The organism is Thermococcus peptonophilus, from assembly GCF_001592435.1.
In the GTDB taxonomy this organism is placed as follows: domain Archaea; phylum Methanobacteriota_B; class Thermococci; order Thermococcales; family Thermococcaceae; genus Thermococcus; species Thermococcus peptonophilus.
The window spans coordinates 1,446,390-1,502,485 of record NZ_CP014750.1 but is presented as its reverse complement, the minus strand read 5'-3'; the positions used below and the strand labels follow the sequence as shown (position 1 = coordinate 1,502,485).

Here is a 56,096-nt window from a genome sequence, read left to right as displayed (position 1 = left end):
GACAATAGTTTTAAGGATTACTTCAATGAACTTCTCGATACAATAATGGAGGTGATAAAATGGACCAGACCCAAAAGTGGGCAGTATATTTGATATTCCTCGTGGCCGGATTCGCAACGGGCATAGGGAGCATCGGCCTGTTTCCACAGTTCTGGCTCCACTATGGACTAACGGGCTTGGTAGTACACCTTGGATTCCTGCTGGTGTTCACTCTAGTTGCTATGTTCGAAACAGAGAGAGTCATGAAGTCAGGTTACTACTTTGTCGAGCTTTATAGAAAGATCCTTCAGAGACCTGCAATGATTCTAGCTATCGCGGTAACGATAATAGGGTTCCTCTCATACTACTCAGCAAACGTCATGCTTATCCTCCTCGGCCCGTATGTTGGTACTGGAACTACTGGTAGGCTAATAGCGAAGATCATAATGCTGGCACTGATGTTCGTGATAATAACCAGGGCAAAGGAAAAGACCTTTGCAATCATGTCCATTGGTTCGCTGTTCTTCATCGTGGTTACGATCTTCACCGCTATTCTCTTCAAGGTCAAAATCCCCCCGACGGCAGCGTTCCTTGCAACTGCGAAGCACATGGTCTACAGCTGGCAACCCATAAGCCTTTCAATGGTTAGAGCGGCCGCCGAGAGGGCGCTCTACGGTGTTGGACTGGGCTTTGGATTCTACATAATGCTTGGCAGTTTCATAAACGAACGCTTCAACGCAAAAACAATTATCGGTACGGGTATACTGATACAGGTGATAGTGAGCCTTTTGGCCACCATGACAATCGTCTATGCAATAGCACCTAGCAGTCCCGAGAGACTTCTCCTCTACGCTTATGGAGGAGAGGAACAGGCAATCAAACTTATGGGGGACTTGCCAGACATACTCTCGGAATATTCCTCCCTACTGATCTTGATAGCACTCTCAATATTCTTCGCCGGGCTTACCAGCATACTGCCCACTGCTGAAGTTGGTGTTCAGATAATATCCTCCATGTTCAACGTCTCCAGAACAAAAGCGGCCATGTATCTCATAGCCACATCACTACTCCTGGGCATTCCCGATTCAGTCCCGTCCATAGCAGACATGATGCTCAGGGCAGTCTCAATAACGATATTCTTCACAGGAATCTTCGAGCTGTATCCAGTGATATCCAGCAAGGTGCTGAAAATATTGAACTCAAAGCTCTCACCACTTGAAATGGGAATTGTCGTAGTGGCCATTACGTTCTTCATAATCGAGGGTCTGTACTCAATGTACTCAGCAGCAAAGCAGGGACACTTATACTTACTGTCCCCAGCAATAGCCATAGCAATAATTCTGTTCGGACTCCTGGCAGACAAAATATTGATTAAGGGAGCCCCCGCATGAAGGGGCTTCCACCTTTTCATTTGTGTGCAAAAATTGCAACAACTTTCTCCGGCTTGACGTCATCGATTCTAACGAAGCCGAAGCGCTCGAACTGGACGATGTCATCCACCTTAACGTCTGCGTCGCTCTCCAGCAGGCCCTTCCTAATGACAAGCTCTTCACCTTCCGGAACCCAGACCTCACACGTCCTTCCTTCTGTGACCCAGTGAACCATTCTCCAGCGGTTCTCCCTCGCAACCTCATATTCAAAGCTGTGAAATCTGCCCCTAATGCCTTCTCCATTCACTTCAAGGATTTCAACGTTGAAGAGATCCTTAAGCCTCACAAAGTTTCCGGGCTTGAACAGCTCCATGTCGTCCTTTGAGACATAGACCGGCTTATCCGGCTCAAACTTGAGCCTCCTAACCCCCCTCTCAGGGTAGTCGGGGTGGAGGGGTATCTCGGCCGTGAACTCCTGCGCCCCCTCAATGTACATCGGAATCGGGTCGGCGACGAAGAAGTACCTGTTGGCGATGGGCTCAACTATGCGCCTGTTTATCGCCGCGAGGTTATCCCAGCTTATAGTGGTGTCGCTCCTCTTGAGACCGACCTCTATGATCAGTTCCCTTATCGCCTCGGGCCTTATTCCGCGCCTCCTCAATGCCCTGATCGTTCCGAGCCTCGGGTCGTCCCAGCCGAGGTACTTGCCTTCCTCGATTCCCTTCCTCGTCTTGGACTTGCTCAGGATGACGCCCTCTATGGAGAGCCTTCCGTGGTGAACTGTGACTGGATATTCCCAGCCAAAGTACTCATAGACGTACCTCTGCCTCGTCTCGTTCTCGGCGTGCTCCTGGCCGCGGAAGATGTGGGTAACTCCAAGCTCGTGATCGTCAATGGCAGAGGCAAAGTTGTAGAGCGGCCAGACGCGGTACTTGTTGCCCGTTCTTGGGTGGTTTGGGTTGTCTATTATCCTGAGGGCCGGCCAGTCACGGACAGCAGGGTTTGGGTGATTGAGGTCGGTCTTTATCCTGACGACTGCCTCACCCTCTTTGTACTCGCCGTTGAGCATCTTCCTCCAGCGCTCGAGCTGGGCTTCGACGGGTTCATCCCTGTGCGGGCAGGCTATTCCCTTATCCCTGAGCTCGCGGAACTTCTCAGGCGGGCAGGTGCAGACGTAGGCCTTTCCCATCTTTATGAGCTTTTCAGCGTAGTCGTAGTAGATTTCAAGCCTGTCGCTGGCTATGTGAATCTCGTCTATCTTGAACCCAAGCCACTCAAGGTCCTCCTTTATCCACTCGTAGAATATCGGCTCAGGCCTCTTGACCTTTGGGTCTGTGTCATCGAAGCGGAGAATGAACTTGCCGTCGTACATCCTGGCGTATTCGTGGCTCAGAATGGCGGCTCTCGCGTTTCCGAGGTGGAAGGCACCGTCGGGGTTCGGTGCAAAGCGGGTAACGACCTTACCTTTCTCGGCCTTCGGGAGCGGCGGAAGGCCCTTCTTCTCCCCTTTCTTCTCCTCCTTCTCCTCAAAGAACTCGGGATAGATTTCCCTCAGTTTAGCCTCCTGCTCCTCGAGTGAGAGAGAGTTTACCTCTTCAACGACCTCGTTTACAAGAGGGACTATTTCTCTGGCTTTCTCTCTGAGCTCCGGGTTCTCTCCAAGGACTTTACCAATGACCGCCTTCGGGTTTGCCTTCCCCTTGTGCGTATAGGCGTTGATGAGCGCGTACTTCAGGATAAGCTCCATTATTTCCTCCATCTTTGACCACCGGGAATAGAAGAGGTAGGGACGTTATAAAGTTTAGTCTTCCGAGTCTTCCTTTCCTGTATTGCTTCATCGACCATAATCCAAAATCCAACAATTCCAAAAAGAAACCCAAGCACACCTAACTGAAGAAGAGCCAGCAGGATACCCAGAGCAGTACTCCAAATCACAAAGAGCAACACATCTATCCTCATTACAATACACCCAGAAGAATATTTACTTTCAGAAGTTAAAAAGATTGCGAAGAGAACAGAGAAAAATTAGAAATGAATCACTCAGCGAACGTGATAATCTTGAGACTAACAGGCCTTCTAACAACGTTGTACTTGCGGGCACCTACGATGTACTTGACTCCGCTCTCGCTGACCGTATCAATGAGCCTCTGGGTTATTACACCGTTGAAGACAACAGCATAGACGTCCTTGCGCTCTTTCAGCTGGTTTGTCAGCTCCCTAACTGGGATCTCCGTTATTACGTTCTTGTTCTCGTCGAGGAGCAGTGCGACGCCGTCCTTCTTTACCCGCTCGATGAACTCCCTGAACTCTTCAAGCTCGGGCGCACTCTTTGACGTTTCAATGGGTTTTACTATCTTCTCGACTGAAGGCCTAACGACGGTGGCTGGCTCCCTCTTTTCTTCGGGCGTTTCAACCTTGGGCTGTGTCTTAACCACTCCAAGCTCTGGTTTGGTTACCTGCCTTGGCTGTCTCTCACTTTCACTCTCCCTATCCCTGATCAGCTCATAGAAGCTTCTGCCCTTGTTGAACATTTCGTTGATGACCTGCTCAGCCGGTACCTTGCTCCTGAGGGCCTTCACAATCTCCTTCTTAGTAAGCTCTTCAACTTCCTTGCCCTCCGGTGCCCTAGCAACGTAGTCAACATCCGCCACCTGAAGAAGCTCCTTGAGGATAAGTTCACCGCCGCGGTCTCCATCTGTGAAGGCCGTGACTATCCTCTCCTTGCTGAGTTTGATTATCGTCTCCGGTATCGAAGTTCCCTCGACAGCTATGGCGTTCTTTATGCCGTGCTTGAGCAGGTTGAGGACGTCAGCCCTTCCCTCGACGACGATTATTGAGTCAGAGAACGGCACGTGTGGGCCAGCTGGGAGCTTCTCCGGACCGTACTCGATCAGCTCCTTGGCACGTACGGCCTTCTTGACCTCTTCGGTTATCTCCTGAGTCTCGGGTATCTCCTGCTCCATCAGGGTTTCAAGTATTTCCTTAGCCCTCTCAATGATGTACTTTCTCTTTGTAGCTCTGACGTCCTCAATGCGGAGAACCTTAATCCGGGCCTCTGCTGGTCCGACCCTGTCAATGGTCTCCAGAGCAGCGGCGAGAACCGCTGTCTCGACCCTATCGAGGCTCGACGGAACCGTTATCGTTCCGTAGGTCTTGCCGGCCTTGTTGTGAACCTCAACCCTTATCCTGCCGATCCTTCCGGTCTTCTGGAGTTCCCTCAGGTCGAGGTCGTCTCCAAGAAGACCCTCAGTCTGACCGAAGATTGCACCAACGACATCGGGCCTTTCAACGACACCGTTTGCCTCAAACTCAGCGTAAATGACGTACTTAGTCGTTCCGAACTCGTCCTTTCCGGACATACCATCACCTTCCTTGACCTTTTTTCGTTTTTCGGACAAAATCTGCTGGAGCACGGTTTTCTTTCTCTTCATTGGATTCCCTCCAGCAGGGGGTCAGAAACGGAGACAACCCGAAGGTAGAGACCGTACAGGTCTTCAACGCCCTTTATGTCCTTTCTGACAAGCTTCCTGAGTTCCTTCCACGTCTCTATGTCCACACTGCAGGGATAGCCGGCCAGATAGTTGAGGAGTTTTTTGGCCAGCTCTTCTCCCTTCTTATCAAAGTCTGTGAGTATCATGACCTCTTTGTAGGATGATGCAATGAGCGCCACCTCGGACAGGGGAAGGCGTGAGAGCCTTATTATCTCCGCTCTGACCCCCAGATTCCTTAGAGCCACCTCGTCTCGCAGGCCCTCCACTATGAGGGCACCCTCAAACTCTCGCAGTTTGTCTATAAGCTCCAGGAACCTTTTATAGTTTTCGGGGTACATGAGACCCTCGCCGGTAGATACTCACTGGAGTTATAAGGTTTTGGGTCTATGTGTATCTAACAGACCTCCCTAACTCTCCCGTGATACGCCATAGGCTCCTCATAGAACTCCTCTATGAGCTTCTGCAGCCTCTTAGACAGCTCAATCTGTTTGCCCCAGGAGCCTTCAATCTTTCCCTTCGCGGCCATCCTGCCGAGGAACTTCTTCATCTCATCGCTCAAAGGTGATGGCCTGCATCTCGCCCATGGGGTTCCAGGAAGGGGCATGAAGTAGTGCGCCCGTACCTTTCCACCCTTCGCCATAATCCACTTCATCAGCTCGATGCTCTTTCTCTGGCTTTCCTCGGTCTCGTTTGGCAGTCCAACAATGAAGTCAACAACAGGCTCAAAGCCATACTCAAGCATATACTCAACCGCCCTCTGGACGTGTTCAACCCTGTGGAGTCTGTGCATCGCCTTTAGCATGGCATCATCACCGCTTTGAGCACCTATAGCCAATCTCCTGTTGTCGGCGTAGTCTATGAGAAGTTCCAGCGTCTCGGGAAGGACGAACTCCGGTCTTACTTCGCTTGGAAACGTCCCGTAGAACAGTCTCCTGCCCTCCTTCCTCAGCGGCTGAAGGGCCTTTAGAAGAGCCTCAAGTTTGTCGAGTTTTAATATGGCCCCAGGGCTCCCATAAGCAAAGGCGTTTGGAGTTATGTAACGCATGTCCTTCATTTTTCTTGAATACTTAACGATCTGGTCTATCGGCCTGTGCCTCATGCGAAAGCCCTTGATATAAGGTGTCTGGCAGTAGTAGCAGCCGAAGGGACAGCCACGGGTGATTTCTATCGGCGAAATCAGGCGGACGCTCTCAGGATAAGGTGGGAAGCGCCAGAAGTCCTCGACCTTTGCAAAACCCGTAAACACGAACTTCCCGTTTAAGTAGAACGCAAGGCCCCTAATATTGGCGAGCTCTTTCGTGATCCTATAGCCCGTCTTCTTTAGAGTCGTGAGGAGCTGGTAGAGAACTTCTTCCCCCTCACCAATGACCGCTATGTCAAAACCGAGCACATTTAACGTATGTTTCGGCATGGCTATCGCATGATAGCCCCCCGCAACTAAGAGAGCCCCCCGTTCCTTCAAAAGCCTGACTTCATCTCTCAATGAGCCCCAGATTTCCTCGGTGAAGAAAGAGTACAGGACGATCTTAGGGTTAGCTTTGAGTATTTCATTGAAATCCTTGGTAATCAAAAGCTCCCCCATATCAAAGCCCTGACTCTCCAGAGCGCCAAGAAGGTGGACGAATGCGTTGTGGTTCCTCTTGGTCATCCTCACTGCTATCTCTGGCATGGGTTCAGAACAGTAAAAGGGTCTTAAAATGGTAACGGTAGGGAAACGAGAAGACAAAATCAGAAAAGAGCCAAAAAGGTCTTCAGGCCTTGATAGCAAGCTTGATGTCCTCAGCCTTAACGGTCTTCCTGCCAGCGTGCCTGGCGAACTCAACGGCCTTCTTGCTGAGCTCTATGGCGTACTCCTCGAGGTACTCGGCGAGAATCTTGGCAGCATCCTCGCTGACCCTCTCAGCGCCGGCCTTCCTTATAAGCCTGTCAACCGGGGCAATCGGAAGCTCGGCCATTCACAACACCTCCTTAAAAGGGCTTTTCATTAAGTTTTAGGCAATTGGAGATATATAAAGCTTTCGGTAAACGGAGCAATCTCTTAGGGCCTAATTCCAAATGAACCCTTGGATACATTCAATTTTTAGATATGAGTGCTACCAGTGATTTACTCACAGCCACAATTCAGGAGAGGGATATTGAACCCCATCAAAGGGCTTATCCAGGTGAAGCTTTTTAATCCCGATTAAAGAGTCCTGAAAAGCAGACAATCAAAGACAACCACAGTGATCGGGCTGAATCGCAATCAGGCTAGAGAAACTGAGGGAAATAGAAAACAACTGACTATCAACGTCTGTTATTGTTTCCTCTTTGAAAGCACAAGATTCTTGCTTCCCTGATAATTCCCACGGTAGGGATTTTTAGCAGGCCTCTCCAGTCTTATAAAAGCTATCTGAACAAAGCGCTCACTATAATCAAGTCTCACCGGCTCATTAGAAACATTGAAGAGACCCAGGGTGAGATTACCATCCCATCCAGGGTCAACCCAAGCAAATGAGCCAATCAAACCCTCTCTGGCCAGACTGCTCCTAAGCTTCATGTCCCCCATTATGTCATCCGGAAGCTTGATCCTCTCAAGGGTCAAAATTAGAGCGTGAGTTTTTGGGGGTATTGTAACTCCCCCCGCATCCTTAACGTTGATTATTTCACCGTTTACATAAGCTTCGTCTCCGACCCTTAGGTCGTAGCCCGCCGGCTGGAGAGACTCTTCGCTGAAAGGTTCAATCAAGATTTCTTTTCGAATTTTCCAATCGGGGAGCATCATTCAAACCACCGAAAGAGCTATAATTGAGAACTATAAAAACCATACGGCCGAGGATGAACGGTTGGCCCGGCACTGAACTGTGCTGAGGGCCACCACGTCTGAGGCGCAACGGGCCGGTGGCCTAGTCTGGACGGGGCGTCGGCCTTCGGAGCCGAAGGTCCCGGGTTCAAATCCCGGCCGGCCCGCCATAGAAACTTTGCTGGGCAAAGTTTCATCAAAGAGTGAATGTCCTTTTTACACTGTCGAGTTTTCAGTGATTCTTTCCTCCAATTAGCAGTTTTCGAGGGGTTTGCCCACAATATAACGCCCAAAGGGCGTTAAAAAGAAGAAAACCCGCACTTCTCTTCCTATTCATTGCGAGAATCCCCCAATCCACAGCCAATTTTCAAGGACATTCAAGCGTTCTTAACGGATAGCGGAAGAGTAGCATGCATTTTTAAGCAGGCTCATTTTATGAGGGGTTTACCTTCAATTGGCTGACTCAAAGGGATTTTCTCACCGTATAGTGCCCCAAAGGACACTAAAAAGAAAGTCAAAAATCACAATTAGTTATAGATTTTGGGAGTGAACCCACGCGAGCTTGCTTTCTGGAAAGCGCATACACTACTCAATAAGCAAAGTTCGAGAAGAAGGGAACATTTTTGGTCAAGCTTTTCCCAAAAGCTTGTTCGCCTGCGCGAAGTTTGATCAAGGCTCGTGGTTCCTTTTAAAATTGCATTTCTACAAGGATTTTCACAACACACAACCTGGTATCAGTGAATTCCCTAAATATCAGCCTGTTAAAAGGAGTTTCCAATCCCTTGACGCCCTATGGGCGTCGATTAAAAAAGCAAACTCACAAAGAGCGAGCAAATAAAAATAGATTCACAATCCAAGACAGCGTTCAAAAGGAAAATCCGCCCAAAACGACCTGTCAAACATGAACCACAAACTTTGATGAAACTTTGCTTGCAAAGTTTCTTGGTCAAGCTTTTTCCAAAAGCTTGAAGGGCAAAGTTTCATCAGAACACAAGAATCAGGAATATAGAAATAAGAAGAAAGAGTTCAGCCGAAGAGGGCACCGAGACCAGCGAGGGCTTCCTCCTCGCTGACCTCCTCCTCTTCTTCCTCTTCCTCCTCCTGAGCGGCCTCAGCGGCACCGCCCTCGGCAGCCGGAGCAGCGGCAACGGCGACCGGAGCGGCGACCGGCATGGCAGCCTTCTCGATGACCTCGTCGATGTTGACACCCTCGAGAGCGGCAACGAGGGCCTTTATCCTTGCCTCGTCCGGGCTAACACCAGCAGCCTCAAGGACTGCCTTGAGGTTCTCCTCAGTTATCTCCTTACCAGCGGCGTGGAGCAGCAGAGCGGCATACACGTACTCCATCTTTCGCACCTCCAATCATCTTCATCCTTTTTCTTTTATTACGGGTTGAGGGATACATGGGAAAGGAAATCAACCGAAGAGCGCGCCCAGTCCAGCGAGCGCGTCCTCCTCAGAGGCTTCCTCCCCTTCCTCTTCTTCCTCCGCCTCCTCAACCTTCTCCTCGGTCGGCTGAGGAGCTGCGGCAACTGCCATTTGTGCCTGGGCGTTTAAAAGTTCTTTGGTCTTCTCGTCGAGGAGGTCTTCAGGCAGGTTCTGCGCTATGAGCAGGACGGCACGGATAGCCCTGCCAAAGATGTCCTCCACAGTGTCCTTGGTGATGTAGCCGGCCTCGACTGCAACGTTCTTCGCTCCGAGGTAGGCCTTCTGGAGGATGGCCTCTATTGTCTGCTTGGTCGGATAGGCTAGGTTGACTGACAGGTTGAACGCATGCATGTAGGCCTTCTGGAGCATGTTGATGTACTCGCTCTCGTCAATTGCCAGGACCTCTGGTGTGTAAACAATCCCGTCCTCATAAGCCGCGAGCAGGTTGAGACCGACTTCAAGCGGCTCAATACCGAGGGCGTTGAGGATTCTGGCGAGCTGCTCGGTTATAACCTCACCGGCCTTAAGGACGGTGTAGTCCTTCTGGATGCTGACCTTACCCTTCTCGATCCTCGCTGGAATACCGAGTGCCTGCATCTCACCAACGAGCGGACCGGGAGCAAGTGAAGTTGGCCCAGCGGGGATAACAACGTCCTTAGGAACGACTGCCCCCGGTTTTGCAGGAGCAGGGGTCTTGCTCTCCTCAAGGAGCTTGTAGAGCTTGAAGGGGTTCATTTCGGTGGCAAGTATTGCAGCACCGCCCTGGATGTAGTCAATGAGCTTCTCAAGCTCCGGCTGTCCAAGCTCCTGGGCAGCCCTCTTTATGGCGAGCTCAATGAGGGTGTTCCTGCTGACCCTAAGGATGGCTTTACCACGGAGTTTGTCACGCATCTTGCTGAGCGGGTACGCTGGGACACCGGCCACGTCAACGAGCGCTATCACTGGGTGGCTCTTGATGATTTTGGTAAGCTCTTCAACTTCTTTCTTCTTCCACTCTGCCACGTGAGCCATCTCCCTCACCTCTCAACCTTAACGGCCGGGCCCATTGTGGTCTTGATGTACACTGACTTCACCTGGTTCTCACCGCGCTCAAGCTTGTTGATGATAGCGTTGAGCACTGCCTCAGCATTCTCAGCAAGCTTCTCGTCGTCCATGTCCTCGGTTCCTATTGGGGCGTGAACAACCGGGTTGTTCTTGAGCTGTATCCTGACGGTCTTCTTAAGCTTTTCAACTATCGGCTCGAGGTTGGTCATTGTCGGTGGAACGACCACTGGCATCTTGTTTCTCGGACCTAGGTACCTACCAAGGTACCTACCGATCTTCGGCATCAGCGGAGCAGCGGCTATGAAGAAGTCGTATTTCTTAGCGAGCTTCCTAGCCTGGCGCGGGCTCTTAGCCAGCTCCTCTAACTCCTCACCACTAATCACATCAAGCCCGAGCTTTTTAGCCGCCTCGGCCACGGCACCATCAGCAATGACCGCGATCTTTGGTTCTTTCCCACGACCGTGGGGCAGCACAACCTCAAGCTTAAACCTGTTCTCCGGCTTGCGGAGGTCTATATCCTTGAGGTTGACTGCCATCTCGACGGTCTGTGTGAAGTTGCGCGGCTTAGCCCGGGCCTTCGCCTCCTTCACCGCTTCCACGAGTTTCTGCCTGTCGAAGGCCACTTTACAGCCCTCCCTCTTATTTTCGTTGATTTAAACAGCCAAACGGAGAATCAAAGATGCCTTTAGGAATGTGTTTTTAAAGTTTTCCCCAAACGGGAAGGGAAAAAGAGGCCTCACTGGGCCTCCTCAGCCTTCGCGAAGAGTTCGTCATAGACACCCTCATCGATCTCTTTCTGGACTTCCCTGGGATCCTTGCCCTCAACGGTAACTCCCATGCTGAGCGCGGTTCCAATGACTTCCTTGGCAGCAGCCTTGAGATTCGGCGAGAGCATCTGGTCGATCTTCATTTTGGCTATCTTAATGACCTGCTCCATAGTAAGGTTGCCCACCGGAGTGTGACCGGGTTCCCCTGAACCCTTTGGAATGCCGAGCTCTTTTTTGATAAGCTGACTGGTTGGCGGGATACCGACCTCAATGCGGAAGGTCTTCTTCTTGGGATCCTCGACAATAATCTTGACGGGAACCTGCATTCCCTCGAACTCTTTGGTGGCCTTGTTGATCTCATCAACGACCTGCTTGACGTTGAGTCCAAGCGGACCGATAGCTGGACCAAGGGGCGGTCCCGGGGATGCCTTTCCACCTTCGACAAGAACTTCAACAACCTGTGCCATTTATCTCACCTCTCAAACTTAGTCCTGTTGCCCGTCACTCCTTCTGGCGTTTGCTTATAAGTCTAACGTATTCTCCCCTAACAGTCACGGGGATTGGTACCACAGAGCTGACGAGTTCGACGACTATTTCATCCTTACTCTCGTCAACGCGGACGACCTTAGCCTTCTCACCCTTGAACGGACCTGCTATTAGCTCGACGATGTCTCCTGGCTCGAATCCGCTGACTGCTGGCTTCTCTTCGAGGAAGTGCTCTATCTCACTGAAGGGAATCTCTCCGGGCAGAACGCGCTTTGCATGCCTAATGCCCCTGATTGCCTCTTCAACGGCGCTCTTATTGGGGGCCTCGATGAAGATGTAGCCCTTGACCTTGCTTGGGGAGAGGATCGCATAGATGGGCAAGTTGTACGTCTTGGCCTTACTGTAGATAAGATTGGCCGTAGTGGTTTCCTGACCTACGGTTACGCTCACTGTGAATATCTTTCCTTCTGCCATATGTGTTCACCTTTTAGAGCCATTAGGAACCAGTCACGAGGTAGCCTATGATTCTTATTATCATTCCAATGGTTCCAATAAGGATCATGCCAATGCCCGTTATCTTTGCAGCAAGCTTGAACTCTTTCATCCCAGGCTTCCTTGTGACAAGCAGCACCCTCTTGGACTCCGCGAGGAAGGATCTGATCTTTTCGGTGAACTCTGCCATTTCTAACCCCCCTTAAAAATTTTAAGGAATCAAAGCTCTTCAAGGTCGAGCTTTATCGGCCTTCTCTCCTCCTCGCCAAAGTAGGACTCCTCCTCTTCCTCAACGACAGAGTAGGGCGAGCTGACGCCAGTGACGACGAGGAGGATTCTTATCATCTTGCCAAGCTCTTCGTCAAGCTGAATACCCCAGATGACCTGGGCCTCCGGGTCTAGCTTGCTGGTAACGAGCTCGATGATCTGCTGTGCCTCTTCAAGCTTGACGTCGCTTCCGCTGATGCTTATCAGAGCACCCTTGGCACCGCTGATGTCAACGTCAAGGAGCGGGCTGTTGAGGGCCTGCTGGGCCGCTTCAAGGGCGCGCTTCTCGCTGTCGCTCTCACCGATGCCTATCATAGCTACGCCGCCGTCCTTCATGACGGCCCTAACGTCGTTGAAGTCGAGGTTAACAAGGCCAGGCTTCGTGATAAGTTCGGTTATGCCCTTGACTGCCTGGACAAGTATCTCGTCGGCGACCTTGAAGGCCATGTGGATCGGCAGGTTCGGTGCAACCTCCATGAGCTTGTCGTTCGGGATGACTATGACGGTATCGGTGTTTTTCTTAAGCCTTTCAAGGCCGTACTCGGCGTTTTTGATCCTCCTTATACCCTCAACGGTGAACGGGAGAGTAACAACGGCCACAGTCAATGCTCCCATCTTCTTTGCGATCTCCGCAACGACCGGGGCGGCGCCAGTACCAGTACCACCGCCAAGACCGCAGGTGATGAAGACCATGTCAGCGCCCTCGAGAGCCTCTCTAATTTCCCTCTCACTCTCCTTGGCTGCCTCTTCACCGATCTTGGGGTTGTTTCCAGCTCCGAGACCCCTAGTTAACTCTTTACCGAGGAGAATCTTTTTGTGAGCCCTAACCTTCAACAGATCCTGGGCATCGGTGTTCATAGCAATTATCTTGGCACCCTGGATTCCAACCTGCATCATTCTGTTTATCGTGTTGCAACCCGCACCGCCGACACCGACAACATATATCTTCGCCTGAATCTGTTCAAGGAGCTTCTTAAGCTCCTCGTCAATATCGGATTGAGTTCTAACCTCAGGAGCACTGGCCTGCGGAGCGGCAGAGGTCCTTTCAATTGCGTCTTCAATCAGCTTTAACATGGGTTCACCCTCCAAACAGTTTGATTCCCTCAATTTTTGAGGGAGAGTGGTATATAAACATAGCTAACCCAAACTGAAGGGTAAATGGCCGGCATGTCCTTTAAATGTTTCGGCTTAATCCTTAATAAACTCAAGTCCCAACTCCTCCGCAACCATCTTCGCCATCTGCCGCGTCTCCCCCTTGCTACCCTTCCAGTCAACGTAAATCGCCTCAACACGCTCGGCTGTTCTCTCAATGGCTTTTAGCAGAAGCTCCTTGCTGAGGGGGTGAGCATATTTTGGAGCTATGTGCCCAAAAGCCAAATCGGTCTGAAGTGCCCTCTTTGTCTGCTTCGGGGCGTAGTGCCCCCCACCAATACCAACGGCAACTTTGAACTTTGAATTCTGGTAGTTCTCAAGGACGTACATTATAGTGTCCGCTATAATCTCACCAGCCCTATCGTTGACCCACTCCTCCTCACTCGAACCTATCTCTATGAAAAAGCTTGGCACATCAAGCTCGCTAGGTCCGTGATGTGTCGCCTCGTAGCAGACAGTCCATTCAAGGTCGTTCAGTTCATTCATTTTAAGCAGGGCAAGCTTCATAGCGCTTGGCTGTGCTATTGCAAGGCTTTCATCTTTTCCCCCATAGGGGGCTTTCCCCCAGTTCCCCGTTACGTGGGTTGTAAGAGCTGGAAGCTTCTGTTTGCTGGAGTGCCTGGAAGCGAAGGCTATAATCTCGGGCTTTATTCCCGTCTGGCGCTCGATAGCCTTATCGAGGCCGTCGTAGTAAATCATCTCTTGATTAGTTGTCAGTATCACTACGTCATCCTTCTGATACACTGGACTGCCGTCAAAAAGGAGTTCGCCCTCTTTAAACCCGAAGTTCTCGATGAGCTTCTCCCTGATGTTCATTGAAGCGAGGTCAACTTTGGTCGTCATCACAACTTTCATTTTCAAACACCGCAAAAAGGAGAGAATCAAAGTTTAATAGAGTTTCCTTTTAACGCCCAGACGACGTCATGTTCTTGAGTATCTCTGATATCTCCCTGGTAGTCTGGTTGATTTGCACTGCAACGTTCCGTGCAACTTCATGAGCGTACCTGATAGTAATCGTGACCATAATAAGGGCCAATGCGACCATGAATAGATATTCCAAGGCTCCCTGTGCACGCCTCATCATTTTACTCACCCCTCATGAAATAAAATAGGGAGAAATATATAACCCTTTGGCCTAAGCTCTCAAACGAACGGCACACTCTACTAATACAGCATCACCTCGAAGCCAAGTTCGCTGAGAAGGTCTGAGAGTTCCTCTGGATCAACATAGGCTAAGAGATGGTGGTTTCCAAGCGTGCCATCAACGAACTCTGGGGCATCCTCAAGCTTCAGCCTCACCTGTGTCCTGCAACGCGACTCAAGGAACTCGTTGCCCTCAACTTCAACTCCCGCAACAACGGCGTGCCTCCCGCGTATCTTGAAAAGGGTCGCCTTGCCCGGCAGGAACTCAACCGCAACACCGACTCCCCTACCGCTCTCAAAGTGGGTTCTAAGGATGTACTTTGACACCAGGGGTGCCGTACAGTGGGCGATGATAACGTGGTTTTCGCCGAAATCCGCTAGGTTACCCATAAATGCAGGTTTATCAAAGAACTTCCGGGTTATCACCATGCCGATGAGGGCGTTGAGTTCCCCCTCGCATGCAGCCGGAATTCCCTGGGCATTGAACATGGCAAGGGCGAGGCAGGGGGTAGTTCCAATCTTCCCGATGAGGTCAAAGCACCCAATTGTAAAGCCCTCAAGATGATAGTCTTCAAGAATGCGCTTTATGGCAAAGTATACCCTTCCAGCCTTTGCAAGAGACTCCCTATCAGGCTCTCTAATCTCCTCGGCGTTTTCGACGATTTCCTTAACGGCCTCCCAGCCCCTCTCTTCAGTGGTCTTCCCATAGTACTCATAGAACTTTTTGAGGCTTATGTGAGTGTATGGTATGTCCAGCTTCTCGTTTATCAGCCAGGGAGAAATCCGGCCTATCAAGCCTATCCTGGATTTAAGGAACCTGTTGAGAACATCTTTCATGTCGTCATATGCGAGAAGAGCAGCCTTAAGCTCTTCAGGGCTCTTCACAACGGTAGAGGGAATAAGCCTGTCTCTGAAGTACTCTCTGAGTTCAATTGCAGCTGCGAGAGAGTTGTTGAAAGGGTTCCCGTAAAATACAGTTGGACGTCTAAACACGGAAAACTCCTTAAGAAATCCCTCCGTCCCACCAGTTAGCGGGAACAGAACCAGAGCGTCAACATCATTGAAGTTTATTTTCTCTTTCAGCTTTTTGAAGTCACTCCTTGACTGGATTATTTCCCCTCCGATAACATCAAAATCGGACTCAAGTACTCTAACAAAGTTCGCCGCCTCTTCTCTAAAGGCCTCAGGACTTGCCAGTTCACTGACTCCAAAAACGAGACCGACTTTCATCGAATCACCCAGATTTTTAAGGGAGAGCATCTTAAATAAAGTTGTGGTGGGCATGAAGTTCGTCCTCGATACAAGTATATTCGTGAACCCCGAGGTCAGAAAGAGCTTCGGGAACAGTCCCAGAGAGGCCATGAAAACTTTCCTGGGCTATGCCGAGAAGCTCTTCGGTAGGGTCGAGTTCTACATGCCGCCGGGTATATACCGGGAGGTCATGCACTTCGTCGACAGCGAAGAACTAAGGCCCGCAATAGAGCTGTACATAATCAAGAAGCCCCCTAACGTCCACGAGCTGAAGATACCCGCCTTTGTTGTTTACGAGCTTATAGAGGACATCAGGCGGAGAATAGACAAAGGGCTCAGGGTAGCAGAAAAGGCCGTGAGGGAGAGCGTGCTGGACACTGACAACGTTGATAACATCATCCAGAAGCTGAGGAGGAACTACAGGAGAGCTTTGAGGGAGGGAATCGTTGACAGCAAGGAAGACTTTGAGCTGATACTTTTGGCGATGGAACTGGATGCCACCATAGTGTCAGCGGACGTTGGGATACTCACATGGGCGCAGAAGATGGGTATAAAGTGGGTGGACTCATCAGTGTTCAGGGAAGTGCTCGAAGGACTCGTTGAGAAGCTCGAAGGGAAAAATTTATAAAGCCTCTCCGTCATCGTATCAACGACGCCCCGGTGGCTCAGCCTGGTGGAGCGGCCGCTTGGTAAGCGGCAGGTCGCGGGTTCAAACCCCGCCCGGGGCTCCACAACAGCTTTTCTGGGAACATGATTCTTCAAAAATGATATTTTGAGAGTTTAAAATACACTTCTTTGCTGCTCGCAAAGTTCTTTACAGGACAAGCGAAAAGCTTAAGAAGTACCAGCCATAATCTGCACCGCCGTCCTGGGGGGCCGTGGGGTAGCTTGGTCTATCCTGCGGGCTTTGGGAGCCCGTGACCCGGGTTCAAATCCCGGCGGCCCCACCATAGAAACTTTTCTGGCGAAAAGTTTCATCAAAGAGCGAATGTCCTTTTTTACACTGCCGAGTTTTCAGTGATTCTCTACCCCAATTGGCTGTTTTCAGGGGTTTACTCGCAGTATAACGCCCAATGGGCGTTAAAAAGAAGAAAACCCCCATTACCCCACTCGTGAGCTAGAAGAATCCCCAATTCTCAGCAAATCTCACGAAGACATTCAAACTTTTGCTCAAGCTTTTTCTAAAAGCTTCAGCGCTGGCGGAAGAGAGTGTGCGTTTTTAACTAGCTAGCTTTGAGGGGATTTTCTTTTTGAATGCTGTCTTGGGTTGTGAATTCTATTTTTAATTTGCTCTCTCTTTGTGAGTTTGCTTTTTAATCGACGCCCATAGGGCGTCAAAGTGAGAAAACTCCTTTTCAGCAGGCTGAAACTTAGGGAATTCACTAATGCTAGCTTGTGTATCTTGAAAATCCTCGTAGTAGAGCAATTTTAGAAAGAACCCCAAGCCTTGATCAAACCTCGCGAGGAAGCTTTTGGAAAAAGTTGGCAGTTTAAAAACGGACATTCCATCTTTGATGAAACTTTGCCCTGCAAAATTTCTGTGGTGCGGGGGCGGGGATTTGAACCCCGGAACCCCTACGGGACGGGACCCTAAATCCCGCGCCTTTGGCCAGGCTCGGCTACCCCCGCACTGCCAGATAAAACGAAAATTGAGAAACTTATAAATTTAACTCAGTAGGCAAAAAGAAAGTTCACCTCTCCATTCTCTTAACGCCTTCTGGAGTCCCAACGAGGATTATGTCAGCTATGTCAGCGAATATTCCGTTCTCGACTACGCCGGGTATTGTGTTAAGCTCTATTTCAAGGTCGAGCGGATCCTCAATGCGGGCGAACTTGGCATCCAGTATAAAGTTGCCGTTGTCAGTAACAACCGGACCGTCCTTTTTCACTGCCATTCTAAGCTCTGCCGTCGCGTTGAAGACCTCAAGCTCCTCCGCGATTGCCCTCCACGCGGCAGGGATAACCTCAATCGGCACGGGCATCTTCTGACCCAGGTACTCAACGAGCTTGCTCTCATCGACCAGGACGATGAACATACCAGCCCTATACTCGATGATTTTTTCCATAGTGAGGGCAGCGCCGCGCCCCTTTATCAGGTTCATGTGCGGGTCAACTTCGTCGGCACCATCTACGGCTATGTCTATCGCATCTACTTCGTCAAGGCTCACAACTGGAATCCCCACCTCAAGGGCAAGAAGTCTCGCCTGATGGGAAGTTGGGACGCCGTAAACGTCCTCAAGTTCCCCTTCCATAATGAGCTTTCCGAGGTACTTGATGAAGTAGGCAGTCGTTGAGCCAGTCCCAAGCCCAACTACCATCTCATCTTCAATGAACTTGAGGGCCTCTTTAGCTACGGCCTTTTTCATTTCTTCAACGTTCATACGATCACCCCATGGCAAAGACGCACTTTATTGAAGCGTTTCCACTTTCAACCATTTTGTAGAGCAGGCTCTGGTTTGAATAGCAGACTGGCTGGAAGTCCGTCACGAGAGTGTAGGTCATCATCGTGAAGAAGAGCCAGAACAGGAACCAGCCCCAGAAGGCCTTTCTGAGTATCATCCTTGGCTCGGGAATGTCCTCCGGGAGCTCCCTCACGATTGCTATCACGAACTTATCAACCAGAACGTACAGGAGGAAACCCAGCAGCCAGCCAGCCTCATTGTAATAGGCGAGCAGACCACTGACTATCCCAGTGATTGCCCCCCACAGGTAAACAGTTAGCGAAAACTTGTGCTCGACCGTTAGCTTCACTCTCTCTCACCTAAAGCCAATTGTCTTGGGTGGGCTTTAAAACCTTTCCCGAAGAGAAAAAGAAGAAATCACTTGAGCCTTATGGCGTCTAGGTTGTTGGGAGCGCGGGTGGAGATACCGAACTTCTTATGAATGCTGGAGCTGAGATCGAGACACTTGTGAGCCTCTCCGTGGACGGTTATTATCCTCTCTGGCCTCGGCCTTACCCTAGCCACGTAGCTCATGAGCTCCCTCCTGTCGGCGTGGCCTGAGAAGCCGTCTATCGTGTGGACTTCCATGTTGACGTTAATAACCTCAGTCCTGCCGTCCTCGCCGACTATGGGTATCTCGCGGAGTCCCCTCTGAACCTGCCTTCCTAGAGTTCCCTCGGCCTGGTAGCTGACGAAGATTATGCTGTTCTTCGGGTCCGGTGCGAGCTGCTTGAAGTACTCAACGCTCGGCCCGCCAACGAGCATACCCGAGGTCGCTATGATTATGGCCGGCTCGCCGGAGTCTATTATGTCCTGCCTCTCCCTGCTGTTGGCGACGCTCTTGAATATCGGGTTCAGGAACGGGTTGTAGCCCTCGTGGAATATCTGCTCGCGGATGTGCTTGCTGAGGTATTCAGGATATGCAGTGTGGATTGCAGTAGCTTCCCATATCATTCCGTCAAGATAGATGGGAACGGCTATTCCACCGACGCGGGCGTACTCCTCGAGAACCATCATTATCTCCTGTGCCCTACCCACGGCCATTGCCGGTATGAGCACTTTTCCTCCGCGCTTCAGCGTCTGGTGGATTACCTCTATAAGCCTCTTCTCTGCTTCCTCACGCGGCATCTGGTAGTCGTTGCTTCCACCGTAGGTTGACTCCATGACAAGGGTTTCCAGGCGCGGGAACCTGCTCACCGCCGGTTCAAAGAGCCTTGTCGGTATGAACTTGAAGTCGCCGGTTATGGCTATGTTGTGGAGACCGTTGCCTATGTGGAGGTGGACTATTGATGAACCCAGAATGTGGCCTGCGTTGTGAAGGGTGAGCCTTATGTCGGGAGCTATGTCCCTTACCTCACCATAGTCGAGGGTTATCGTGTGCTTTATTACCTCCTTGATATCCTTCGGCCTGTAGAGAGGCTCGACGCCGTTCATGTGCTGTATCTCGATGAAGTCCTGCTGGAGGAGAGTCATCAGGTCCCTGGTTGGGGGCGTTGTGTAAATCGGCCCGTCGAAGAGCTTGTAGCGGAAGAGGTACGGCAGCATTCCGCTGTGGTCGAGGTGGGCGTGGGTAATAATTATTGCATCGAGGAGGCCCTCATCAAGAACGTACCTGAACTCCGGAGCGTCAAAGTGAGGATAAGCCTTCGTTGGATCCTTGAGTGCAGCAATATTAACACCAAAATCCACCAGAACATAGCTTTCGTCGGTCTGGACGAGGAGAGCACTTCTGCCGACCTCTCGAAAGCCCCCGAGACCCGTTATTCTTATCCATCTGCTCTTGTACTCAGACTTTCTGTAGATGTTCCTTCCGACCTGCCTCAGGAACTTCCGCCTGTCTTTGCTCTCAGTCTGGAGGATACTCCTTATCGAGTATATGGTCTGGCTCTGTATCGGCGGTGTCCTCACAACTCTCGGTGCCCAATGAACTTTCTGGGTGATGAGCCTGAGGGTCTCACCGTTCTTTCCAATCACAAGGCCGGGCTTCCTAGCCTCGATGAGGACTTCACCAACAGAAGGATCAAAGCTTATGTTTGTTATCTCGGCCTCCGGCGGAACGAGCTGCTTTATCAGTTCCTCGGCCTTTTCCGGCGGCAGCAGTATATCAGGGTCCGGGCGGACGCTTATGCGCTTCTTGAGGACTTTGGCGAGGTTTTTGATCAGTTCGCCGTCCTTCATCATGGCCTCAGGGTTCTTGACGTATATGACGAGCTCCGGGCCCTCGAACTCAACGTCGGTAATCCCCGCCTCCCTTGGAACCATTTGAGCTATTATCTCCCTAATTTCCTTTAGAATATCATCAACGAAAGTTTCACGGCGTATCATAGAACCACCTCACTCAAGAAGAGACTTCAGCTCCTCCTCGCTCCACTCACGGTAGCCCTCCTCCGTTATCGTTACGAGGGTAACGCCGCCACCCGTGAAAACATCCCTCTTCGTGGCAGCCTTGATGGCCTTGAGAGCAAGCCTAACACCTTCCTCAAGGGGAATACCATCACGATAGTTCTCCTCCAGAACGGAGAACGCAAACTCCATACCAGAACCAGCCGCTGTAAAGCGGTCTTCGGTTACGCCACCGGCGGCGTCTATTGAGTAGAGCCTTGGGACAGAGTCATAGCCACCTACGAGGAACCACGCCATGTAGGCAAAGCCCCTGCCGCTGTGGAGTATGTTCGATGTAAGGGTCGCAAGTGCCTTAACGCTCATCTCCCTGCCGACCTTGGCACGGTAGAGCTTGGCTTCAGCCCTGAGCAGTCTGACGAGACTGAGGATATCCCCGACCGTTCCAGCTCCGGCTATCGCCAGGTGGTCGTCTATCTGGAACACCTTCGTTACCCCTTCAGAGAGCACCATGTTGCCGAGCGATGCCCTCCTGTCGGCCGCTAGCACTACGCCGTCCTTACATACAATACCGACGGTGGTGGTACCCTTTAGCTTCTCAGTCAAACTACAACACCCCTGGATTTGGTTTTTAGAATAGAAGAACCTCTGAAGGGCCTTTAGGGAAAGAGTATTTAAAGGTTTCGGCAAATTCTGGAAGGGTGTGATGAAATGAGGAAGGAAGTGATACTTCTCACTGGCCCTCCCCTCAACGGACGGGACGAGTACATAAGCGAAGCCCTCGAAAGGGCAAACGGAGAGAGCTACGCCTACTACCACGTCTTTGACTACATCCGCGAGGTAGGAAAGGAGCGCGGAGTTAGAATTACCCGGAAGAACGTCCTCGACTTTGCAATAAGCCACCCCGACATGATGAACGAAATAAGGGACGAGGCCTTCGAGAGGATAAGAAAGGAAATTAACGAAAGCGACAAAAGAGTCCACCTGGTATCGACTCCAAGCCTCTTCCGCTGGGGGAGCGGGAGCGTTATTGGGTTCACCCTGAGCAACCTGAAGCTTTTGGGGCCAGACAGGGTCATCATAATCCTTGATGACGTCCTTTCTGTCAGGAGAAGAATAATAAATGACCCAGAGTGGTTCGAACGCTTCGGTGAAAACCCCGAGAACATCAAGCTGACTACGCTGGTTATGTGGCGTGAGGATGCGATAAATCACGTCAAAACCCTCGTCCACGAGCTGAAAAAGGAGGGAATCAACGTCCGCTACGTCCTTCAGTTCGGCATAAGGCACCCGCACGAGGTCTTCCTCGACCTTATATTCCGGGAGAACAAGAAGCCTCTGGTTTACTTAAGCTATCCGATGACGGGTCACGAAGAAGAGTACTACCACAGAGTCAGGGGCTTCTACGAGAAGCTCAGCGAGCACTTCACAGTCCTTGACCCCGGAGCGCTGGACGACTGGTGGGTTGTGGCCGAATATGACAACCAGGTCAATCGGAACCCCAAGGTCAAGAGAATTAAAATCAAGCACCTCCTCGATGGGGACGTGGTTGAGGAGCTCGACAGGGAGGACATAGAGCAGGCGACCGACATACTCAGGAGACAGCTCGTTGAGAGGGACTTCAACCTCGTTGATGTGAGCAAGGCCATAGCGGTTTACCATTATGCGGAAGGTGTTTCAGCTGGCGTTATCAGCGAGATGGCAGAGGCCTACAGGACTTTAGCAGCGATATACCTCTACTACCCGTTCAAGAGGAGACCCAGCCCGTTCATGGAGTTCTACGGCATGCAGAACCCATCGAGAAGAACGATGTTCAAGGACGAGGACGAAATGATTAGGGCAATGGTGGAAGAAAAGGAGTACTGGACGAAGGCTTAAACGGCTGTTTCTTTATTTTATAACTATTTTTGGATAGTTGCAAGTTGGGCTTCTTAAATCCCTGAGAACCACCAGAATGTTAAGCAAGCAAAAAGTTAAAGGCAATGAAAAAGGGAGAAGAAATCACTTCTTCACCCATCCGCGGTGCTTCATTGCCTCGTAGACCCTGCTGACGGCGACGACGTAGGCAGCGTCCCTCATGTGGATGTTCTTCTCCTTGTGGGTGTTGAAGACGTCCCAGAATGCCTTGGTCATCTTGTCGTCGAGCTTCTTCCTGGTCTCCTCAACCGTCCAGTAGAAGCCGTTTATGTTCTGAACCCACTCGAAGTAGCTGACGGTGACGCCACCAGCGTTACAGAGGAAGTCCGGGATCTGGAGGATGCCCTTCTCGTGGAGTATCTCGTCGGCCTCCGGGGTGACCGGACCGTTGGCGACCTCGGCAACGATCTTGGCCTTGACGTTGTCGGCGTTCTCTTTGGTTATGACACCCTCAATGGCTGCTGGGGCCAGTATGTCGACCTCAAGCTCAAGGAGCTCCTCGTTGGTAATGGGCTGAGTTCCGGGCATGTCCTTGACTGAGCCGTGCTCCTTCTTCCACTTGAGGACCTCGTCAGCCGGTGGGAGTCCGTCCGGGTTGTAGATGCCGCCCTTGCTGTCGCTGACGGCGACGACCTTCATGCCGAACTCCTCGCTCATTATCTTGTGGAGGTAGTAGCCGGCGTTACCGTAGCCCTGTATGGCTATGGTCTTGCCCTTGAGGTCGTCCCAACCGAGGGCTTTGGCGGCTTCCCTGATAGTGAAGGCGGCACCGCGAGCGGTGGCGTCCATCCTAGCGACGATACCGCCGACTCCAGGCGGCTTTCCGGTAATGACACCGAAGGCCGGGCCCTTTCTCCTCATGATGGTCTCGTACTCGTCCATCATCCAGGCCATGATCTTCGGGTTGGTGTAAACGTCAGGGGCCGGGATGTCGGTCCACGGGCCGATGACGTCGTAGACGGCCCTTATGTAGCTCCTCGCGAGCTTCTCCTGCTCCCTCTCAGAGAGCTTCTTCGGGTCAACGATGATGCCACCCTTACCTCCGCCGTAGGGGAGGTCAACGACGGCGACCTTCCAGGTCATCCAGGTGGCGAGGGCCTTAACGGTGCTGAGGGTCTCGGCCGGGTGCCACCTTATACCACCCTTGGTCGGACCGCGGGCCCAGTTGTGCTGAACACGGAAACCGGTGAAAACCTTGACAGAACCGTCGTCCATCTCGACGGGAACGCTAACCTCAACAATCCTCATGGGCCTCTTGAGCCACTCAAGGGCCTCTTCGCTTATGTCCATGAACTGGGCAGCCCTCTCAAGCTGCTGGACAGCCATCTCAAACGGGTCAATCTCGACCATTCATACCACCTCATTTCGGTAATCTGCGAGGTTAGGTTAGGCGTTTGCATATATAAACCTTTCGATAAACAGGCTGGAAAACAGTCTGTTTTGAACAAAAAGTTAAATAGTTAAATTTCCAAAAGAATAAAGGCTAATTCTCGGGGATTTCGCCAAAAGAAGCGATGTACATCGAGAAATTTTTATACACTGAAGGACTTTTACGTTCACCAAAGTTCATAAAAATGATGAAATGCCCTCAGCGAGAAGTCGGTCATCACATCTCAGCTCACTCTCTTTCCAATCATCGGGCAACAGGCCATAGGGAAGTCGTGTTTAAAACGATTTTTCCGCCCGTTTCAAAAATTGTCGGGATGTCTAAAAACCACATAACGAGTCAAGATAGATTTGAAAAAGTGACAAAAATTGGATATTGATTATTTTACGCCCAAGTAAATCGTCTTTTGTCGAAAACTACCGTTCAAAAGCTTTTTATACCACGACTGAATATATACAAAGTGCCCGTACTATGGGCACGTAAGTCCAATTAAATACCAACGGAATCGGAGGTGAGATATAATGGAAGCCCAAAGGGATCAATGGGCGACCAAGCTCGGTTTAATTTTGGCCATGGCTGGAAACGCAGTCGGTCTCGGTAACTTCGTGAGATTCCCAACCCAAGTTGCCCAAAACGGTGGCGGCGCCTTCATGGTGCCGTACTTCATAGCGCTGTTCTTCTTAGGTATTCCAGTGATGTGGGTTGAGTGGGTTGCCGGTCGCTACGGTGGCAAGTATGGTCACGGTACCCTCGGCCCAACGTATTACCTCATGGCAAGGGAGAGCCTCAAGCCCAGGAGCGCGTTCTGGTTCGGTGTGATATCAGGAATGCTGGCATTCTCACTGACCGTGCTCCTCAACAGCTACTACCTGCACCTGATCGGATGGTCGGCCGCTTACACATACTTCAGCGCGGCAGGTTCCTACTTCGGACAGCCCACAGGGGAATTCTTCAGCAACTACTTAAGCAACCACGGCCAGGTCATGCTCTTCTGGGGCATAACGGTGATTCTGCTTGCGATTGCAGTCGGCCAAGGTGTCAGCAAGGGTATCGAGCGCTGGGTCAAGGTAATGATGCCGCTCCTGTACATCTTTGCAATCCTAATGATAATATACATATTCACCCTAGGCTCCCCAGTTGACCCGAACTGGAGCACCATAGACGGCTTCCGCTTCATCTGGACTCCGAACTGGAGCTACCTCGGCGACCACCTCTGGCAGGTCATGTTGGCCGCGACCGGGCAGATATTCTTCACGCTGTCCCTCGGTATGGGCATAATCCAGAACTACGCCAGCTACCTCGGCCCGAAGGATGATGTAGCTCTCTCAGGTATAGCCACCGTTTCACTCAATGAGTTCGCCGAGGTCGTTCTCGGTGGTTCAATAGCCATACCGCTCGCCACCGCCTACGCTCCGAAGATAGTTCCACCCGATGTTCTCCAGCAGGGCAAGACCGCCGCACTCGAATGGATAGGCCAGAAGTTCGGCCTTGGATTCTCGTACACCAGCCTTCCGAACGTCTTCGTCAGCATGGGCGACATAGGAAGGCTCTTCGGCGCCCTCTGGTTCCTCCTGCTGTGGTTCGCTGGATTCACCTCAGCCATAGCAATGTACAACTACCTCGTCGCAATGCTCGAAGAGGACATGCACATCAAGAGGTCAGTGGGTACATGGGTGATATTCCTCGTGTACCTCATAGCGGGTCTCCCAGTCATCTACATCAACGGCTACATGGATCAGGTCGACGCATGGGTAAGCTTCCAGCTAACTCTGCTGGCGTTCTTTGACATAATCATTGCAGTGTACCTCTTCAAACCCGACAACTTCTGGAGGGAGCTTCATGAGGGAGCCTGGATCAGGGTTCCAGAGTTCTACAAGTGGGTTACCCTCTACATCGCACCGCTGCTGCTCCTGATACCCATGATCGGCTACTTCAAGCCGCTGGTTCAGACGACCCTTGAGTGGCCGGCTAGACTGGCAATAATCCTCATGTGGATCCTCGGTGCCATCGAGAGCTACTACGCAATCAAGAAGAAGTACAAAGAGGAGCTCGACAAGAACGAGGTAATCATCAAGGTCTGAGGTGATGGCAATGGAGAGCTGGGTAATCTACATGTTGATAGCATGGGCAGTAATTCTCGGCATGGTGTACTGGAGCGTTAGCAAGCTCCTAAGCGCCGAGAAGGAAGCGAAAGGATAAGGTATTAAATCCCTTCTTTCCCTTTTTGATTTGGGGGTGTTCTCGTGAAAAGCAGGGATATTCTTCTGGAGACAGCCGAGGTTCTTGAGTCCACACTCGATAAAGTCGACAGGCTCAAAGTGCTCTCGGAGAAAGAGAAGGAGGCCGTTAAAACCAAACTTAAAAACGCGGCGGCGAATTTCAAAAAGCTGGCTGAGGAATCTGAGAAGGACAACGAGGAACTTGCAGAGTTCTTCAGGAAGAAGGCAAAAGAGGTAAAGCTGGCGAGCATTGACAAGAAAATCGAGGAGATGGGGAAGAAAGAGTATCTGAAAATGGTCAACCGGATCGAGCTTTACTCCCGTTCAGCTGAGTACGACTTCAAGCCAGAAAAACTGGCCGAGCTGAAAAAAGTGTATCGGAAGTACATCTTCGGGATGACGTCGTTCTTCATCCTCACGGGGATTTACTTGAATCAATTCCTGGCGGTGACGGCTCTAATCCTTGCGATACCGATAATACTCTCGATGCTTGCCCTTCAGAGGAGGGGCTACCTCGGGCTTCTGCTGGCATATTCAGCAATACCAATACCCCTGATAGTCGGCGCAATGGCGGCAAGCTACGGAATCAGGGCCCTCAACGATCCAGCAAAGATCGCGGAGATAGCTGGACACCTTAACAAGAGCACTACCTTTGCGCAGGGATACCTTGTCGTCCTAACGCTCCTCGCAGCGGTAGAACTCTACCTCCTGATCAGCGCCGCAGTAGGGCTTTACAAGCACAGGCACGCTTTCCTTTAGCGGAGGGCCTCCTCTCCCCTTTCCCCGGTCCTTATTCTCACGACATCGTAAACTGGAAGCACGAATATCTTGCCGTCTCCGGGGGTTCCCCTCCTGGCGTGCCGCACTATTATCCCAATGACATCCTCAACGTCCTTGTCTGGGACAACGATCTCGATCTTCATCTTCGGCAGAAGGTCGTAGGGCGGGATACCACCCTGAACGCCGCGCCCCTGAACTGGATAGGCCGTTAAAGAAACGTAGCCCGCACTCTTCAGCGCCTTCTTGACAGTCTCAAAGTCTTCCGGCCTGAGAATTGCCTCAACCTTCTTCATGATACCACCAGAATAATTTGGAAAAAGTTGCCAAAAAGGTTTCGAAAAGTAAAACCTCACTCCACTTGAGCTATGAACTTTTTCAATCTCTTGGTAGATATGCCGGTCTTTCTGGCGAGGTCTTCTATGTCGGCGTTCTTCAGGTCTTCAATGGTTTCAACGCCGGCCCTCTTGAGCTTTTGGAAGGTCTTCGGACCGATGCCCTTTATGGACAGCAGGTCTGAAGGCTCGTTAGAAAGAGTTTTCTTGCCTGTCGTGACTCTCTTAGAAGCATCCGCTTTTCTGGACGACTTCTTTGATTTTGAGGACTTTCTCTTCCCCCTCTTTGAGGCTTCGACGGCCTTTTTCTTGATGTCTCTGGCCTCTCCCCTTACGGGCTTGACTCTCTTCACGGTTAGAGCCAGAGAAGTCGCCTTCTCCGTGAGAACTTTGGGTTTCTCCCCAGCATCATCTTTCTCGGGCGGAACCTCAGGAGGTTCAACATACTCCTCAAGCTCCGGTGGGTTTTCGCTGACGTAGGGCTCGACAACGATTGGTCTGAAAGGATTGTCGCGTTCTTCAAGCTCTTCGAGGAGCTTAACGTCGAACTCGCCGGTCTTGACGTATTTTATCAGTTCGTTGGCAAGCCTGTGGAAATCCCTGCTGTGAATGATAACCCTCCTCTTGGCGTACTCCTTTGCCTGTCCGGTCGTTATTAGGAACTGCCAGTCGCTTGCCTCCAGTATCAAAAGCTCCCTCGCCAGCTGCTCTATCGCCCTGTCCATAAGCTTATCCCTTCCGCGGAAGCGGCTCGCTATTGCTACCATCCTGTCCTCCGCGCGGTATATGTGCGGCCATGTCCACTCAGTCTCCTCGTTCCACCATGTCGAATGGTCGGAGTTTGCCCCCCAGGAACCCTCTGGAAGCTCTATTTCGTGCTTTTCTCCTGAGTACTTCTCAAGGAACCTTGAGAGCGTCGGTGTCTCTATTCCCCGCTGGTGGAGAAGCTCAAGAACTCTTCCAAGCCACTTAACCCCCTCGAACCACCAGTGGCCAAAGAGCTCGGTATCGTAAGGGGCAACTATGATGCCCTTCTCGCCGAACTTCTCCTCGTGATCTCTCAGGAGTCTCTCAACTAGCGAGACGAAGTGCCTGGCGTGCTCTTCAACGCGCTCCATCGCCTTGTCCGGGTCGTAGAACTCCTTCTCGCCAAGGTCAACTTCCTTGCTCGTTATCCTCCAGTACTGCCCGCCGCTCTTGGGTGCCTTCTTGTGGAACTCCCTGTACCAGAAGTCGCCAGGATAGCCGTAGTGGGCGCTCCATACTTGGTGGCCAGTCTCTCTGTTGCGGGCGAATACAGCGACGTTTGAGCCCTTTATCCAGTAGGGCCTCAGGGTGGTTTTTTCAGTCTCGACAAGGGGAACCTCCCCGTAGACCTTGCTAGCCGGGCCCTCGTCAATAAGCGTGCTCTCCACGAAGAAGTACTTCAGCCCGAACTCCTCAAGGAACTTTTCTATTCCCTGCCTTTTTACCTTTCTCCCGCCCGGAAGCTCCCACTCACCTTCTGGACGGTAGGCACATTCAGGAAGCCATATCCCCTTCGGCTTCCTTCCAAAGTGCTTCTCATAGGTTGCAACACCGTTGGCTATCTGGGCCCTTATCGCCTCGTCCCTTCCGAGGAGCGGGAGGTAGCCGTGGGTCGCGGCAGAGGTAATCACCTCGACGTAGCCCTGATCCTGAAGCTCCTTCAGCTTGCCGATTATGTTCCCATTTATTGCCTTCCAGTATGCGTAAACCTTTTTGAAGTAGTTGAGCATGTAAGAAACTGCCTTCTCGTCGTACTTCCCTAACTTCAGGTCCTCTTCCATTGCCTTCAGCTTTCTTTCCATGTACTCCTCAAACGCCTTCTTCATGTACTCGTCGGTTAACTGTTCTGCCAGCACCGGCGTAACGTTTATCCCTATGCCGAACTTTACTCCCGAGTCCCTGAGCCTCTCAAACTCCATTAGCAGAGGGATGTAAGTCTCGCTTATCACCTCAAAGACCCACTCCTCCCCGAAAGGCCACTTTCCGTGCTTCCTGACGTAGGGAATGTGAGTGTGAAGGACAAAAGTCAGATATCCTCTCATGGTATCACCGGGAGTGGTTACACACCTGAGTATTTAACGTTAGCGTGTCCTCAATTGAGCCCCAGCAAAAAGATGTACATCAACAACTTTGGGGAAAAGTTAATTTAACGTCACCTGCTAAATATTGGAGGTGAGCCCAATGGAGTCCCTAAAAAAGGAAGCGGGTCCGGGCATTTTGATGGGTATCGTTGGCGTGCTCTTGTTGGGGGCGATAATAAAGACTCTTGCAATGCCCCTCAGTGATGTCTTGAAGCTTGGGGGAGTTATCTTCGACATAGGAGTTGCTGGACTGGCATGGGTCTTTCTTGACGAGGCTCTGGAAAGTGCCAAGTCCGACTTCTACCGTGCCATTCTGGCAATAGCCGCGGCAATCCTTGTAGCCTTTGCGTGGTAATTCCCCAAAAGATAAGTCCTTATAAACTCCCCTTTCAACTTTTCTCGGGTGAGAGAATGAAGGAAGAAATGAGCAGCATTGACATACGATACATCGTGCACGAACTTCAATGGCTGGTCGGTTCTCGCGTTGACAAGGTTTACCACGATGGCGACGAGGTGAGGTTCAAGCTGAGGACGAGGGAAGGAAGGGCAGACCTCATCCTAGAAGCGGGAAAGCGGTTCCACCTCACGAGCTACATCAAAGAGGCCCCAAAAACCCCTTCGAGCTTCACGATGCTCCTGAGGAAGCACCTAGGTGGCGGCTTCATAGACGCCATAGAGCAGCACCAGTTCGACAGAATTGTCAAGATCAGAATTGGAGATTATACACTCATCGGCGAGCTCTTCAGGAGGGGCAACATCATCCTCGTGGATTCCGAAAACAAAATAGTCGCCGCGCTCCGTTATGAAGAGTACAAGGACAGGGCAATAAAGCCGAAGGCAGAGTACAAGTTTCCCCCGGCCAGAGAGAACCCTCTTGAAGTGTCTTTTGAGAGGTTCCTTGAGCTGATGAGAGAAAATGAGGAGCTTGAGCTCGTCAGGGCTTTAGCTAGAAAGCTCAACATGGGCGGGATGTACGCGGAGGAAATCTCACTAAGGGCAGGCTTCGAGAAGACGACGCCTGTCAAGGAGCTAAGCGACGAAGACCTGAAGAGAGTCTATGATGCAATGATCGAAACTTTTAACGACGAACCGAGGCCGAATATAGTCTTCAAAGACGGAGCTATGCACGACGTCGTCCCGATAGAGCTGAAAATCTATGAAGGGTTCGAGAAGCGCTATTTCCCAACATTTAGCGAGGCCCTGGATGAGTACTTTGGGAAGATAACACTCGAGAAGGCCAAAATAGAGCAGACGAAGAAGCTCGAAGAGAAGAAGAGACAGCTGATGGCTACTCTCAAAAAGCAGGAGGAGATGCTCAAGGGATTCGAAAAGGGTATGAAGGAGAACCAGGAGATAGGAGATTCAATTTACGCCAACTACGCCCTCGTGGAGCGCCTTCTGGAGGAGTTCAAGAAGGCCACAGAAAGCCTCGGCTGGGATGAATTCAAGCGGAGGATAGAGGAGGGCAAGAAAGCAGGAAACAAGGTTGCGCTGATGGTCAAAGGGACAGACCCGAAGGAGAAGGCCGTAACGATAGAGCTCGACGGCAAAAAGGTGAAGCTCTACCTTGAGAAGAGCATAGGCGAGAACGCCGAATTTTATTATGAAAAGGCCAAGAAGTTCAGGCACAAGTACGAGGGTGCTCTGAAGGCCTACGAAGACACGAAGAGGAAGCTGGAGGAAGTGGAAAAGCTAATTGAGGAAGAGCAGAAGAAGGAGCTGAAAGTGAAGAAGCTCGAGAGGAGAAAGAGGAAGTGGTTCGAGAAGTTCCGCTGGTTCATCTCAAGTGAGGGCTTCCTAGTTCTGGCAGGAAAGGACGCGAGCACCAACGAGGTTCTCGTCAAGAAGCACATGGACGATAACGACCTCTACTGCCACGCGGACGTTTACGGCGCTCCGCACGTCGTCATAAAGAACGGCCAGAAGGCCGGGGAGAAGACAATCTTCGAGGCCTGTCAGTTCGCAGTTTCCATGAGCAAGGCCTGGAGCCAGGGCCTATACTCTGCCGACGCCTACTGGGCCTATCCCAACCAGGTCACGAAGCAGGCCCCGAGCGGCGAGTACCTCGGTAAGGGCGCCTTCATGGTCTACGGAAAGAGGAACTGGATGCACGGCCTTCCGCTCAAGCTGGCTGTGGGTGTGATAAACCACGAGGGCGAAGAATACGTCGTCTGTGCGCCGGTTGAGGCCCTCAAGGCTCACACCAATAGATACATCGTCATAAGGCCCGGATCGATGAAGAAAGGAGAGCTCGTGAAGAAGCTCCGCGGAATACTCAAGAAGTGGGGCTACGAGATAAGGGAAGAAGACCTGAACGCTATCCTCCCCCCGGGAGGAGGAGAGATAGTGGAAGTAGTGGGTTAGAGGAGTTCCTTCCCAGTTCCCGTCATGACGAGTTTGCCGTGCTTCACTCCCTTGAGGCTCAGGAGCCTATCCGCGATTTCTTTTATCCTCTTAGCCTTTCCTTTGACTATGACCACCTCAAGGCAGTTGTGCTCGTCCATATGGACGTGAATGCTCGAGATTATCTCGTTGAGGTAATCATGCTGAAGGTCGAGGAGCTCCTTAACAACGTCAGCCTCGTCATGGTTGTAGAGCATCGTTATCGTCCCTGCGACTTCCTGATCTCCCGCCTCCCACTCGTGCCGCACTATGAAGTCCCTCATAAGGTCCCTTATCGCTTCGCTCCTGTTAACGTAGCCCTTCTCCGCTATTATCTGGTCAAACTTCTCGAGGAGTTCTCCAGGCACGGACACACCAAATCTTATGATCCTCATGCCACCACCTTTACGATGTTCTCGCAGAAGTTAAAAAGGTGTTCGAAGAATAGTCTCGGTGAGGGATAAGAATGGGAGTCGAGGAGCTCTATCAAATAGCGAAGGAGGAATTCGCCGAGGATCTAATTTTTGAGTTAGAGGGGAACCCCCTCACAGTATCTATAAAGGGATTGCTCCTGGCGAGAGTTAAATCAAGCACGTACAACTTTTCGTTCTTCGAGGTAACTGAGAATGGGAGTGTTCTGGCTGTTCAAATGAAGTACTTCGTTGTCTATATCGCCTTTGAGACTGACGAAGAACTAAGTGAGGAAGAGTTCGCTGAAATGGGAAAGGCCCTTCTGGAGTATCTGACTCCAAAGATAGCACTGCTGACTACAAAGGCAGAGAAGTTATACAGGGGAAAGGCTGACATCCTGCTTGACGATGGGATGAGTCCAGACCTGAGGGAGTTTATGTACTCCCTCCTTATGAAGCACAGAAAGGGCGAGAGTCCATACGAACAGACCGAGGCCGCATAGGGTGGTGGGAATGAGCAGGTTTCCAAAAATCATTGGTCTCATACTAGCTGTGTTGATAGTTTTAAGTGCTGTTTGGTACTGGGAGTATTACAGGATAGAGCCAGTCCCAAAACCTCCGCTTTGGGGCCTTTCGGACCCTCCAGTTCTCGACAACCTGACGTGGGTTAAGGTAGGGGACGTCGAGATAGCAAATACAACCACTCAAGCAGCTTCCCGAGTTTACGGAGATTCATTAAAGCAGTTAAAGCTCCTGGGATACTCTATAAACTCCGGGAACTGGAGCAACATCTCATGCCAGTGGAGCCTGTGGGTAAAAGCCGAGAAGGCCTACTACCTGGCGTATAACGGCACTCACTTCCTTTCGATTAGGGGAAAACCAAATGACGTCATCAACGCAACGGAAGAGCACTGGCTCTGTGGCAGACCCCTGGATTCAAGCCCGATAAAGTCCCCAACCCCTGAGATAATACTTCTAAGGCAAACAATGTATGTGGCAAACAAACTTATGGAAAACAATATCTCAGTAGGGGCTGGAACCTGGACGGGACCGATGCCCGATTGGTACCTATCAAAGATGAACTTTAAAGTCAACGTCGGTGACGGCGTTGAAGTGTTGATGCTCCTGTACTCAAGCGAAGATCAGGTGAAATACGCTGAATACCTCATGAAAAAAGAGGACAGAGGTCTGCACTTTCTCCAGGGCGACGCTGAGGATTACAGAGTATTAATAGCTCTGAAAGGAAGAAAAGCCGATGTAAGAAAAATTGAAGAGATACTAAGTGGCCCCTCAATAAGGTAACAAAACGTCAAAATTTTAGTTCTGTTTCTGCCTTTTCCTGTCATTTTTACCAATATGCGAGCAAAAGACATATAAAGCCTGAACTCTTCGGAACTACGATGCCCAATGAGTGCCAGGAGTGATTGTTTTTGGCGTTAAGAGTTTGCTCCTTCTCAAGAGAGTTAGTCTGAAAACTGACGGGCGGGATTGCTTTTGGAGTGAGTAGGGGGGCTTGTTTTTGGCCTCTGCTGTGAAAGGGGCAAAACTTCTTGTCTAGCCCTAATGTTATCCGTCTTCACAGCTTTCACGCTCATTATTCCCTCGTTTTTGGGACTTGTTCTTTCCAAAGCTTTTAGCTCAAAAACCCCGGAGGTGGTAGAATGAAAGCCGTTCTGCCCGATTCGAAAATACCAAAGAAGTGGTACAACATCTTGCCGGACTTACCAGAGCCGCTGGCACCGCCGCTCGACCCCGAGACGGACGAGCCGATAGAGCCGGAGAAGCTCTTCAGGATTTTCGCTGGGGAGCTGGTGAAGCAGGAAATAAGCACGGAGAGGTACATTGGAATCTCGAAAGAAGTCAGAGAGCTCTACTCCAAAATAGGCCGCCCAACACCGCTTTATCGCGCCACGAACCTTGAGAAGGCCCTGAATACTCCAGCAAGGATATACTTCAAGTTTGAGGGGGCAACCGTAACCGGAAGCCACAAGATAAACACCGCTTTAGCCCAGGCCTACTACGCCAAAAAACAGGGAATAGAGAGACTTGTAACGGAAACGGGAGCGGGCCAGTGGGGAACCGCTTTGAGTTTAGCTGGAGCGCTCCTTGGGCTGAAGGTTAGGGTTTACATGGCAAGGGCGAGCTACCAGCAGAAGCCCTATAGAAAGACCATAATGCGCTTGTATGGAGCGGAAATCTATCCGAGTCCGAGCGACAGAACGGAGGTAGGGCGGAGGTTCCTAGCTGAGGATCCCAACCACCCCGGTGGATTGGGAATAGCGATAAGTGAGGCCATTGAAGATGTCCTGAAGGACGAAAAGGCCCGCTACGCCCTGGGAAGCGTCCTCAACCACGTCCTAATGCACCAGACTGTTATCGGTCTTGAGGCGCAGGAGCATATGAAAGAATTTGAGGAGCCGGATGTAATAATTGGTTGCGTCGGTGGCGGAAGCAACTTCGCCGGCTTAGCTTACCCCTTCGTCAGGGATGTCCTGAGCGGAAAGGCAGATTACGAGTTCATAGCGGTTGAACCCAAAGCCGCTCCCTCGATGACAAGGGGTGTTTACAAGTACGACTACGGTGACTCCGGGGGATACACACCGAAAATGAAGATGCACACACTAGGCCACACCTACTACGTCCCGCCGATACACGCTGGCGGCCTCCGCTATCACGGACTTGCACCAACTCTTAGCATCCTGATAAACCACGGAATAGTGAAGCCCGTTGCCTACCACCAGAACGAGGTCTTCCAGGCGGCTCACCTCTTCGCAAAGACCGAGGGTATAATCCCCGCCCCGGAAAGCGCCCATGCCATCAAAGGAGCCATAGACCGCGCCCTTCAGGCGAAGAAAGAGGGCAGAGAAGAAGTCATCCTGTTCAACCTCAGCGGACACGGCCTCCTCGACTTACAGGGCTACGAGGACTACCTTGATGGTAGGCTCCAAGACTACGAGCCAGATTACTTCCCAGCTTTGGATGGTTAGCCCAGCTTTCCCAATATTTTTCTCGGGTAGAAGTTCAGACTCGCCCTCGCCTCAGGAATTTCCATCCCCATGTTTATCCCAAGGCTCATCAAATCCCTCGGACCCCTCACTTCCCACCTGCTTTCAGCTGAGGAAGTGAGGAACCTCAAAACGCGGTACTTCCTCACCAGTTGCCACGTCTTCATCATAAAGCGGAGAATCTGCGCTCTCCCGTAGGGATTAGTATTGAGGAGCGGCGAAAGGGAGAATCCCACCGCAACTCCCCGTCTCGCGGCCATCCTAGCCAGGGTATGGTCAAAGCCCGGATCCTTCCTGCCGAACCAGGGGCTAATCAAAGCGTCAACGCCGCTCTCTATGGCCATCCTGTTTATCCTCATATCGCCGCCCTGGACGTAGATGAGGGCCTTGAGGTTCCTGTTCTTCACCTCCCTTATCAGGCTCGGCTTTTTGGTTACGAGTAGAATAGCGACCTTTCCGTACTTTCCACGGAGCTCTTTGAGTTCATCTTTCAGGGAGTCCCAATCTGGAGGGCTTTCGAGGACGAGCTTCTTCGTGAAGACAACTTCGTCAAACCATTCGCTTGCCAGTTCGTAGGCCTCTTCACTCCTAACGTCCATCTCGACAAAATAGTCCCGCGAAAAAGAAACTTCTTCCTCCCTCATTCCTCCAGCCACTCCCTAATCGCTTTGACGACCGCTTCCTTCCTCATCGGAAAGGCCTTGACCTTTATCCTAACCTGGATGACGTCGGGCCCCTCGTCAACCTCTGCCTCCCCGAGGTAGGCCTTCTGCTTGTTGAAGCGGACGTAGAAAGTCCCCTCCTCGTCAACCTTCTCATCGAGGTGGTCGAGGAGATACCTCTTGTCGCCCTCGCTTAGCAGTTCCTTGAAGTACTCCAGGAACTTTCTTACCGCTCTGCTCCTCTTTATCTCGACGTTCACCACCTTTATCGGGTTCCCGAAGTATCCCTCAGTTTCGAGGATGTCAAAGAGGACGTCGTCCTCGTCTATCTCCTCCGGTATGAAAGTCGCTATCGCATCGAGAACTTTGTCCTCGTCCTCAGTGGCCTGAATGAACGTGGTAAGCCTGACGTGGTGCGCTCTAAGCTGTGCCATCTTTCTCACCGGAACAGGTTGTAAACTGGACTTAAAAACATTCTTTGGACGAACAGTTCAGACCAAAGTTAAGAGAAGAGGAGAAAGGAAATCACTTACCCTTACCCTGGTGGGCCCTTATGCTGGGCCTGACCTTCTCGGCGCCCTTACCCTTGTTGAGCAGGCCGCGGCTCCTCTTACCAGCGCTTGTAAGTCCGCGGAAGACCCTGCCCTTGTGGGCCTTACCGGCTATCCACGCTATCTTCGGGTCGCTCTTGATGACCGGGTGGTGTGGGTCAACGAGAATGACCTCAAACCACTTGTACATACCGTCTTCGCCGACCCAGTAGGAGTTGAGGACCTCGAGGTTCGGGAACTTCCTAGCGGCCTTCTCCTCGGCTATCCACTGGAGGCTCTTCTTCGGTGAGTACTTGACCATACCCATCTTGGAGGGCTTTCTTCCGCCCTTCCACCTGGGCCTCTTCCTTCCGCCTCTCCTAACGCGGACGCGGACGACGACGTAGCCCTGCTTGGCCTGGTAGCCGAGGCTCCTGGCCCTGTCAAGCCTCGTCGGCCTCTCAATCCTCTTAACTACAGGATCCCTCCTCCACTGGATCATCCTCTTCTTGAGGAGCTCTCCCACGTAGCTCTTCTTCGGGCTCTTCCAGGCTTCCCTAATGTACTTGTACATCCCCATCTCGTTCACCTCTTCCCTGTTTGTGGTTCTCCCTTACGGGAACATCCCGCGGGTTCGCCCCGCCTAGTCGCTCGAGGTTCGAGGGTGAGTTTTTAAGGGTTGCGGAATATCAGAACCGGTGGTGCACATGCGCATAGAAAAACTGGCCGCCTTGATGGAAGAAAGAGGCTTCAACGGGGCCCTGATAAGCCCTGGGGCGAACTTCTACTACCTCACCGGAATAAACATTCACGAGGCTGGTGAAAGGCTTACAGTCCTCGCGGTCAACCCAGATGGGGAGTACCACCTCCTCGCTCCGAGCCTCTACCAGAACGTTATCGGGGACTTTCCAGTTACGTTCTGGAGGGACGGTGAAAACCCCTACTCAAAGCTTGAGACGATAATGAAAGAGCTTGGAATCCGTGGAAAAGTCCTGATAGAGAACACCATGCGCGCTGACTGGCTCATCGGGATTTTCCACAGCAGAAACAGCTTCGACCCCTATCCGCTCAGCATGCTGATGAGGGAACTAAGAATGCGGAAAGACGAGGAGGAGCTTAGGCTTATGCAAAAGGCCGCAGAAGTAGTGGACAGGGTGTTCGAGGAAATACTGAGCTGGGACATCATTGGAATGACCGAGAAGGAACTTGCACTCAGGATAGAGCTCAGAATACGGGAGCTGAGCGACGGAATTTCATTCGAGCCGATAGTGGCGAGCGGTGAGAACGGAGCGAACCCCCACCACGAGCCGGGCGACAGAAGGATACGGAAGGGTGACATGGTTATCCTCGACTACGGGGCCAAGTGGAAGGGCTACTGTTCGGACATAACTAGGACAGTAGCCATCGGAAAGCCCGATGAAAAACTCGTCGAAATATACGAGATAGTGAAAGAAGCGCAGGAAAACGCCTTCCAGGCGGTCAGAGAGGGAATAAAGGCCAAAGAAATTGATAGGGCCGCGAGGGAGACGATAGCAAGGGCAGGCTACGGAGAGTACTTCACTCACAGAACAGGACACGGCCTCGGCCTTGACGTCCACGAAGAACCTTACATCGGCCCGGATGGAGAGGTAGCCCTTGAAAGAGGTATGACGTTCACGATAGAGCCTGGCATTTACGTACCTGGCCTCGCCGGTGTGAGGATAGAGGACGACGTTGTTGTGGTTGGAGATAAGGGGGAGAGACTGACCAAGGCGAATAGGGAGCTGATAATCCTGTAACCTTTCCAAATTTTTTGTTCCAGCTCGGTTCTCAGTGTTCCATTCAACTAAATTGCTTGTTTTTTGACATTTTTTACCCAACAAAGCTCTAAATTCTTATCAAACGTTCGAAACGTGCGTTTCAGAGGCTTTTTCACCGTGTCCCTAAAATAGGAGTTCAGCACTACACACTATCGAGGTGATGGCCATGAGGTGGCTGAAGGTATGGTTGATAATAGGCCTCCTGCTGGGGAGCATAGTCCCGGCAGGGATGGCACTTGCAGACGAGGCCGGGACGGCCCCACTGCCGCCGGAAATCCAGGACAACAGTACCACCGAGATGCAGGCTGTAGCAGAGCACATAGTCTCCGCCCTTGAGAGGCTCCACAATATAACATCAATGATAATTGAGAAGACAAACGTCAGTGAGAACTCAACGGTCTTCGAGCACTACCAGAAGGCTGAGGAATACCGTGAGGTTGCCATCCAGGACTACCAGAATGGGAACTACGAGGGTGCAATAGCAAACGGCATCCTTGCTATGAGGCACTACAAGGTTATCCTTGAGAAGGCCAAGAACGTGAGAAACGATGTCAGGGAGAGGATCCAGGAGGAGCTCAGGAGGATGCAGGCCTACTTCAAAGCCGCTGAGAAGACCATCAGAAAGGCCCAGGAGGAAGGGATAAACGTTGGAGACGCGCCCCAGCTCCTCAACCAGACAAAGGAAGCCTACAGGCAGGTCATGGAGGACATAAAGAACAGAGACCTTGAGAAAGCCAGGGAAGACCTCGAGGTTGCGAGGGAGCTCAAGAAGGGGCTCGATGAGAAGCTGATGGAGATAAGGAAGGAGCTCGCCTATGCCAATGCCGATAAGATCGTTGACGAATTCCTCAAGCGCGGTGAGAAGGGCATAGAGATAGCCCAGAGAATCATAGAGAGGGCCAACGAGAGCGGGAGAAATGCAACCAAACTCCAGGAGAGGCTAGAGGCGTTCCAGAGCGTCTACGAGCAGGTCAAGGAGCTGGCCGACCAGGGCAACTACACGGAAGCGCTCGACGTCATAATTGCCAACAAAGAGACAGTTAAGGAGTTCTACAAGGCCATCCACTTCATAAAGAGGAAGGCCCACGAGAGGGAAGTCAGGGAAGAAATGAAGGACATGGCGATGCTCATCAAGGGCCTCCACGAGCGCATTGGAAAAGATGCTAAGGCACTAGCCAAGCTCTACAGAAAGGGCGTTGACACCAGGGCTGCCCAGCTCAAGCTCAAGACAGCAGCCCAGGAGGTTCGCCTCAGCGCGGAGCTCCTCAAGCGCGTAAAGAAAGCCGAGGCCAAGGCCCACCTGCTCACAGCCCTCGACCTACTCGAAGACGTTGAGAGCTTCATAGTTAAGCACGCCTGATAGCTTCCCCTTTTCTTTTTGATTTGGATTCCAAAAAACTTAAATACTCAAAACTGCTACTCGCTCCGATGCCGATGAGGGGGGAGTACCTTCTCCACCGTTCAGCGGACGTTTCGCTCTGATTATTCAGACAACCCCCCTATTCTGGAGTCTGAATCGCGCTCTTTTGAAAAAGTTCTGAGGAGGTATAGCCATGGCTGAGCTTAACTTCAAGGAGATTGAGGAGAAGTGGCAGAAGCGCTGGATGGAAGCGAGGGTTTTTGAGCCGGACAGGAAGGCAAAGCCCAAGGAAAAGAAGTTCTACATAACGGTCGCATTCCCATACCTCTCGGGCCACCTCCACGTCGGGCATGCAAGAACCTACACGATACCAGATGTAATAGCGCGCTTCAAGAGGATGCAGGGCTACAACGTGCTGTTCCCAATGGCATGGCACATCACAGGCGCGCCGATAGTTGGAATAGCAGAGCGCATCAAAAACCGCGATCCCAAGACCATCCACATCTACCGCGACGTCTATAAGGTCCCAGAGGACATTCTCTGGAAGTTCGAAGACCCGAAGGAGATAGTCAAGTACTTCATGAAGGCCGCTAAGGAGACATTCATAAGGGCCGGCTTCTCCGTTGACTGGACGAGGGAGTTCCACACGACAAGCCTCTTCCCGCCCTTCAGCAAGTTCATAGAGTGGCAGTTCTGGACGCTCAAGGACATGGGTTTGGTCGTCAAGGGCGCCCACAGGGTCAGGTGGGACCCAGTCGTTGGGACTCCGCTCGGCGACCACGACATAATGGAGGGCGAAGACATTCAGATACTGGAGTACGTCATAATCAAGTTCATTCTCGAAGAGAACGGCGAGACCATCTACCTGCCAGCCGCGACCCTGCGGCCCGAGACGGTCTATGGAGTCACCAACATGTGGCTGAACCCCAAGGCTACCTACGTGAAGGCCAAGGTGAGGAAGGGAGACAAGGAGGAGACCTGGATCGTCAGCAGGGAGGCCGCCTACAAGCTCTCCTTCCAGGACAGGGAGATAGATGTCATAGAGGAGTTCAAGGGCGAGAAGCTCATCGGAAAGTACGTCAAGAACCCTGTAACCGGCGACGAGGTCATAATTTTGCCTGCCGAGTTCGTTGACCCGGACAACGCAACGGGTGTCGTCATGAGTGTCCCAGCCCACGCGCCCTTCGACCACATAGCCCTCGAAGACCTGAAGAAGGAGAGCGAGATCCTGCTCAAGTACGACATTGACCCGCGCGTCGTTGAGGAGATAAGCTACATCTCGCTGATAAGCCTTGAGGGCTACGGTGAGTTCCCGGCGGTTGAAGAGGCCGAGAGGCTCGGAGTCAAGAGCCAGAAGGACAAGGAGAAGCTTGAACAGGCGACCAAGAACATCTACAAGGCCGAGTACCACAAGGGAATCTTTAAGATAGAGCCCTACGCCAGAAAGCCCGTGCAGGAAGTCAAGGAGCTCGTGGCAAAGGAAATGATGGAGAAGGGCATCGCCGAGATAATGTACGAGTTCGCCGACAAGCCGGTCATCTCAAGGTTTGGAAACCAGGCCGTCATAAAGATAATCCACGACCAGTGGTTCATAGACTACGGGAACCCCGAATGGAAGGAGAAGGCCAGAGAGGCGCTCGCCAACATGAAGATCTACCCCGAGAGCAGGAGGGCACAGTTTGAGGCAGTTATAGACTGGCTTGACAAGAAGGCCTGTGCCAGGAAGGTCGGCCTTGGAACGCCGCTCCCGTGGGATCCGGACTGGGTCATCGAGAGTTTGAGCGATTCGACCATTTACATGGCCTACTACACCATAAGCAGGCACATCAACCATCTTAGGAAGAAAGGCAAACTTGACGCTGAGAAGCTCGACAGGGAGTTCTTCGACTACATCTTCCGCGAAGAGTTCAGCGAAGAGAAAGAGAAGAGGCTGAGCGAGAAAACTGGAATTCCAGCTGAGGTTATCCACGAGATGAAGGAGGAGTTCGAGTACTGGTACCCGCTCGACTGGCGCTGTTCAGCCAAAGACCTCATCCCGAACCACCTGACGTTCTTCATCTTCAACCACGTGGCCATCTTCGACAGGAAGCACTGGCCCAGGGGAATAGCGGTAAACGGCTTTGGAACGCTGGAAGGCCAGAAGATGAGCAAGAGCAAGGGCAACGTGCTGAACTTCATTGACGCAATCGAGGAGAACGGTGCAGATGTTGTTAGGCTCTACATAATGGGATTAGCAGAGCACGACAGCGACTTTGACTGGAGGAGAAAGGAAGTTGGAAAGCTCCGCAGGCAGGTCGAAAGGTTCTACGAGCTGATAAACGAGTTCGCAACCTACGAGGCCAAGGAAGGCGTCGAACTGAAGGACATAGACCGCTGGATGCTCCACAGGCTCAACAAGGCCATTGAAGGGGCAACCAAAGCCCTTGAGGAGTTCAGGACGAGAACCGCTGTACAGTGGGCGTTCTACACGGTCCTCAACGACCTCCGCTGGTACCTGAGGAGGACTGAGGGAAGAGATGACGAGGCGAAGCGCTACGTCCTGAGAACGCTCGCCGATGTCTGGGTCAGGCTGATGGCACCGTTCACACCGCACATCAGCGAGGAGCTCTGGGAGAAGCTTGGAGGAGAGGGCTTCGTTAGCCTCGCTTCCTGGCCCGAGCCGGTTCCGGAGTGGTGGAACGAAACCGTTGAGGCCGAGGAAGAGTTCGTAAAGTCCCTCATAGAGGACATCAAGGAGATCATAACGGTTGCAAAGATAGAGAACCCGAAGAGGGCCTACATCTACACGGCTCCAGAGTGGAAGTGGAAGGTAGTTGAAGTTGTAGCAGAGAAGAAGGACTTCAAATCTGCCATGTCAGAGCTAATGAAGGACCCAGAAATGAGGAAGCACGGCAAGGAAGTTAGCAAGCTCATACAGCGTCTCATAAAGGAGAGGGCCTTTGAGGTGAAGCGCATAGACGAAGAAAAGGCCCTGAGGGAAGCGAAGGACTTCATCGAGAAGGAGCTCGGCATCGAGATAGTCATCAATCCCGAGGAGGACAAGGGAGGAAAGAAAAAGGCGGCGATGCCTCTGAAGCCGGCCGTGTTCGTGGAGTGAGGGTTTTTCTCTCCTTTATTTTTCCTCTGTCTTGTCTGCCTCCAGGAGCAGTTCTCTGCACTCTCTGTTCATTTCATTCAGCCCGCTCACGATGTTCTCGTAGGTTGGTGGATAAACATAGGTGAAGTTCATGATCACATCAATGCTCCTACTGACGAGAGATACATCTTTGTCAGTCATGCCCCCACTTTGGATATCGGAGTACATCACTTCAAGAACCTTCAGGCAATCGCCACCAGAAGGGGTCAGAGTCTTATCTTCGTATCCTAGCCAAGCTCCTAGGTACTCTGTATTCATTTCCAGCTTTGAGAGGGAGTATTTCGTGTTGTTTAACTCAATAAGCAGGGCGAGTTTTGATTCATTATCTGAATGGTGCCCCATGAGCCTTTTGATGAGTTTTGCATGATGTCTGACCTCGAAGATTTCATGGGTAAGCTGAGAAGTAATGAGGTTCTCCTTTATGCCCTCTTGTTCTCTTTTCAGCTTCCCGTTTTCGTGAGTGGTTACCCCTACCTGAACAACCAAGAGGAAAATTATGAAAAGATAGAAGATACCTCTCACTCTGAACTTCATGATATCACCCGGATAATTTATATCGCTTATTTACGACCTCTTTTATTTTGGTACTCCGCGTAACCTCCCAAGAGTCCCACTAGAAGGCTCGCAACTGACCAATAGCCAGGAATAAACATGATGGGGACTGCAATGACCAGAACTTGAACAGCAAACCTCGGTAATTTACCGTCCAGAACCGACAGAGTTCCACGCTGGAATATCGAGACTCCCCACAATGCAATAGCAATGGAGAATGCGAGCTCTAGGGAGTTCCCCCTAGTCCATGCTAGAAGACTGATTAAAGGATATATTACTACACCCGCTATAGCCCCTAAAAAATAAATGAGAAGCATATCTTCAAAAAAGGTAAATAGAGCCTTAAATAAGTGTTTTTTCATCTTCACCACCTTATCTCTTGTTTTTAAAACAACTCTCACTTCTCCTCTTTTGTTTCTTTGTACCTATTACTGTTGCAATTTAGCATTTTCAACGCTTTATAGTGCGCACCCTTATAAATATTACTATTCCAAGTTTTTTAATATAATCTAACCTTCCCTGAAAAAACGAGTTCAACAGCTATCAGAACTTGAGCAAAAGAGAAAATAAAAAAATCAGAGCTCACAAGGATAAATTGACTGTTTGGAAAGTGAGCAGAAAAAGAGCACCAGAGAGGAAAACTATCACGTCTTTGACTCAGGAATTTCAATAAAAGGGAGAAAGATCAAACTACTCCCTCACCAGCCTCCTCGCCAGCTCAGCGTAAAGCGCCGGCATTTTGCGGAGCGAGTTTATCTCAACATACTCGTTCGGGCCGTGGATGTTGCCTCCCCTTGGCCCGAAGTCTATCGCCTTCACTCCATAGGGCGTGAAGAACCTTGAGTCGGCCGCTCCTGGCCCTTCAACGGGCTCCGCCTTCTCGCCGAGCTCCTTAAGGACCCCCAGAGTTACTCTGACGATCTTTTCCTCCGGGTGGGTGAAGAGGTAGCCCGCCTTCTCATTGGTAGCAACCTCAACCTCTGCCTCTGGAAGGTTGAACTCGGCTATCTCTTTCATCGCACACTCAATTTCGTCCTTTGAACGGCTCATAGCCCTCACGTCAAACTTGAGGACATGCTTCCCGTCTTCGATAGAGTACAGGTTGGGCGTGATCGAGACTCCGTAGTCACTGTACTTCTCCGCTTTTATCGGAGCCCTCACGAAGGGAACCACAGCCTTGAGGAGCCTCGTGAGGCCAAGGTCAACCTCCACCTCTTCACCCTCACCGGAAGAAACGTACGTAAGGGTCACTTCACCCGGCACGACGTTGCCCTTGAGGAACTTCCCCTCGAGCGAAACAGCAAAAGCCTCTCTGCTCCTGAGGAAGTGCGAGGCCGCTATGAGCGGGTGAGTATCAACGCCGGGCAGGAAGTACGCTGCGTGCCTCGTCTCCAGCACGGGCGTCCTTATCCTGAAGGTCTCGCGCTTAACAGTACCTTTAACCATTGCTTTCTCTGCGGAAACGCGAACGGTCACACCGAAGCCCTTCCTCCTCCTGATTATCGGCTTCATTCCAATCCCGTCAGCGTTTACCATGTACTCGGGAAGTTTTCTCTCTTGGGCGAGCTTTTCGGCTAGATGCATGGCCATCCTGCCGCCGATTTCTTCATCGCCAGTGAATGCAAAGAGAACCTTTCCGTTAAGCTTCTCCTTCGAGAGTTCCTTCAGCGCGAGCATTATGGAAGCAACGTTGCCCTTATCGTCGGCGCTCCCCCTGCCGTAGGCGCGGTCTCCTTTTACTGTAAGCTTGAAGGGATCGGTTTCCCACTCCTCCCTGTTTACGGGCACGACGTCGAAGTGGGCCATGAAAAGGAGCTTCGGCTTTCCTTCCCCTATCTCACCGTAGACCGCGTAGTAGCCGTCGCGCTCGATCAGCTCGCTCTCTATCCCCCACGATGCGAGCGTATCCCTTATGAAGGCCGGGCAGTCCTTGGAAGGTCTTATCCCCCTGGCCGGGTCGTTCACAGTCTCAAAGGACACAAGGCTTGAGAGAAGTTCTAGAACGTCCATCTAGACCACCGTTAAGATAAACGTCGAAATGGTATTTAAGGGTTTAGCGCACGGGAAGGGACACTCTAGGAGAACAGAAAGGGGAAGAAGGTGAAGCTCAGAACTCCCTCTCGACGAGGAACTCCGCGAGAAGCTCAAGGTCTTTCCTGGCTTCGCTCTCGGGGAGGACCTTGAGGGCCTCGTTCGCTTCCCTGATGAGGTTCTTGGCGTAGTTTGCCGCGTAGTCTATGCTGCCGTACTTCTTGAGAAGCTCGATGGCCTTCGCGACCTCCTCCTTAACGTTCTCGTCGTGTATGAGCGCGTCGCCCTTGGCGTCGCCTGCATACTTGCCGAAGACTTTCATAAACTCGACCTTGTCCTCCTCACTCGCGTGCTCGAAGAAGTGGCTGACTATAAGCGTCTTCTTACCTTTCCTTATGTCGCTCCCGACGGGCTTTCCGAGCTTCTCCTCGTCGGCAATCAGATCGAGGACGTCGTCCCATATCTGGAAGGCTATTCCGACGTTCATGCCCCACTTTGAGAGGGCCTGGATGTACTCCTCGTTGTCGGTTCCCACTATGGCCCCTATCTCGGCCGAACCCTGGAAGAGCGCCCCGGTCTTGCCGCTTATCATCTTTAGATACTCCTCGACAGTGACCTCTTCCCTCGTCTCAAACTCTATGTCGAGGGCCTGACCTTCACAGAGCATGTTCGAAGTCCTGACGAGGACATCCAGAATCCTCGCCTTCTTCTCGGCCGGAACATCAGCCTTCGCTATCGCCTCGAAGGCCTTGCTGAAGAGGAGATCTCCAGCTAAAATAGCCATGTTCACTCCCCAGAGCTTGTGGACGGTCGGCCTGCCCCGTCTGAGTTCGTCCATGTCCATTATGTCGTCGTGGACGAGGGAGTAGTTGTGAATGAACTCGACGGAAGCGGCTGGATAAAGGGCCTTCTCAGGGTCGCCGCCCACTGCCTCTGCAGCACGGAGAACAACGAAGGGCCTAACGCGCTTTCCTCCTGCGAGGGGATAGTGCCTCGCGGCCCTGTAAAGCTCAAGCGGCTCCTTTTCCGGCACAAGTTCAAGGATGACCCTATCAACATCCCTTGCCTTTTCCTTAATCCTTGCGAACAGCTCATCGTACTTTCCCATGATACCACCCCGTGAGCAATGAAAGTGAAGCTGAAAAAAGAGAGGAGGAATCCTTTATCAGTTTTACCCTCACTCAATCTCAACCGTGTACCCGTTCCTCGACACGAAGACGTCCCTGCCTATCAGGTAGCCTTCTTCCTCGGCAAGCTCGGCGTAGTGAGTGAGCATCCTGAACTCGCCGTGCGCTGGGACGATGTTCTCTGGGTTGAGCATCCTGAGGAGATAGCGGTGGTCTTCCCTGCTCGCGTGTCCAGAGACGTGGAGGTCCTTTATCATCCGGACGCCCTTCATCTTGAGTTTTGTCTCAAGGACGTAGCGCTGTGCCCTGTTGAGAGGGTTCGGTATGGTCCCTGCTGAGAAGACAACTGTGTCCTGCTTTCCTATGTCGTAGAGCTCGCCGTTCGCCATCCTCGTGAGGACAGCCCCCGGCTCACCCTGATGACCCGTAACAACGAGGAGGTAGTCCTCCCTCGCCCCCGATACCTCGGCGAGGACTTTCTTTATGGCGTTCGGGCTTCTGACTGCTCTCGCTCCCTTCATCTTTATCAGGCCGAGCTGTTTGGCTATTCCGGTGTACTTCGCCAGAGACCTGCCAACGAAGACGGCCTGCCTGCCCATCTTGTTTGCTATCCAGATGAGCTCCTGGAGACGGGCTATATGGCTGGCAAATGTGGTCGCTATCAATCCTTTCTCGTCCATTCCCTCGTAGAGGAAGAAGTCTTCCAAAAGCATCTGGGCAACTGCCTCACTCGGCGTCTTGGTTGGCTCGGCAACGCGGGTAGATTCAGCTATAAGAACCTTAACGCCCTCCTTGCCGAGCTCTTTTAGGCGCTTGTAGTCTGGTCTCTCTCCGAGCGGGTTGTTATTGTCAAATTTAAAGTCGCCGGTATGGACAACTGCCCCCTCAGGAGTGTGGACAACCACCATCGCCGCCTGAGGTATCGAGTGAGTTGTCCTCACGAACTCTATCGCCAGGTTCTCGCTCACCTGGACTATCTCGCCGAACTCAGTTTCATACATCGGGTTCTTGACCTCGAAGTACTGCTCGCTCTTGACCTCACTCTTGGCCAGCTTTATCGTGTAGGGTGTGCCGTATATCGGAACGTCCGGATAGTGCGGTGCTATTTTCCCGACCGCTCCAATGTGGTCGAGGTGGCCGTGGGTGAACGTTATCGCCACGACCTTCTTGTTTCTCAGAATTGAATCATCGGGTATTGCGCCGAGCCTCTGGAGCTCCTTCGTTGGAAACTGCTGGATGTTAACGTCCTCGTGGATGAGAACGCGGTCGAGCCTTATGCCCATGTCAATTATAACAACTTCCTCTTTCCTGCCGTCAGAATAGCCGACGGCGGTCATGTTCTTACCGACTTCCTCGTAGCCGCTGATTGTGTAAACTCTAATCATGCCTAATCCTCCTCCTGCCCCAGGCCTCTCTCGAGGCGTGGGGCTGCGTTGCTCATAGTTGTTGTCATGGGTTTAAAAAGGTGTGCATTAAGTCTCATCAGTTAGTTCAAATATCGAAATTTCATCCCAGGGGATATATTTCAGAACTCTGTTAACTTTGATGCTATTGTTTTCTAGGGAGACTATAACTACAACATTTTTGTCAGAATAGAACGGAACTAAGAAACCCTTAAGGATTTGGCCATTTTTTAATGTTAGCTTAACCCTAGGAAGCTTAGCTTCTCCTGATAATGCGAGAATATATTTTAGCTTTACCATAAGACGCTTTTTATGACTGGAATATGACATCAGAATATAGCCCAAAAATAAAACTAAAAACAACAACACACTTATAGGATAGCCTTGATTAGATATCTGCCCTTGCTGGTATAAAACGTATTGCCCTATGGCGTATAAAAAAGCTACAATACTTATTGATATAGCAAGCCATGCTATCAAACTATCAAAGAATGCTATTATAGCCCTGTCCAGAAATGACAATAACTTTTGTGGAGAAAGTCTCAAAGTAATATCCCCTATAATGCCTTTTCCAAAGAACCAAGACATAAATAGGGCCATACTTAAATACATAAGAAAAGCCATGCCGTTTTCACCGTTGTTATTTACAAAAAGGGCATCCAAGATATCTTTTTCATTAGGTACCAAACTAAAAATCATGGTCTTGATCATCCAGTATACAAAAACAAAACTTATTGCTGGGATTATAATTAAGACAAGTCTTTCACGACTCTTGGGTCTTCCTAGGAGCATGTTTTCTGATTCTCTTTCAATATCATCCAAAAATTTGTACATAAAAATCAGATATCGACTTACCAAATATTATTCCAGGGGACTTTCTTATTCTTTCGTACACTCCATATGCAGCTACTATAGCAATGATAACTTGAGAAACTTCGACAAGTGAAATCCCCAACAAATATCACCCCCTGTTCCTCAAGTAAGAGGGCAGGTCAATCCTCTGCTCCAGCCACTCCCTTGTGAAGCCGGTTATCACGAGCGGAACCTTCCTCAGCTCCTCGACGTTTCTGGCCCCGACGAGGAACATGGCGTTTCTTATCTCCTCTATGTAGCGCCTGAGGATTTTTATGACGCCCTCAACGTCGCCCTTGACGGCTGGCTTGAGGAGAGGTAGAGCAACACCCGCGAAGGTGGCTCCCATCGCTAAAGCCTTCGCCATCGCTATGCCGTCCCTCATCCCGCCGGTGGCTATTATCGGGAGCTCTGTGGCGTACCTTACTTCTGCAACGCTGATGGCCGTCTTTATGCCCCAGTCCCAGAAGCGGAGTGCCAAATCCCTTCCAATCTCGTCCTTTGCGCGGTAGTATTCCACACCGCTCCAGCTCGTTCCGCCGAGGCCGCCCACATCAATGGCATCAATACCGATGCTCTCAAGCCTCACCGCGACCTCCATGGAGACGCCAGCCCCGGTCTCCTTTGCGATTATCGGGTACGGGAACTCGGCCTTCAGCTCTGCCAGAGCTTTCAAAACGCCCCTGTACTGGGTGTCCCCCTCGGGCTGGACGCTCTCCTGGAGCGGGTTCATGTGAATTGCCAGGGCATCGGCCTGGATGGTCTCAACGGCCTTAAGCGCCTCCTCAAGGCCGTAGCGCTCCCTGATTGTCTCGGAGAACTGAGGAGCACCGAGGTTTCCAACGAGAAACACATCGGGAGCAACGTCCCTAACGTAGTAGCTCTCCCAGGTCTCGGGCTTCCTTATCATGGCCCTTTGACTGCCAACGCCCATCGGTATGTTGAGCTCCTGGGCGGCTTTGGCAAGGGTCTTGTTAATCCTCCCTGCCAGCTGGGAACCCTTCGTTCCGCCGGTCATTCCAGCGATGAAAATCGGATAGTCGAACTTCCTCCCAAGGAACTCAACGCTCAGGTCGATTTCATCCTTGTCAATCTCGGGCAGGCTCATGTGGACGAAGTGGACATCCTCAAAACCGTTGGTAACGTGGGCTTGCACGTTCCTCTTGAGGCAGTGCTCTATGTGCTCGAACTTCCTGATGATCGTGAGTTCCTCCTTATCAAACTCCCCCATCACAACCACCGAAGGGATAGGGGAAAGGAAGTTAAAGAAGTTTCCGCTCACTCCATCGCCTTCTCGATGAGCGCCCTCATGTGAATCTCCGCGCTGTCGAGGACTTCTATGCCGACGTCGCCGGGCTTTATTGCCAGCGGGAGCTCAGTACAGCCCAAAATTACACCCTCAACGCCTTCCCGGGCGTACTTTTCAACCAGCTCAACGAGGTACGGCTTGCTCTCCATCTTCCCTAGGGCCAGCTCGTTGAAGATTATCGAGTTTACCCTCTCGCGCTCTTCCCCGTCCGGAACTACAACCTGAAAGCCCCTCTTTTCAAGTGCCTCGCGGTAAAAGGGCATCTCCATCGTGGTCTTTGTTCCGAGCAAGAGGAGCTTCTTAAGGCCGCGCCTCTTAGCTTCGTTCGCGACGGCCTCGATTATGCTGACCATCTCGGCATTTACAGCTTTCTGGACGTCCGGAAAGACTATGTGGGGAGTATTGGCGGCGATTCCAATTACCTCAGCACCGGCTCTCTCAAGTGCCCTAGCTGCTTCGATCAGCATTTCCTTCCTCCCTTCCCAGCCGCGCGGGTTGTCCTTGAAGGCCCTGAAGTTCATCGAGAAAATGACGAGCTCCGGGAAGAAGTAGGGCTCGAAGAGCTCCCTCGATATCTCGATGTATTTGCGGTAGTAGTAGGCGGTTGATTCCGGAGTTGTTCCGCCGATGAGACCTATCCTCTTCATCGAGACCACCAACACAACTGGACAAAAGTGGTTAATAGCCTTTCCAATGAAAGGGATTTCAAGAAAAAGAGGTAGAGGTCAGGCTTCTTCCAGCTTTATCCCCCTGCTTTCGAGGTACTCAACGGTTTTCTCCAGTTCTCCTTCGTCTTCTGCAAAGATTATCAGCCCTATGTACTTCCCGAAGCCTTTGGGAGAGGAGTGGATTTTAACTTTGAACTTTTTCAGTGCCTCCCTGAGAATGGGAGCCAGCTTGCTCTCGTCGGTTATCTCGGCCAAAAACTTTCTCTGGAGGAACTTCCTTCTTCCAAGTCTTGGAAGAACTTCTTTCTCAAGCATGGCCTTCATTTCCCTCGGCATTCCGGGAAGCACGAAGATTTTCACACCCTCATGCTCGATGAAAGCCCCGGGCGCCGCCCCTTCGGTGTTCTCAAGCGGCTCAGCCCCCTCTGGCAGGTAGGCCATCTTCTTCCTCCCCTCGTTGAGACTCGGGTCGTCTATGTAGCCCTCGCGGTAGAGCCTCTCGTAGAAGGCCTTTATCTTCTCAAGGCATTCCTCGCACAGGATTAACTTTTTGCCAAGGGCCTCCGCAACTGCCAGCATTGTAACGTCGTCGTGAGTCGGCCCAAGGCCGCCGCTGATGACGAGGACCTCAGGCTTCCTTGCGAGTATCTCCCCAATAACGGTCTTTATCTCCTCGACGTCGTCTCCGACGGTTGTTATTCTCCTCACCCAGTAGCCCCTTTCCACCAGCTTGGAAGCTATAAAGGCCGAGTTGCTGTCAACGGTGTGGCCGGTCAAAAGCTCATCGCCGATGGTGAGGACTTCGGCTAACATGAGCATCACCTCAGCCTCGTCCCGAAGCCGTCTCCCCTAATAGCTCCGCTCAGCCTTCCGGGGACTTTACCGTTTACAAACCAAACTTCAGAGTAGTGGGCCATCTCGTAGGCTTTCCTCAGCTTGTTGCATATCCCACCGGTAACGTCCGTTCCGGCTGCGGTGCAGTGAAGCCTTTCGAGGAGGCCAGGAACTTCCTCGCGGGCAAGCTCCGGAATGAGCGTCCCCTCGCCGGGCTTTCCATCGTAGATGCCATCAACGTCCATGAGGAATATTGCCTTTTTCGGTTTCAGCATCTTCGTTAGGTAGGCCATTATCTGGTCGCCGGAGAGGATGTCTACTCCCTGGGCGACGTCAACGGAGACATCACCAAAGAGGATGGGGATGAAGTCAAGTTCAAGGAGCCTCTCGATAACCTCAATGTCGGCGTAGACTATCTCCCCTCTCTCCGTCAAGAAGATGGAGGACGTTGAGACCGAAAACGCCGGGAGGTTCTGGGAGAGAAAAACCTCAATAAAGCGGGCGTTGGCCCTCAGCATGGACTGGTGCGTCAGGGAAAACCCGATCTTCTTTCTTCTGTCGGATTCCCACTCTCCAGGGAGACCGTCCCTTATCGCGTGCTCGCTCGCGTGGTAGTGGCCGAAGCTGCCCCCGCCGTGCACCACGATGAACTCCTCGTTGGGATAGAACTCGGCTATCTCACCGGCGATTCTCCTCACGGTTTCGGTGTCAAAGTTCTCTGGCTCTCCAGCCTTGTCGCTGAAGACGCTCCCGCCTATTTTGACGAGTATCATTCATAATCACCACTAAAAAAATGGGAAGAAGAGTTTAAAGAATTTGTCAGGATTTCATTAACTGAGCTTCAATTCCAATTTCTCAATGTTTGGGTTGAGGGACCTCACGACTCTCATCATGCTCACTCCGTCGACCCGCTCTATCTTAATCACGGTGGTCATCAGCTCAGCTATTAGTGGGATTATGTACGGTGAGACTTCCTTCATCAAGTCTCTGTTGATAAAGTGGAAGCCCTTGACTTTCTCGTCCCCGATGTAGGAGAGGATTATGTTGACGATGTTCAAGATGTCCTTTTTCGAGTCTGCGTAGAGCATCATGAGCTTGGCTAGGCCGAGGACTATCGTGACAACATTGCCGTCATTCACTATATCCTGATAGACCTCTGAGAAAGCCCTCTCACCTATTGTTGGCCCGGTTATGTTGATCCTGCCCGCGACGTTGCCCACCTTAAACCTCCCGCCTATCTTGACGACAGTAACGTCATTGAGTATTTCTGCATCCTTGCCGTAGAGCTTTATGTGCTGGTAATACAGGTAGAGCGTGTCCAGGATGTCCACAATGACGACCTTGTGGCCTTTCTCCTTTGCCCATTTAACCAGGTGATAGAGCCCCTCAGCGGGTACTGAGTATCCAGAGTACTCTACCATCACGCTCTCCCCAAACTTTATTCCATCAAGTATTTTTTCGAACTCGCGCACCTCCTTGTCCATGGTCTCACCCCCTGGTAATTATAACATCTCACACCTCTCTTTAGAGTGGATGCGCATAACATTTTAAAAACTTTTTGTGACTAAAATTGCGCAGGATAGAACAAACCATAGAACCCATGAACTAAAGCCGAAATTGATGATACAGCCAGTAGATTGTTAAAAATAGATTATAGTAGGAGATAAACGGATTATTCGACTTCCTCGATCCTCAGGCCCTCCCTGCTTATCTTCGTTATCATGGGGGTTCCTCCGGCTATCGCTATGGCCGTTGCCACCTCGCTCTGCTTTCCCGGTGCGAGGGCGTACATGCAGCCGCCGCCTCCAGCGCCGGTAATCTTGCTCCCGAGAGCGCCAGCTGTTCTGGCAGCGTAAACCAGTTCACTGAGCTTCTTGGTCGAAACGCCGATGGCATCGAGGAGACCGTGGTTTATGTTCATCAGCTTTCCGAGGGTCTGGAACTTCAGATCCCTGTCGAGATCCGATGTGATCACTTCCCTGGCCTTCTCAACGAGCCTCCCCATCGAGTTCAGTATAGGCTCGAATATCTCTGGCATCTCCTCGTAGTTCCGCCTGACCATTGCAACGAGCTCTTTCGTTGAACCGCTCGAACCTGTATATCCAACGACTATTGGAAGCTCCATGAAGGGAAGGTGCTCGAACTCCCCCTTCTGATAGTGTATGAAGCCGCCTATGGCTGAAACCGTCGGGTCGATGCCGCTGGAAGCGCCCTGGACGAGAAGCTCAACCCTGTGGCCGAGCTTTCCAACCTCCTCGTTGCTCAGCTCAAGTCCGAGGAGCCTTGAGACAGCACCTATGGTCGCAACGGCAACTGCCGCCGAGCTTCCAAGACCAGCACCGACGGGAATCTGAGAGGTTATTGAGACCGTTATTCCCTTTCCGTTTACGTCTGCTTCTTCTTTTACAAGCTCTATCGCCTGCCTGACGTAGCCGAGAACCTCAGCGGCCTTTCCGTAGTCGCTTTCAAAGTAGATGCTGTCCTCGGTGAAGGAAACTATTAGGCCCGGCGTCCTTATGTCGTGGGCCTCTATCTTTATCGCTCCCGTATCGTTGAACTCGGCCCTGACGTAGGTTCTGAGGTCTATGGCCGCTGCTATAGCGGGTTTTCCGTAGACAACGCTGTGCTCTCCGAAGAGGATAATTTTAGCCGGTGCCGAAGCAAGAACCCTTTTAACGCTCATTCTTGACCCTCCAAAATCATGAACTTGACGTTCTCGCCCCGAGCTGGAGGATTCTGGTAACGACCTCGTCGATGTTCATGGTAGAAAATATGGAAAACCCTTATCACACTTTCGCTAGCGCCTGAAGACTATGCTCGCATATCCAACGACGGCATCAGTGCTTCTGCTCACCTCAAAGCTCGTCGTGTAGTGGAGGAGTTCAGCCTCTACTGCTCCAGCAAGGCGGGAGTAGACTATTGCCGTCCCAACCCCTCCTGGCCCGCACATGGTGTGGTTCATCTCCCTTATCTCATCAAACATTCCCCTGACGTCGAAATCGAGGATCCTCCTGATTATCCTGAAGTCCCACTCCTTTATCCTGTGGGGGAGCTCGTCCGCCCTAGCCCTGAAGGGCACGTAGCCGTAAACCGGGCCGTAGTGCATGAAGTCAGTGCTTGCTATGACAACTACGTCCCTGCCGAGTTCCCTACTTGCCTCGAAGACGGCCTTCCCAAGGTCTTCGGCAACGTCTTCGTCCTGAATACCGAGTGTTATCGGGACAATCTTCACATCTTTCCTGGTCTTCTCTGCTAGGTACTGTATGAACGGAACCTGAACCTCAATGGAGTGCTCGTACTTGTGGGCAAGGTCGTCAAGGTCAGCTATACCGGAGATTTTTGCTATCTCCTTTGCCAGCTCTCCATCAACCTCTATCTCGCCGAGGGGCGTTATCCACGTGCCCGGCGGGTGAACCGCTATCGGCGAGCCGAGACCGGTGTGGTTCGGTCCGAGGATCACGAACGTCTCCGGAAGTCCGTCCTCAAAGATTGCCTTGTAGGTTCTGCTCGCTGTATAGCCTGAGAATACGTAGCCCGCATGAGGTGCAACACCTGCGGTTATCCTCCTTTCGCTTCCCTCCTCGCCAAGGTCACTGAAAAACCTCTCCAGCATGGGGACTAACTCCTCGCCAGCGGGATAGAAGCTTCCCGCGACCGCTGGATATCTCACCACCATCCTAATCACCCCTACCAAATTTTCAGCTCGAAAGTTTAAATACGTTCGGTTAGTTTAAGACCAGAGCCAGTTAGAGGAAGCAGGACTTTCGAACCAGCAGGGATCTCACCTGAATCCACGAGCTTCCACATCCCAGCAAGAACAACGGCTGATGTCGGTTCTACAAGGAATCCTGCGTTGACGAGCCAGTCAAACGCCTCCCTCGTCTCGGCCTCGCTAACGCTTACGCAGAGGCCATTGCTCTCATCCAGCGCCCTAAGCATATCCTCTTTTCGCGGAGGCTCGGGAATCGCTATCCCGTCAGCAAGGCGGTTTTTCATGAGGGAACGTTCGCAGAGGCTTTCGTAACCCTCTGCCTGGACGGCTACAAGCCGAGGAACCTCGTTTATCTCCCCCATCTCCCTAAGCTCCCTGAAGCCCTTCCAGAGACCGATGAAGAGCGTTCCAGAACCTGTTGGGGCGAAAGCATAGTCAGGAACTCCAACCTGCTCGTAGGACTCGTAGGCGATGAGTTTTGTCCCCTCGATGAAGTAGGGGTTAAGCCAGTGGCTTACATACGTTATCCCTTCCCTTTCCGCGAACTCAACGGCCTCTTCGTAGACTTTCATTCTGTTTCCATCAACGAAGTGGATTACTGCCCCCAGTCGCTGGAGCAGGGAAATTTTTGATGGCATTGCCTCATAGGAAACAAAAGTGTGGACTTTAATTCCCGCGGGGAGGGAATGGAGAGCCAGGCTCAGGGCCGCGTTTCCTGAGCTGTCGATTACTACTTCACTTATTCCCTCCTCCATAAGTTTAGCGACTGTTACCCAGGTCCCCCGGTCCTTGAAAGAACCACTGGGCTGAAGGTAGTCGAGCTTGAAGAGGGCAGTAACAGGGCCGACCTGAAGTTCAACTGTCGGCGTTATGGCAGGCACTGGAGGGGGGAGAAGGTGCCCGCTAACGGGCAGAAAGTTGATGTACCTCCTAGCATCAAAGTATGGCATAAGACTTCCGAAGAAGTCAACGTGCTTCTTCTCCACTAAGAGCGTTCCACCGCAGTCGCACTTCAACCTAAACGTCTCGGGGTATGTTCTTCCGCACCTCGAACACCTGAGCATGCCATCACCTTTTTTAGGTCTTGAGAGAATTAAGAAGCACAGGTTAAAAAGGTGGTTGCCATGGTGGAAAAGTTCGTATCAGCCGAA

General features: G+C 51.6%; 57 protein-coding genes and 4 tRNA genes (1 of these 61 only partly in view). 18 read left to right on the top strand and 43 right to left on the bottom strand.

What is annotated here, in order from left to right:
- The first annotated feature begins 59 nt into the window (after positions 1 to 59).
- A complete protein-coding gene (locus tag A0127_RS08120) occupies positions 60 to 1,370 on the top strand; it encodes a sodium-dependent transporter (RefSeq protein ID WP_062390213.1) in 1,311 nt (436 codons plus the stop codon).
- 16 nt (positions 1,371 to 1,386) lie between these two features.
- On the opposite strand, the gene A0127_RS08115 is transcribed toward A0127_RS08120, so the two are convergent.
- The 7 genes from A0127_RS08115 to dcd all read right to left on the bottom strand — a co-directional run bounded on the left by A0127_RS08115 (position 1,387) and on the right by dcd (position 7,601).
- Positions 1,387 to 3,108: a glutamate--tRNA ligase gene (locus A0127_RS08115; protein ID WP_062390211.1), complete on the bottom strand. Its 1,722-nt coding sequence runs from the start codon at positions 3,106 to 3,108 to the stop codon at positions 1,387 to 1,389.
- On the bottom strand, positions 3,096 to 3,308 hold the full coding sequence (locus A0127_RS08110) for a hypothetical protein (RefSeq protein ID WP_054841256.1): 213 nt from the start codon (positions 3,306 to 3,308) through the stop codon (positions 3,096 to 3,098). Before A0127_RS08110 ends, A0127_RS08115 begins: the two co-directional genes overlap by 13 nt.
- 77 nt (positions 3,309 to 3,385) lie before the next feature.
- Complete coding sequence (gene dnaG, locus A0127_RS08105; protein WP_054841255.1) at positions 3,386 to 4,780, bottom strand: DNA primase DnaG; 1,395 nt, start codon at positions 4,778 to 4,780, stop codon at positions 3,386 to 3,388.
- Positions 4,777 to 5,178, bottom strand: coding sequence for a toprim domain-containing protein (locus A0127_RS08100; protein ID WP_062390209.1), 402 nt, complete (start codon positions 5,176 to 5,178; stop codon positions 4,777 to 4,779). Before A0127_RS08100 ends, dnaG begins: the two co-directional genes overlap by 4 nt.
- A 56-nt stretch (positions 5,179 to 5,234) precedes the next feature.
- A complete protein-coding gene (locus tag A0127_RS08095; RefSeq protein ID WP_062390207.1) occupies positions 5,235 to 6,509 on the bottom strand; it encodes a TIGR04013 family B12-binding domain/radical SAM domain-containing protein in 1,275 nt (424 codons plus the stop codon).
- A gap of 82 nt (positions 6,510 to 6,591) precedes the next feature.
- Complete coding sequence (gene hpkA, locus A0127_RS08090; RefSeq protein ID WP_062390205.1) at positions 6,592 to 6,795, bottom strand: archaeal histone HpkA; 204 nt, start codon at positions 6,793 to 6,795, stop codon at positions 6,592 to 6,594.
- A 338-nt stretch (positions 6,796 to 7,133) separates the two neighbouring features.
- Complete coding sequence (dcd, locus tag A0127_RS08085; RefSeq protein ID WP_062390204.1) at positions 7,134 to 7,601, bottom strand: dCTP deaminase; 468 nt, start codon at positions 7,599 to 7,601, stop codon at positions 7,134 to 7,136.
- Between the two features lie 110 nt (positions 7,602 to 7,711).
- Here dcd and A0127_RS08080 point away from each other — a divergent pair.
- Positions 7,712 to 7,789 (top strand) — tRNA-Arg (locus A0127_RS08080).
- A gap of 856 nt (positions 7,790 to 8,645) precedes the next feature.
- On the opposite strand, the gene rpl12p is transcribed toward A0127_RS08080, so the two are convergent.
- From rpl12p to A0127_RS08030, 10 genes are all read right to left on the bottom strand, one after another.
- Positions 8,646 to 8,966: a 50S ribosomal protein P1 gene (gene rpl12p, locus A0127_RS08075; protein WP_054841254.1), complete on the bottom strand. Its 321-nt coding sequence runs from the start codon at positions 8,964 to 8,966 to the stop codon at positions 8,646 to 8,648.
- Positions 8,967 to 9,035: 69 nt separating this feature from the next.
- Positions 9,036 to 10,058: a 50S ribosomal protein L10 gene (locus A0127_RS08070; protein WP_062390199.1), complete on the bottom strand. Its 1,023-nt coding sequence runs from the start codon at positions 10,056 to 10,058 to the stop codon at positions 9,036 to 9,038.
- A gap of 5 nt (positions 10,059 to 10,063) precedes the next feature.
- Positions 10,064 to 10,714, bottom strand: coding sequence for a 50S ribosomal protein L1 (locus A0127_RS08065; RefSeq protein WP_062390196.1), 651 nt, complete (start codon positions 10,712 to 10,714; stop codon positions 10,064 to 10,066).
- Between the two features lie 113 nt (positions 10,715 to 10,827).
- Positions 10,828 to 11,325, bottom strand: a complete 498-nt coding sequence (locus A0127_RS08060; protein WP_062390193.1) for a 50S ribosomal protein L11 — start codon at positions 11,323 to 11,325, stop codon at positions 10,828 to 10,830.
- Between the two features lie 34 nt (positions 11,326 to 11,359).
- Positions 11,360 to 11,818 carry a transcription elongation factor Spt5 gene (locus A0127_RS08055; RefSeq protein ID WP_062390190.1) on the bottom strand — a complete coding sequence of 153 codons (459 nt, stop codon included), beginning with the start codon at positions 11,816 to 11,818 and terminating at the stop codon, positions 11,360 to 11,362.
- A gap of 22 nt (positions 11,819 to 11,840) precedes the next feature.
- Positions 11,841 to 12,026 (bottom strand): protein translocase SEC61 complex subunit gamma, encoded by a 186-nt coding sequence (locus A0127_RS08050; RefSeq protein ID WP_054841251.1) that lies wholly within the window; start codon positions 12,024 to 12,026, stop codon positions 11,841 to 11,843.
- A 29-nt stretch (positions 12,027 to 12,055) separates the two neighbouring features.
- On the bottom strand, positions 12,056 to 13,177 hold the full coding sequence (gene ftsZ / locus A0127_RS08045; RefSeq protein ID WP_062390187.1) for a cell division protein FtsZ: 1,122 nt from the start codon (positions 13,175 to 13,177) through the stop codon (positions 12,056 to 12,058).
- Between the two features lie 114 nt (positions 13,178 to 13,291).
- Entirely contained in the window at positions 13,292 to 14,110 is an 819-nt protein-coding gene (locus A0127_RS08040; RefSeq protein ID WP_062390185.1) for a D-aminoacyl-tRNA deacylase, read from the bottom strand.
- 49 nt (positions 14,111 to 14,159) lie between these two features.
- Complete coding sequence (locus A0127_RS08035; protein WP_054841250.1) at positions 14,160 to 14,339, bottom strand: class III signal peptide-containing protein; 180 nt, start codon at positions 14,337 to 14,339, stop codon at positions 14,160 to 14,162.
- Positions 14,340 to 14,419: 80 nt separating this feature from the next.
- Positions 14,420 to 15,628, bottom strand: a complete 1,209-nt coding sequence (locus tag A0127_RS08030; RefSeq protein WP_062390182.1) for a hypothetical protein — start codon at positions 15,626 to 15,628, stop codon at positions 14,420 to 14,422.
- 52 nt (positions 15,629 to 15,680) lie between these two features.
- Between A0127_RS08030 and A0127_RS08025 the strand changes: the two genes are divergently transcribed.
- The 3 genes from A0127_RS08025 to A0127_RS08015 all read left to right on the top strand — a co-directional run bounded on the left by A0127_RS08025 (position 15,681) and on the right by A0127_RS08015 (position 16,599).
- Positions 15,681 to 16,277, top strand: coding sequence for an RNA ligase partner protein (locus A0127_RS08025; RefSeq protein WP_062390179.1), 597 nt, complete (start codon positions 15,681 to 15,683; stop codon positions 16,275 to 16,277).
- Positions 16,278 to 16,303: 26 nt separating this feature from the next.
- A tRNA-Thr gene (locus A0127_RS08020) sits at positions 16,304 to 16,380 on the top strand.
- A gap of 141 nt (positions 16,381 to 16,521) precedes the next feature.
- Positions 16,522 to 16,599: transfer RNA gene (locus A0127_RS08015), tRNA-Pro, on the top strand.
- Between the two features lie 591 nt (positions 16,600 to 17,190).
- Here A0127_RS08015 and A0127_RS08005 read toward each other — a convergent pair.
- The 5 genes from A0127_RS08005 to psmB all read right to left on the bottom strand — a co-directional run bounded on the left by A0127_RS08005 (position 17,191) and on the right by psmB (position 21,036).
- Positions 17,191 to 17,278: transfer RNA gene (locus A0127_RS08005), tRNA-Leu, on the bottom strand.
- 62 nt (positions 17,279 to 17,340) lie between these two features.
- Positions 17,341 to 18,030: a ribose-5-phosphate isomerase RpiA gene (gene rpiA, locus A0127_RS08000; protein ID WP_062390172.1), complete on the bottom strand. Its 690-nt coding sequence runs from the start codon at positions 18,028 to 18,030 to the stop codon at positions 17,341 to 17,343.
- A 4-nt stretch (positions 18,031 to 18,034) separates the two neighbouring features.
- Positions 18,035 to 18,400: a hypothetical protein gene (locus tag A0127_RS07995; RefSeq protein ID WP_062390168.1), complete on the bottom strand. Its 366-nt coding sequence runs from the start codon at positions 18,398 to 18,400 to the stop codon at positions 18,035 to 18,037.
- A gap of 68 nt (positions 18,401 to 18,468) precedes the next feature.
- A complete protein-coding gene (locus A0127_RS07990; RefSeq protein ID WP_062390165.1) occupies positions 18,469 to 20,415 on the bottom strand; it encodes a beta-CASP ribonuclease aCPSF1 in 1,947 nt (648 codons plus the stop codon).
- 9 nt (positions 20,416 to 20,424) lie between these two features.
- A complete protein-coding gene (gene psmB, locus A0127_RS07985; protein ID WP_062390163.1) occupies positions 20,425 to 21,036 on the bottom strand; it encodes an archaeal proteasome endopeptidase complex subunit beta in 612 nt (203 codons plus the stop codon).
- 105 nt (positions 21,037 to 21,141) lie between these two features.
- On the opposite strand from psmB, the gene A0127_RS07980 reads away from it, so the two are divergent.
- The gene (locus tag A0127_RS07980; RefSeq protein WP_062390160.1) at positions 21,142 to 22,308 is read left to right on the top strand and encodes a P-loop NTPase family protein; all 1,167 of its coding nucleotides are present in this window, start codon (positions 21,142 to 21,144) and stop codon (positions 22,306 to 22,308) included.
- 123 nt (positions 22,309 to 22,431) lie between these two features.
- On the opposite strand, the gene gdhA is transcribed toward A0127_RS07980, so the two are convergent.
- Positions 22,432 to 23,697 carry a glutamate dehydrogenase gene (gene gdhA / locus A0127_RS07975; RefSeq protein ID WP_062390157.1) on the bottom strand — a complete coding sequence of 422 codons (1,266 nt, stop codon included), beginning with the start codon at positions 23,695 to 23,697 and terminating at the stop codon, positions 22,432 to 22,434.
- 164 nt (positions 23,698 to 23,861) lie between these two features.
- Here gdhA and A0127_RS10615 point away from each other — a divergent pair, with 164 nt between their 5' ends.
- The 3 genes from A0127_RS10615 (at position 23,862) to A0127_RS07965 (ending at position 26,712) form a co-directional block, all read left to right on the top strand.
- A complete protein-coding gene (locus A0127_RS10615; RefSeq protein ID WP_197463572.1) occupies positions 23,862 to 24,113 on the top strand; it encodes a hypothetical protein in 252 nt (83 codons plus the stop codon).
- A 142-nt stretch (positions 24,114 to 24,255) separates the two neighbouring features.
- A complete protein-coding gene (locus tag A0127_RS07970; RefSeq protein WP_062390154.1) occupies positions 24,256 to 25,815 on the top strand; it encodes a sodium-dependent transporter in 1,560 nt (519 codons plus the stop codon).
- Between the two features lie 162 nt (positions 25,816 to 25,977).
- On the top strand, positions 25,978 to 26,712 hold the full coding sequence (locus A0127_RS07965; protein WP_062390151.1) for a hypothetical protein: 735 nt from the start codon (positions 25,978 to 25,980) through the stop codon (positions 26,710 to 26,712).
- On the opposite strand, the gene A0127_RS07960 is transcribed toward A0127_RS07965, so the two are convergent.
- Positions 26,709 to 27,026 carry a P-II family nitrogen regulator gene (locus tag A0127_RS07960; RefSeq protein ID WP_062390148.1) on the bottom strand — a complete coding sequence of 106 codons (318 nt, stop codon included), beginning with the start codon at positions 27,024 to 27,026 and terminating at the stop codon, positions 26,709 to 26,711. The genes A0127_RS07965 and A0127_RS07960 overlap by 4 nt on opposite strands.
- 56 nt (positions 27,027 to 27,082) lie before the next feature.
- Positions 27,083 to 29,134, bottom strand: coding sequence for a 1,4-alpha-glucan branching protein (locus tag A0127_RS07955; RefSeq protein WP_062390144.1), 2,052 nt, complete (start codon positions 29,132 to 29,134; stop codon positions 27,083 to 27,085).
- 139 nt (positions 29,135 to 29,273) lie between these two features.
- On the opposite strand from A0127_RS07955, the gene A0127_RS07950 reads away from it, so the two are divergent.
- Together A0127_RS07950 and rqcH are read left to right on the top strand one after the other, a co-directional pair.
- A complete protein-coding gene (locus A0127_RS07950; protein ID WP_062390141.1) occupies positions 29,274 to 29,528 on the top strand; it encodes a hypothetical protein in 255 nt (84 codons plus the stop codon).
- 56 nt (positions 29,529 to 29,584) lie between these two features.
- The gene (gene rqcH, locus A0127_RS07945) at positions 29,585 to 31,537 is read left to right on the top strand and encodes a ribosome rescue protein RqcH (protein ID WP_062390137.1); all 1,953 of its coding nucleotides are present in this window, start codon (positions 29,585 to 29,587) and stop codon (positions 31,535 to 31,537) included.
- On the opposite strand, the gene nikR is transcribed toward rqcH, so the two are convergent.
- The gene (nikR, locus tag A0127_RS07940; RefSeq protein ID WP_062390132.1) at positions 31,534 to 31,950 is read right to left on the bottom strand and encodes a nickel-responsive transcriptional regulator NikR; all 417 of its coding nucleotides are present in this window, start codon (positions 31,948 to 31,950) and stop codon (positions 31,534 to 31,536) included. The genes rqcH and nikR overlap by 4 nt on opposite strands.
- A gap of 71 nt (positions 31,951 to 32,021) precedes the next feature.
- On the opposite strand from nikR, the gene A0127_RS07935 reads away from it, so the two are divergent.
- The 3 genes from A0127_RS07935 to A0127_RS07925 all read left to right on the top strand — a co-directional run bounded on the left by A0127_RS07935 (position 32,022) and on the right by A0127_RS07925 (position 34,952).
- Positions 32,022 to 32,468 carry a hypothetical protein gene (locus A0127_RS07935; protein WP_062390129.1) on the top strand — a complete coding sequence of 149 codons (447 nt, stop codon included), beginning with the start codon at positions 32,022 to 32,024 and terminating at the stop codon, positions 32,466 to 32,468.
- A 4-nt stretch (positions 32,469 to 32,472) separates the two neighbouring features.
- Entirely contained in the window at positions 32,473 to 33,267 is a 795-nt protein-coding gene (locus tag A0127_RS07930) for a hypothetical protein (RefSeq protein ID WP_156471183.1), read from the top strand.
- Positions 33,268 to 33,626: 359 nt separating this feature from the next.
- Positions 33,627 to 34,952, top strand: coding sequence for a TrpB-like pyridoxal phosphate-dependent enzyme (locus tag A0127_RS07925; RefSeq protein WP_062390125.1), 1,326 nt, complete (start codon positions 33,627 to 33,629; stop codon positions 34,950 to 34,952).
- Here A0127_RS07925 and A0127_RS07920 read toward each other — a convergent pair.
- From A0127_RS07920 to A0127_RS07910, 3 genes are all read right to left on the bottom strand, one after another.
- Positions 34,949 to 35,614, bottom strand: coding sequence for a Ribonuclease P protein component 3 (locus A0127_RS07920; RefSeq protein WP_062390123.1), 666 nt, complete (start codon positions 35,612 to 35,614; stop codon positions 34,949 to 34,951). The genes A0127_RS07925 and A0127_RS07920 overlap by 4 nt on opposite strands.
- Positions 35,611 to 36,066 carry an RNA-binding protein gene (locus A0127_RS07915; RefSeq protein ID WP_062390120.1) on the bottom strand — a complete coding sequence of 152 codons (456 nt, stop codon included), beginning with the start codon at positions 36,064 to 36,066 and terminating at the stop codon, positions 35,611 to 35,613. Before A0127_RS07915 ends, A0127_RS07920 begins: the two co-directional genes overlap by 4 nt.
- A 91-nt stretch (positions 36,067 to 36,157) precedes the next feature.
- Positions 36,158 to 36,742, bottom strand: coding sequence for a 50S ribosomal protein L15e (locus A0127_RS07910; protein WP_054841243.1), 585 nt, complete (start codon positions 36,740 to 36,742; stop codon positions 36,158 to 36,160).
- Between the two features lie 127 nt (positions 36,743 to 36,869).
- On the opposite strand from A0127_RS07910, the gene A0127_RS07905 reads away from it, so the two are divergent.
- From A0127_RS07905 to leuS, 3 genes are all read left to right on the top strand, one after another.
- On the top strand, positions 36,870 to 37,940 hold the full coding sequence (locus A0127_RS07905; RefSeq protein ID WP_062390116.1) for a M24 family metallopeptidase: 1,071 nt from the start codon (positions 36,870 to 36,872) through the stop codon (positions 37,938 to 37,940).
- A 181-nt stretch (positions 37,941 to 38,121) separates the two neighbouring features.
- Entirely contained in the window at positions 38,122 to 39,321 is a 1,200-nt protein-coding gene (locus A0127_RS07900; RefSeq protein ID WP_231855750.1) for a hypothetical protein, read from the top strand.
- Between the two features lie 193 nt (positions 39,322 to 39,514).
- Entirely contained in the window at positions 39,515 to 42,418 is a 2,904-nt protein-coding gene (gene leuS, locus A0127_RS07895; RefSeq protein ID WP_062390110.1) for a leucine--tRNA ligase, read from the top strand.
- A 15-nt stretch (positions 42,419 to 42,433) separates the two neighbouring features.
- Here the strand turns inward: leuS and A0127_RS07890 are convergent, their stop codons facing one another.
- The 14 genes from A0127_RS07890 to A0127_RS07825 all read right to left on the bottom strand — a co-directional run bounded on the left by A0127_RS07890 (position 42,434) and on the right by A0127_RS07825 (position 56,009).
- On the bottom strand, positions 42,434 to 42,991 hold the full coding sequence (locus A0127_RS07890; RefSeq protein WP_062390107.1) for a hypothetical protein: 558 nt from the start codon (positions 42,989 to 42,991) through the stop codon (positions 42,434 to 42,436).
- Positions 42,992 to 43,017: 26 nt separating this feature from the next.
- Positions 43,018 to 43,377: a hypothetical protein gene (locus A0127_RS07885; protein WP_156471182.1), complete on the bottom strand. Its 360-nt coding sequence runs from the start codon at positions 43,375 to 43,377 to the stop codon at positions 43,018 to 43,020.
- Positions 43,378 to 43,699: 322 nt separating this feature from the next.
- A complete protein-coding gene (locus A0127_RS07880; RefSeq protein WP_062390101.1) occupies positions 43,700 to 45,019 on the bottom strand; it encodes a M20/M25/M40 family metallo-hydrolase in 1,320 nt (439 codons plus the stop codon).
- 97 nt (positions 45,020 to 45,116) lie between these two features.
- The gene (locus A0127_RS07875) at positions 45,117 to 46,148 is read right to left on the bottom strand and encodes a polyprenyl synthetase family protein (RefSeq protein ID WP_062390097.1); all 1,032 of its coding nucleotides are present in this window, start codon (positions 46,146 to 46,148) and stop codon (positions 45,117 to 45,119) included.
- Between the two features lie 69 nt (positions 46,149 to 46,217).
- Positions 46,218 to 47,552 (bottom strand): RNase J family beta-CASP ribonuclease, encoded by a 1,335-nt coding sequence (locus A0127_RS07870; protein ID WP_062390094.1) that lies wholly within the window; start codon positions 47,550 to 47,552, stop codon positions 46,218 to 46,220.
- Between the two features lie 87 nt (positions 47,553 to 47,639).
- Positions 47,640 to 48,392, bottom strand: coding sequence for a hypothetical protein (locus A0127_RS07865; protein ID WP_156471181.1), 753 nt, complete (start codon positions 48,390 to 48,392; stop codon positions 47,640 to 47,642).
- A gap of 139 nt (positions 48,393 to 48,531) precedes the next feature.
- On the bottom strand, positions 48,532 to 49,653 hold the full coding sequence (fni, locus tag A0127_RS07860) for a type 2 isopentenyl-diphosphate Delta-isomerase (protein ID WP_062390087.1): 1,122 nt from the start codon (positions 49,651 to 49,653) through the stop codon (positions 48,532 to 48,534).
- Between the two features lie 47 nt (positions 49,654 to 49,700).
- On the bottom strand, positions 49,701 to 50,378 hold the full coding sequence (locus A0127_RS07855) for an aspartate/glutamate racemase family protein (protein ID WP_062390084.1): 678 nt from the start codon (positions 50,376 to 50,378) through the stop codon (positions 49,701 to 49,703).
- A 78-nt stretch (positions 50,379 to 50,456) separates the two neighbouring features.
- Positions 50,457 to 51,212, bottom strand: a complete 756-nt coding sequence (locus A0127_RS07850; RefSeq protein ID WP_062390081.1) for a molybdopterin-binding protein — start codon at positions 51,210 to 51,212, stop codon at positions 50,457 to 50,459.
- Positions 51,213 to 51,217: 5 nt separating this feature from the next.
- Positions 51,218 to 52,006: an isopentenyl phosphate kinase gene (locus A0127_RS07845; RefSeq protein WP_062390078.1), complete on the bottom strand. Its 789-nt coding sequence runs from the start codon at positions 52,004 to 52,006 to the stop codon at positions 51,218 to 51,220.
- 57 nt (positions 52,007 to 52,063) lie between these two features.
- Positions 52,064 to 52,717, bottom strand: coding sequence for a DUF257 family protein (locus A0127_RS07840; RefSeq protein ID WP_054841239.1), 654 nt, complete (start codon positions 52,715 to 52,717; stop codon positions 52,064 to 52,066).
- Positions 52,718 to 52,905: 188 nt separating this feature from the next.
- Entirely contained in the window at positions 52,906 to 53,916 is a 1,011-nt protein-coding gene (locus tag A0127_RS07835) for a mevalonate kinase (protein WP_054841238.1), read from the bottom strand.
- Between the two features lie 114 nt (positions 53,917 to 54,030).
- On the bottom strand, positions 54,031 to 54,906 hold the full coding sequence (locus A0127_RS07830) for an MEMO1 family protein (RefSeq protein WP_062390897.1): 876 nt from the start codon (positions 54,904 to 54,906) through the stop codon (positions 54,031 to 54,033).
- A gap of 38 nt (positions 54,907 to 54,944) precedes the next feature.
- Complete coding sequence (locus A0127_RS07825) at positions 54,945 to 56,009, bottom strand: pyridoxal-phosphate dependent enzyme (RefSeq protein WP_062390075.1); 1,065 nt, start codon at positions 56,007 to 56,009, stop codon at positions 54,945 to 54,947.
- A gap of 60 nt (positions 56,010 to 56,069) precedes the next feature.
- On the opposite strand from A0127_RS07825, the gene udp reads away from it, so the two are divergent.
- Positions 56,070 to 56,096 carry the beginning of a uridine phosphorylase gene (udp, locus tag A0127_RS07820; RefSeq protein WP_197463571.1) on the top strand. Its footprint extends 807 nt past the window's final position, so only the first 27 of its 834 coding nucleotides appear in the window; its start codon is at positions 56,070 to 56,072; its stop codon lies off the right edge, out of view.

Coding starts and splice junctions, on each gene's coding strand:
- A0127_RS08120 (WP_062390213.1), top strand. CDS start 60: ATGGACCAGACCCAAAAGTGGGCAGTATATTTGATATTCCTCGTGGCC.
- A0127_RS08115 (WP_062390211.1), bottom strand. CDS start 3,108: ATGGAGGAAATAATGGAGCTTATCCTGAAGTACGCGCTCATCAACGCC.
- A0127_RS08110 (WP_054841256.1), bottom strand. CDS start 3,308: ATGAGGATAGATGTGTTGCTCTTTGTGATTTGGAGTACTGCTCTGGGT.
- dnaG (WP_054841255.1), bottom strand. CDS start 4,780: ATGAAGAGAAAGAAAACCGTGCTCCAGCAGATTTTGTCCGAAAAACGA.
- A0127_RS08100 (WP_062390209.1), bottom strand. CDS start 5,178: ATGTACCCCGAAAACTATAAAAGGTTCCTGGAGCTTATAGACAAACTG.
- A0127_RS08095 (WP_062390207.1), bottom strand. CDS start 6,509: ATGCCAGAGATAGCAGTGAGGATGACCAAGAGGAACCACAACGCATTC.
- hpkA (WP_062390205.1), bottom strand. CDS start 6,795: ATGGCCGAGCTTCCGATTGCCCCGGTTGACAGGCTTATAAGGAAGGCC.
- dcd (WP_062390204.1), bottom strand. CDS start 7,601: ATGATGCTCCCCGATTGGAAAATTCGAAAAGAAATCTTGATTGAACCT.
- rpl12p (WP_054841254.1), bottom strand. CDS start 8,966: ATGGAGTACGTGTATGCCGCTCTGCTGCTCCACGCCGCTGGTAAGGAG.
- A0127_RS08070 (WP_062390199.1), bottom strand. CDS start 10,058: ATGGCTCACGTGGCAGAGTGGAAGAAGAAAGAAGTTGAAGAGCTTACC.
- A0127_RS08060 (WP_062390193.1), bottom strand. CDS start 11,325: ATGGCACAGGTTGTTGAAGTTCTTGTCGAAGGTGGAAAGGCATCCCCG.
- A0127_RS08055 (WP_062390190.1), bottom strand. CDS start 11,818: ATGGCAGAAGGAAAGATATTCACAGTGAGCGTAACCGTAGGTCAGGAA.
- A0127_RS08050 (WP_054841251.1), bottom strand. CDS start 12,026: ATGGCAGAGTTCACCGAAAAGATCAGATCCTTCCTCGCGGAGTCCAAG.
- ftsZ (WP_062390187.1), bottom strand. CDS start 13,177: ATGTTAAAGCTGATTGAAGACGCAATTGAAAGGACCTCTGCCGCTCCG.
- A0127_RS08040 (WP_062390185.1), bottom strand. CDS start 14,110: ATGAAAGTTGTGATGACGACCAAAGTTGACCTCGCTTCAATGAACATC.
- A0127_RS08035 (WP_054841250.1), bottom strand. CDS start 14,339: ATGATGAGGCGTGCACAGGGAGCCTTGGAATATCTATTCATGGTCGCA.
- A0127_RS08030 (WP_062390182.1), bottom strand. CDS start 15,628: ATGAAAGTCGGTCTCGTTTTTGGAGTCAGTGAACTGGCAAGTCCTGAG.
- A0127_RS08025 (WP_062390179.1), top strand. CDS start 15,681: ATGAAGTTCGTCCTCGATACAAGTATATTCGTGAACCCCGAGGTCAGA.
- rpiA (WP_062390172.1), bottom strand. CDS start 18,030: ATGAACGTTGAAGAAATGAAAAAGGCCGTAGCTAAAGAGGCCCTCAAG.
- A0127_RS07990 (WP_062390165.1), bottom strand. CDS start 20,415: ATGATACGCCGTGAAACTTTCGTTGATGATATTCTAAAGGAAATTAGG.
- A0127_RS07980 (WP_062390160.1), top strand. CDS start 21,142: ATGAGGAAGGAAGTGATACTTCTCACTGGCCCTCCCCTCAACGGACGG.
- gdhA (WP_062390157.1), bottom strand. CDS start 23,697: ATGGTCGAGATTGACCCGTTTGAGATGGCTGTCCAGCAGCTTGAGAGG.
- A0127_RS10615 (WP_197463572.1), top strand. CDS start 23,862: ATGTACATCGAGAAATTTTTATACACTGAAGGACTTTTACGTTCACCA.
- A0127_RS07970 (WP_062390154.1), top strand. CDS start 24,256: ATGGAAGCCCAAAGGGATCAATGGGCGACCAAGCTCGGTTTAATTTTG.
- A0127_RS07960 (WP_062390148.1), bottom strand. CDS start 27,026: ATGAAGAAGGTTGAGGCAATTCTCAGGCCGGAAGACTTTGAGACTGTC.
- A0127_RS07955 (WP_062390144.1), bottom strand. CDS start 29,134: ATGAGAGGATATCTGACTTTTGTCCTTCACACTCACATTCCCTACGTC.
- A0127_RS07950 (WP_062390141.1), top strand. CDS start 29,274: ATGGAGTCCCTAAAAAAGGAAGCGGGTCCGGGCATTTTGATGGGTATC.
- rqcH (WP_062390137.1), top strand. CDS start 29,585: ATGAAGGAAGAAATGAGCAGCATTGACATACGATACATCGTGCACGAA.
- nikR (WP_062390132.1), bottom strand. CDS start 31,950: ATGAGGATCATAAGATTTGGTGTGTCCGTGCCTGGAGAACTCCTCGAG.
- A0127_RS07935 (WP_062390129.1), top strand. CDS start 32,022: ATGGGAGTCGAGGAGCTCTATCAAATAGCGAAGGAGGAATTCGCCGAG.
- A0127_RS07925 (WP_062390125.1), top strand. CDS start 33,627: ATGAAAGCCGTTCTGCCCGATTCGAAAATACCAAAGAAGTGGTACAAC.
- A0127_RS07920 (WP_062390123.1), bottom strand. CDS start 35,614: ATGAGGGAGGAAGAAGTTTCTTTTTCGCGGGACTATTTTGTCGAGATG.
- A0127_RS07915 (WP_062390120.1), bottom strand. CDS start 36,066: ATGGCACAGCTTAGAGCGCACCACGTCAGGCTTACCACGTTCATTCAG.
- A0127_RS07910 (WP_054841243.1), bottom strand. CDS start 36,742: ATGGGGATGTACAAGTACATTAGGGAAGCCTGGAAGAGCCCGAAGAAG.
- A0127_RS07905 (WP_062390116.1), top strand. CDS start 36,870: ATGCGCATAGAAAAACTGGCCGCCTTGATGGAAGAAAGAGGCTTCAAC.
- A0127_RS07900 (WP_231855750.1), top strand. CDS start 38,122: ATGGCCATGAGGTGGCTGAAGGTATGGTTGATAATAGGCCTCCTGCTG.
- leuS (WP_062390110.1), top strand. CDS start 39,515: ATGGCTGAGCTTAACTTCAAGGAGATTGAGGAGAAGTGGCAGAAGCGC.
- A0127_RS07890 (WP_062390107.1), bottom strand. CDS start 42,991: ATGAAGTTCAGAGTGAGAGGTATCTTCTATCTTTTCATAATTTTCCTC.
- A0127_RS07880 (WP_062390101.1), bottom strand. CDS start 45,019: ATGGACGTTCTAGAACTTCTCTCAAGCCTTGTGTCCTTTGAGACTGTG.
- A0127_RS07875 (WP_062390097.1), bottom strand. CDS start 46,148: ATGGGAAAGTACGATGAGCTGTTCGCAAGGATTAAGGAAAAGGCAAGG.
- A0127_RS07870 (WP_062390094.1), bottom strand. CDS start 47,552: ATGATTAGAGTTTACACAATCAGCGGCTACGAGGAAGTCGGTAAGAAC.
- fni (WP_062390087.1), bottom strand. CDS start 49,653: ATGGGGGAGTTTGATAAGGAGGAACTCACGATCATCAGGAAGTTCGAG.
- A0127_RS07855 (WP_062390084.1), bottom strand. CDS start 50,378: ATGAAGAGGATAGGTCTCATCGGCGGAACAACTCCGGAATCAACCGCC.
- A0127_RS07850 (WP_062390081.1), bottom strand. CDS start 51,212: ATGTTAGCCGAAGTCCTCACCATCGGCGATGAGCTTTTGACCGGCCAC.
- A0127_RS07845 (WP_062390078.1), bottom strand. CDS start 52,006: ATGATACTCGTCAAAATAGGCGGGAGCGTCTTCAGCGACAAGGCTGGA.
- A0127_RS07840 (WP_054841239.1), bottom strand. CDS start 52,717: ATGGACAAGGAGGTGCGCGAGTTCGAAAAAATACTTGATGGAATAAAG.
- A0127_RS07835 (WP_054841238.1), bottom strand. CDS start 53,916: ATGAGCGTTAAAAGGGTTCTTGCTTCGGCACCGGCTAAAATTATCCTC.
- A0127_RS07825 (WP_062390075.1), bottom strand. CDS start 56,009: ATGCTCAGGTGTTCGAGGTGCGGAAGAACATACCCCGAGACGTTTAGG.